We start from the raw sequence: 56663 nt of genomic DNA on the forward strand, positions 1-56663 counted from the left end.
ACGCGTCACGCGTGGGCGGAGGGCCGCCCACCCTACCGATTGAGCTCGGTAGGGTGGGCACCCCGTGCCCACGCGGAAGCAGGCATCGCGCACGCGTCACGCGTGGGCGGAGGGCCGCCCACCCTACTGATTGAGCTCGGTAGGGTGGGCACCCCATGCCCACGCGGAAGCAGGCATCACGCACGCGTCACGCGTGGGCGGAGGGCCGCCCACCCTACCGATTGAGCTCGGTAGGGTGGGCACCCCGTGCCCACGCGGAAGCAGGCATCGCGCACGCGTCACGCGTGGGCGGAGGGCCGCCCACCCTACCGGTTCGGCGCCAGCGGCAGCTGCACCGCGAACACCACCTTGCCGTCCTCGTGGCGGTACGCGATCTCGCCCTCGTGCTCGCGCACGATCTGCTGGGCGATGTACAGCCCAAGGCCCATGCCCGTGCGGTTGCGCGGGTTGTTCAGCGAGCTGCGCTTGAACGGGTTGAACAGCGTGCTTTCCGTCTCCGCCGGGATTGGGTCGCCCGCGTTCGCGATTTCCAATATCGCGAGGCCGTCCTGCGTCGCGAGGCGGATCGTGATCGGCTGGTTCGGCTCGCCGTGGTGGCGCGCGTTGGACAGCAGGTTCGAGATCACCTGGCCCAGGCGCCCGGCGTCGGCCAGCACGAACGCGGGGCCCGTCGTGTGCAGGTCGTAGACGATGGTCGGGTAGGCGAGGCGCGCTTCCTCGACCAGGTCGCAGGCGAGGGCCGCGAGGTCGACGGGGTGGAGTTCCACGCCGAGCACGAGGCCGCGGTCGATGCGGCTCATGTCCAGCACCTGGCCGATCATGCGCTGCATGCGGTTGCTGGACGACTGGATGCGCTTGCCCAGCGTCCCCTTGTTGCTGCCGCCTTCCGTCCGTTCCAGCACCATGCCCGCCATGTTGATCGAGTTCAGGGGATCACGCAGGTCGTGGCCCAGCATTGCAAGCAACTGCGCGCGCGTCGCTTCCGTCTGGGCGCGCCGCGCGTTCGACACGCGTACGAGTTCACCCAGCATCATGCGCGCATGCGTGAGGATGCCGTCTTCCCACGGGTGCGCGCGGCCGCGCACGGTTTCGATCCAGGCATCGAACGAGCCGCGCGGCGTCAGGCGTTCGCCCAGCGGACCGGCCCGGCTCTTGTCCGGCTTGCCGCCCCACGCGACTTCCTCGACCTGCTCCGTGCGCAGCAGCACGCACCAGCCGCCGCTGGGCGGATCGAACGGCAGGGCCAGCATGCCGGCCCATTTGCCGAGCAGCGGCTGGATCGCGTCGGGCCAGTCCTGCACGCCGGCGCGCGTGACGACGTCGCTCGCCTCGGCCGGCAGCGACGCGACGACGGCGTCGCCCAGTGCCTGGTCGACGCCGCGGCACACGACGCGCCCGTACTGGCACACGACGAGCGCCTGCGCGTGCGTCGACTCCAGCAGGCCGTCGCCGTGGCGGACGAGGGCGTCGAGCGGATCGTCTTCCAGCAGCAGCGCTTCCACGAGGCCCGTGCGCACGTTGGCCGCATGCTCGACCAGTTCCGCATCGGCGCGCGCCTCGATGCCCTGCACGGTCGACGCGATCACCTGGGCCAGCACGTCGGCCGCCATCCGCACGGAATAGGGCACGCGCTTCGGCGCCATGTGGTGGCAGGCGATCAGGCCCCACAGGCGGCAGCCCACGACGATCGACACGCTCATCGATGCGCCGACGCCCATGTTCTGCAGGTACTCCACGTGGACCGGAGAGACGCTGCGCAGCGCGGCGAAGCTCATGTCCAGTGGCGCGGCATCGGGGGCGCCCAGCAGGGGCACGGGCGTGTAGCCGACGTCGGCGATCATGCGCAAGGTGTTCAGCACGTACAGGCGGCGTGCCTGCGGCGGGATGTCGCCGGCCGGGTAGCGCTGGCCGAGGTAGGGTACGAGGTCGTCGCGGCGCGCCTCGGCCACGACGTCGCCGGAATCGTCGGCGCGGAAACGGTAGGCCATCACGCGGTCGAATCCCGTGAAGTCGCGCACCTGGCGCACGGCCGTCTCCAGCAGGCCGTCGATCGTGCGCTGGCGGCGCAGGCGGTCGATCGATGAATGGGCCTTGATCGCGAACTGCGCGACTTCGCCCATGCCGACGTCGCGCGCCTCGAATTCCACGAGCACGCGTCCGCCGTGCGCGTGGACGACGCAATCGTATTCGCGCCCGCCAACGTCGAGCGCCGTCATGGTGGCCGGCGCCGTGCCGTCGGCCATGGTGTCATGGCATTCCTGGATGAGTGCGGTCACCGGCTGCGGCAGGCCGAGTGCGCCGAACGGCTGCCCCAGCGCAGGTTCGCTGCCGACGACCGTGGCGATGTTCGCGCTCCAGCCTTCGACGAGGCCGGCGCTTGAGAGGAAGACGAGTGCGCCATGCGGCTGGATGGTGCCGGGGATATGGATCGGTTCATCCGCACAATTGTGCAGGTCGACCCGCTGCGGCGCTGCCATCGGCACTGGCGTACTGGACTTCACTCACGCATCCTTGAACTGGCGGCGCCCGGGTGGCGCAACGGAGCGTGAATATTACCGCTTTCATCAAATCGCTGCGGATTCTTGACAACGAATCGTGCCCGAATGAACGTGTTTGGGCACATTCATTCGGTGACTTGACGAAAGAGACAGCTGCTCAGTCCAGCAGGGCAGGGCGGAGGAGGACGATCAATGCGCCGTTGCCCCCATCGGTGCGATTCGCCACGCAGAAGGCGACGACGTCGCCCGTCTGCACGAGCCAGCTGTGGACCATGCCGCGCAGCACGGGTTCGCCGCCGGCCGAGCCATAGCCCACGCCGTGGATGATGCGCACGCAGCGAATGCCGCGCTTGGCGGATTTGCGCAGGTAGGCGTCGACGTGGCGGCGCGCGTCGTCGCGCGTGAGGCCGTGCAGGTCGAGTTCGTCCTCGACGGGCCAGTGGCGCTTGCGCAGTTTTTTCACGACGTCGGGGCCGACCCCGGGCGCGGACCAGCTGAGGGACGGGTCTTCGTCGAGCAGGCCGTCCACGTCGAACTGGTCGGACAGCATCGACTCGCGCAGCACGGCCGCGGTTTCTTCTTCTTGCGTGCGGGGACGCGTCGGCAGCGGTTGGCCGCGCGTTTCGAATTCGTGCATCGGCCGCCACACGTAGCGGTCCGATTCGGGCATCTTGATGACGTCCTTGACGGCCGAGCGGAATTCGACGGCGCGCTCGCGCGCGATGCGCTCGCGCTTTTCCCGCTCGGCCTTCTCGATGGCGCGCAGCCGTTCTTCTTCCTTGAGCTTGTCGCGCAAGGATTTCAGTTCAGCGAAGTCTTTCATGCTTGCCATCGAACAGCCTGCAAAGATTTACTCCAGGGCTTCCAGGTAGCGCTGGGCATCCAGCGCGGCCATGCAGCCCGAGCCCGACGACGTGATCGCCTGGCGGTACACGTGGTCCTGCACGTCGCCGGCCGCGAACACGCCCGGGACGTTGGTCGCGGTGGCCATGCCTTCGCTGCCGCCGCGGGTCTTGATGTAGCCGTTGTGCATGTCGATCTGGCCGTCGAAGATGCCCGTGTTCGGCTTGTGGCCGATCGCCACGAACAGGCCGTGCACCTTGATCTCCTTCGTCGCGCTGCCGTCCGTCGATTTCAGGCGCAGGCCCGTGACGCCGCTCTGGTCGCCCTGGACCTCGTCCAGCGTCTGGTTCAGTTCCAGCACAATCTTGCCTTCGGCGACCTTGCCCATCAGGCGGTCGACGAGGATCGGCTCGGCGCGGAACTTGTCGCGGCGGTGGATCAGCGTGACCTTGGTCGCGATGTTGGACAGGTACAGCGCTTCCTCGACGGCGGTGTTGCCGCCGCCGATCACGGCGACTTCCTGGTTGCGGTAGAAGAAGCCGTCGCACGTTGCGCAGGCCGAGACACCTTTACCCATGAATTCCTGCTCGCTGGGCAGGCCCAGGTATTGCGCGGAGGCGCCCGTCGCGATGATCAGCGCGTCGCAGGTGAATTCGTGCGAATCGCCCACCAGGCGGATCGGCTTTTCATCCAGGTGCGTGGTGTGGATGTGGTCGAACACGATCTCGGTGTTGAAGCGCTCGGCATGCTGCAGCAGGCGCTGCATCAGTTCCGGCCCCTGGACGCCCAACGGGTCGCCCGGCCAGTTCTCAACGTCGGTCGTCGTCATCAGTTGACCACCCTGCTCGACACCCGTCACCAGCATCGGACTGAGGTTGGCGCGCGCGGCGTAGACGGCGGCACTGTAACCGGCGGGGCCGGAACCGAGGATCAGGACTTTGGCGTGTTTGCGAGTGGTCATGTTGAACTTCTTCTATTGGATGATGCCCGGAAAGTGGGGGCCGGGCAGTGCGGAATCAAGAGGCGTTGGAGCCGGGATTATAGTCGATGATGCAGACAAGCATGAATCGTGGGGCCGGGCCGGCAATATATCGCTTAGAATGGTCATCTTTGGGGCATTGTGACCCGGCAGTACCGTTTCAAACCGCAATGAGCAAGAATAGTCCATCGACGAGCACGACCTATACTCACAAGCCGAGGCCACCGCGGCAGCCGCTGCCGAACCGGCTCGTGCGGCTGTTGTCCGAGGCCCGCTGGCTGGCCACGGCCGTCGCATTGTTGTATTTCGTCCTCATTTTGCTCAGTTATAACCGGGCCGATCCGGGCTTCTCGCACGAGAACGTCGTGCCCCGCATCGCCAACCTGGGCGGCCGTGCCGGCGCCTGGCTGGCCGACCTGTTGCTGTTCATTTTCGGCTTTTCCGCCTGGTGGCTGTGCGTCTGTTTTACGCGCGCCGTGTGGAGCGGCTATCGCCGGCTGCATACCCGGTTCATCGTGCAGGAAGCGGACCAGGAACCCGAGCACCAGGGCGAGACGCTCGTGCGCTGGATCGGCTTCGTGCTGATGTTCGCCGGCAGCGTCGGCCTCGAATACCTGCGCATGTGGTCGCTGAAAGTGGAATTGCCGCGCGCGGCCGGCGGCGTGCTGGGCCAGTTGATCGGCCATGCCGCCCACAACGCGTTCGGCTTCACGGGTGCGACCCTTCTTCTGCTGCTCATGTTCGGCCTCGGCTTTTCCTGGTATTTCCACGTGTCGTGGCTCGCCGTGGCCGAGCGCATCGGCGAATCCGTCGAGATGACGTGGGACTGGTTCCGCCTGCGCTACGAAGACCGCGAAGACCGCCGCTACGGCGAGGCCGCGGCGCACAAGCGCGACGAGGTCGTCGTGCACGAGCGCGCCAAGTACGTGGAAAAACATGCGGGTTCGCCCGTGCGGATCGGCACGCTGTCCGACGACGAGGCGGACGACGCAGGGTCGGACGCCGCACCGGCGCCGGGCTTCCTCGCCAAGATGAAGGCGAAAGTCAAGGCGCGCGGCGAGGCGAAGCTGGCGCGCGCGAAGGCGGAACCGGAGCTCGACGGCATCCCGCCGGCGCCCGCACCGTTCGCCGTCGAGCCGTCGTTCGACGATCTGGACGATGTGCCGCCGGCACCGCGCGCACCCGCGCCCGTTCCGGTACCCGCGTCCGCGAAGGCGGCGCCCGCGGCCCCGCTGCCGTCCGCGTCCGCGCCGAATCCGAACCCGATCAAGATCGAACCGGCGATGACGAGCGTGCCCCGTTCGGAGCGTGCGGAGAAGGAGCGCCAGTCGCACCTGTTCGAAGTGAGCGGCGACGGCTCGTTGCCGCCGCTGGCGCTGCTGGACGACGCACCGCCCACGCAGGAATCCGTCGCCATCGAGACGCTGGAATTCACGAGCCGCCTGATCGAGAAGAAGCTGTCGGACTTCGGCGTCGAGGCGAAGGTCGTCGCGGCGTATCCGGGCCCCGTCGTCACGCGCTACGAGATCGAGCCCGCGACGGGCGTGAAGGGCAGCCAGATCGTCAACCTGGCGCGCGACCTCGCGCGTTCGCTGTCGCTGACGTCGATCCGCGTCGTGGAGACGATCCCCGGCAAGAACTACATGGCGCTGGAACTGCCGAATCCGAAACGCCAGATCGTGCGCCTGACGGAGATCCTCGGCTCGAAGGTGTACGGCGACAGCGCGTCCAGCCTGACCGTCGCCCTCGGCAAGGACATCGCGGGCAAGCCCGTCGTCGCCGACCTCGCCAAGATGCCGCACCTGCTGGTCGCGGGTACGACGGGTTCCGGTAAATCCGTCGGCATCAACGCGACGATCCTGTCGCTGCTGTACAAGGCCGATCCGGCCGACGTGCGCCTGATCCTGATCGACCCGAAGATGCTGGAGATGTCGGTGTACGAAGGCATCCCGCACCTGCTGGCGCCCGTCGTCACGGACATGCGCCAGGCCGGCCACGCGCTGAACTGGGCCGTGAACGAGATGGAGCGGCGCTATAAGCTGATGTCGAAGCTGGGCGTGCGCAACCTGGCCGGCTACAACGGCAAGATCGCGGAAGCGGCCAAGCGTGAAGAGCACATCCCGAACCCGTTCTCGCTGACGCCGGACGCGCCGGAGCCGCTGGACAAGCTGCCGACGATCGTCATCATCATCGACGAGCTGGCCGACCTGATGATGGTCGTGGGCAAGAAGGTCGAAGAGCTGATCGCCCGTATCGCGCAGAAGGCGCGCGCGGCCGGCATCCACCTGATCCTCGCGACGCAGCGTCCGTCCGTGGACGTGATCACGGGCCTGATCAAGGCGAACATCCCGACGCGTATCGCGTTCCAGGTGTCGTCCAAGATCGACTCGCGCACGATCCTCGACCAGATGGGCGCCGAGACGCTGCTGGGCATGGGCGACATGCTGTACATGCCGCCGGGGACCGGCCTGCCGATCCGCGTGCACGGTGCGTTCGTGTCGGACGACGAAGTGCATCGAGTTGTAAAACATCTCCAGTCCACGGGCGAACCGAATTACATTGAGGGCATTCTCGAAGGCGGCGTTGCCGAAGAGGGCGGCGGCGCAGACGGCGTGCCGGCCGGCGAAGGCGGCGGCGAGTCCGACGCGATGTACGACCAGGCCGTGGCCGTGGTGCTGAAGAACCGCCGGGCGTCGATCTCGCTGGTGCAGCGCCACCTGCGCATCGGCTACAACCGCGCCGCGCGCCTGCTCGAGCAGATGGAACAGAGCGGCATCGTGTCGCCGATGCAGTCGAACGGCAACCGGGACATTCTCGTTCCGGCCACGAACGCCGAGTAATCGGTGCGGCGGTAGGGTGGGCACCCCGTGCCCACCACGCTTTCACGTGCCCACCCTACGAAAGGAAATCGATGTTTAGAACTTCGCTGATTGCTGCTACGTTGTTGTTTGCGGGCGCGGCCCACGCCACCGCCCTCGACCAATTCAAATCCTTCGTGGCCGGCACCAAATCCGCCCGCGGCGAATTCACGCAGACGCAGGTCATGAAGACGAAGACGGGCAAGACGTCGAGCGGCACCTTCGTATTCGCGCGCCCCGGCAAATTCATCTGGACGTACCAGAAGCCGTACGAGCAATTGCTGCAGGCCGATGGCGAAACGCTGTACCTGTACGACAAGGACTTGAACCAGGTCACCACGCGCAAACTGGGCGGCGCGCTGGGCAGTTCGCCGGCGGCGATCCTGTTCGGCAGCAACGACCTGGAAAAGAATTTCACGCTGGCCGAGGCGGGCACGCACGACGGCCTGGAATGGCTGAACGCGACGCCGAAATCGAAGGACACGACGTTCGAACAGATCGGCATCGGCCTGAAGGACGGCATTCCGCAGGCGATGGAGCTGAAGGACAACTTCGGCCAGACCGTGTTGCTGAAATTCACGAGCTTCCAGCGCAATCCGGCGCTGGGCGCGCAGACGTTCAAGTTCGAGATCCCGAAGGGCGCGGAAGTCGTCAACCAGTAAGCGCCCGCGCGGCGGCCGGGCATCCGTTACACTTGCGCTTTCGACGGACCGGCCATACATGGGCAGAATGAACAATAACGCCGCGCGCGCCATGGGAGATGCCCATGGATGACCTTTTCAAGACCGAGCCTGCCGCCCCGCTGGCGGAAAGCCTGCGGCCGAAGACGATCGCCGAGGTGATCGGCCAGAGCCACCTGCTGGGCGAGGGCAAGCCGCTGAACCTCGTGTTCAAGTCCGGCCGTCCCCATTCGATGATCCTGTGGGGTCCGCCCGGCGTCGGCAAGACGACCTTGGCGCGCCTGACGGCGAACGCGTTCGACTGCGAATTCATCGCGCTGTCGGCCGTGCTGTCTGGCGTGAAGGATATCCGCGCCGCCATCGAGCAGGCCGAGCACTACCTGGCCGGCGGCCACCACACGATCCTGTTCATCGACGAGATCCACCGCTTCAACAAGTCGCAGCAGGATGCGCTGCTGCCGTTCGTGGAATCCGGCCTCGTCACCCTGATCGGCGCGACGACGGAAAACCCGTCGTTCGAAGTCAATTCGGCGCTGCTGTCGCGTTCGCAGGTGTACGTGCTGAAGGCGCTGAACGACGACGAGATGCGCCAGCTGCTCGAGCGGGCGCGGTCGCAAGGGGGCCTCGCGCACCTGCAATTCGACGACATCGCCGTGCAGACCCTGATCGGCTACGCGGACGGCGATGCGCGCCGCTTCCTGAACCTGCTGGAACAGACGAAGACGTCGGCCGACACGTCGCAGACGACGCGCATCACGCGCGAATTCGTCGAGAACGCGCTGACGTTGAACGCGCGCCGCTTCGACAAGGGCGGCGACAATTTCTACGACCAGATCTCGGCGTTGCACAAGTCCGTGCGCGGTTCGCATCCGGACGCCGCGCTGTACTGGCTGTGCCGCATGCTGGACGGCGGCGCCGATCCGAAATACCTGGGACGGCGCATCGTCCGGATGGCGTGGGAAGACATCGGCATCGCCGACCCGCGCGCCATCCAGCTCGCGAACGACGCGGTCGAGACGTACGAGCGTCTCGGCTCGCCCGAAGGCGAACTGGCGCTGGGCCAGGCCGTCCTCTATCTCGCCATCGCCGCCAAGAGCAATGCCGGCTACAACGCGTTCAATGCCGCGATGGCCTTCGTGCGCAAGGACAAGTCGCGCGAGGTGCCCGTCCACTTGCGCAACGCGCCCACGAAGCTGATGAAGGAACTGGGTTACGGCCACGAATACCGCTATGCCCACGACGAGCCGCACGCGTACGCGGCCGGCGAGACCTACCTGCCGGACGGCATGCCGGAACCGGGCTGGTACCAGCCGGTGCCGCGCGGGATCGAGGCCAAGATCGCGGAAAAGCTGGCCTGGCTGCGCAGCCTGGACGACGACGCGCGCGGCGGCGATCCGCCCGCCTGATCCGCCAGGGCGACGCAAAAAGGCCGCGACGAATCGCGGCCTTTTCGTTCGTGCCCGCCAGGGCGGGCAACGGCTTACTGCGAGGTGCTCGCGTAGCTGCAGGTCTTGGCGACGCCGTGGATCGGATCGCCGAACACGCTGTTCGAGCAGTACACCGTACTGGTGAAGGTCTTGTACGCATACTGGCCGTTGGCGCCGTAGCGCACCTGGCGCGTGCCGCTGAAGGAGCAGGTGCTGCCTTCGGATGCGCAGTACGTCCAGGTATCCGTGCCCGTGGTACCCGTCGTGGACGACGCGCCCATTTCGTAGGCGCCGATGTCGAACGCGCCGCCGCTCGGACGTGCCGCGCCGAGGAAGTCGGTCGCCGGTGCCCAGTTCGAGGTACCCTTGTTGATCGCCGGCGAAGTGGCCTGCAGGCGATAGTCGCCGGTGCCCGTCGGGTTGTAGCTGACGAACTGCGGATTCGCGCTGACGGTGTTCGTGGGGCTGCCCACCTTCATGCTGATCCCCGAGCCGTTACCGTAGACGAGGTTGTTCGCCACGTCGTTGCCCGAGCCGATACACGACACGCCCGAGTAGCAATATTGCAGGATGCTCGCGCGCGGGTTGTTGTAGACGATGTTGTTGACGACCTTGGTGTTGACCAGCTGCACGCCGCCCGGCGAGTCACCCACACCCGTCACGATGCCGCCGCCCATGCCGGTCGAGCCGTTGGCAAACACGGTGTTGTTCGCAATGATCGTGCCGCTCGCGGCGTGCCACAGGTGGATGCCGTATGCGGAGACGCGGTACACGATGTTGTTCATGATCTTGCCGCCCGTGTTGGACGAGTAGATGCCTTGCACGCCGTTGCAGCCGCCCGGCGTGCCGATGTCGTGCACGACGTTGCCGATCACGTCGCCGTTCGAACCCGAGTAGGTGGCGTTGACGACACCGGCGCCGCCGCTGCCCGTGCAACCGCCCGACAGCGTCAGGTTGTGGATGTGGTTGCTCGCGACGAGCGTGTTCGATGCATAGTTCAGGATGCCGAGGCGGCCGGGACCGGTGATGTCGAAGCCGACGATCTGGACGTAGTTGCCATTATTCGTCCACATCGCTTCGGTACCGCTGCCGACGATCTTGGCGCCCCAGTTGGTCGTCGACAGGAAGATGATGGGGTTCGTCGACGTGCCGCTGTACGGCGTGGAGACGTTGCCATAATAAGTGCCGGGCGCCACGTGCACGGTGGTGCCGGGCTTGGCGACCGCGGCCGCCTTGGAGATGGTCTTGAACGGACTGCTCGAGCTGCCCGTGTTGTAGTCCGAACCGGTCGGCGACACGTACAGGTGATAGATGCTGGTACTCGGGGTCTGCGCGCTCGCGTCGGCGCCGACGGCGGCCAGGAGGACGGCTGCGCTGCAGGCCAGCAGGGCGTTGGTACGGCGGGAGACAGTCGTGGAAACGGCTTTTTTCATGAGAGGAAGTTCCTTACATCAACAAGTGAATGAGTTACTTTTGAGCGGCGGAAACTTCCTAAGTTCAATCTTTTTTGAAAAAAATTTTCCCTAGGTATCAAAACGAAAACGGACGTGTAGCACTTGCCAACTGTCCGGGATTGCGCGGTGCGCCTTGTCGGGCGTCGACGGTTGGCGGATTTGGTGACGAAGAGGGGCCGGTCGCGCGAGGGCGCCGTTGGGGACGTCGATGCGGATTGCGCCCGTGGCCTGCGCGGCGAGGGCGCCAGTCACTGTCCTGCGAGCTGCACCTGCGTCGGCGCGGTCGGGCTGCCCGCCTCAGCGCTGCGGACGCGCGCCGATGTCCGGCGCCGCCGCGTTCGCGCCGCGCCGATCGCGCATGTCGGCCTGCGGCGCCTGCTCCCGCGTGATGCCGCGGCCCCGTGCGGGCGAGCCGCGCCGCAACGCGAAATCTCCGGTGCCGTCGAGACGGAAGCGAACGAACATGGGGTCCCGGGCGATCGTGCCGGTGGCCGTGCCGACGAGCATCTCGATGTCGCTGCCGTTGCCGTACACGACGTTGTTGGCGACCACGTTGCCGGCGCCGACGCACGCCTTGCCCCGATCGCAGTACTGGCGGATCGACGCGCCGGGGTTGCGGTACACGATGTTGTTGATGATGTACGTGCCGCTCAGGACGACCCCGCCCGGACTGTCGCCCGTGCCGGCCACGATGCCGCCGCCGACCTGCGCCGATCCGTTCGCGAACACCGTGTTGTTGGCGACGAGGACACGGTCGGCTGCATGCCACAGGTGGATACCCCAGGCCGAGGCGCGGTAGACGATATTGTCGTGGATGTTGCCGCGCAGGTTCGAGTAATAAATGCCGTGGACGCCGGCGCACGTGCCGGGTACGCCGATGTCATGGACGAGGTTGCCTGAAATCTCGGCATCGGTCGCCGTGTAGTTCGCGTTGACGATGCCGCCGCCGCCGTTGCCCGTGCAGCCGCCCGACAGCGCCAGGTCGTGGACGTGGTTGCCGGCGATGCGCACGTCGGATGCATAGTTGAGGATGCCGATGCGCCCGCTGCCGCTGATGTCGAAGCCGGCGATCTCGACGTGGCCGCCGCGGTTGTCCCAGACGGCCCCGGTGCCGCCACCGACGATCTTCGCCTGGCGGGGTGTGCTCGACACGTAGCGTATCCAGGCGGCGGCATCGCCGTGCGCGGCGGACCGGATGTTTTCGCGGTAGGTCCCGGGCGCGACCAGGACCGTCGTGCCCGCCGTCGCGGCCGCGGCGGCGGCCCGGATCGTGCGCAGCGGCGCCCGCCGCGTGCCGGGATTGTGGTCGTCGCCGTCCGGGGCCACGTACAGCGCACGGGCCGATTGCGCACCGGCGCGGCCCGCGACGGCGGCGCAGGCGAGCAGCACGAACAGGCGGGGCAGGGACGGCATGCTCATCCTTTCTACGGTGCCGACCCATGACGACAGGCGAGGCCGCGCTTCCCCGACTGTATACGCGGTCGCCGGCGATCACTTTGCGCCAGGTCGAACGTGCTCACGTCCGCATTTGCATTTATTTTCAGCAACTGATTCGCCTCCGATGCACGCTTGATGCGGCTCAGTTCCGCGCGATTCCTCCATCCCATAATGGCTCGACATGGCAGCCCTTCGGCCGGTGCCGGAAACCCAACGGATATGCTGACGCGAATGAAACACCTGCTGGCATCGTTCTCTTTCGGCCGCACGCCGGACGCGCAGTTCGATCTCTCGGCGGCCATCGGCTCGACCTTGTTGCGCCAGGTCGTCTCGAGCGGCTTGTACTTCGTTGCCTTGTGGATCACGACGCGCCGGCTCGGTCCGCACGACAATGGCCTGCTCGTCACGGCGCTGCTGCTGCCGCAGACGCTGTATGCGCTCCTGAACCTGGGCATCGGGCCGAGCCATGTGTTCCACCTGAGCAGCGGCAGCGGCAGTCCCCGCGCCATGCGCCGCATGAACTGGTCTCTGGCGTTCGCGCTGTGGGGAAGCGTCGCGCTGGCGCTGGCGTTTGCCAGCGAACCGTTCGTCGCGCACTACCTGCCCGGCACCGCCAAGTCCACGGCGTTGTACGCCAGCCTGCTGTTTCCGATGATGCTGCTGGCCGCGTGGACGTCGGCGCTGCTGCAGGGCGCGCGCGACTACGCCGCGTACAACAGGACGGCGCTCGTCCAGCCGTCCGCCTTCTTCCTGGGCGTGCTCGTGCTGGGCGGGCTGCACGCCGTCACCGTGCCGGCGGTGCTGGCCTGCCACGTCCTGAGCCAGGGTGCGCTCTGGCTGGCCGGCGAGGCAGGGGTGCGGCGCCATGCCGCGCCGCCCGCGCGGCCGGGGCCGACGTTCGGCGCGGCAATCGGGTTCGGGCTGCGCGCCCACCTCAGCAACGTGATCACGTTTCTCAACTACCGGATCGCGTTGTATCTGGTGAGCTTCCTGCTCGACCCGACCGCGGCCGGCCAATATGCGCTGTCGATCCAGCTGGCCGAAGTGTTGTGGCTCATCGCGGGCGCTGCGTCCGTGATCGTGTTTCCCGAGTCGGCCGCGCATGCGAGCACGCCGGCGGCGCTGCGGGCGATGGTCCGGCGGGTCGCACTGTCGGTCTTCAAGTTCACGGCGCTGGGGGCATTGCTGGCGGGCGCGCTGGCACCTGCCGTCATCCCGTGGGTGTTCGGCCGGGCTTACGGAGGCGCCGTGCTGCCGTTCGTGATCCTGTTGCCGGGTGTCGTCACGTGGAGCTACATGAGTGTCGTCGCCAACTCGCTCGCCGGCATGGGCTGCCAGCGCGTGAACATCCTGGGCGCACTGCTGTCGCTGACGCTCAACAGCACCGGGTGCCTGCTCGCGATTCCCATATGGGGCATGCGCGGCGCGGCGCTCGCGTCCACCGTTGCGTTCGCCGTGACCGCGTCGTACACGGCCATCATGTACTACCGCATCATGGCCGATCGTGTCGCCCGGACGGCGGCCGGCATCCACGCGCGACAGCCCGGTTGAGGCAGAGCCATGCCATCCGGAACCCTGCTGATGGTCACTTCGCTTTACCCGTACGGGCAGGGTGAAGCGTTCGTGGCGGCCGAGCTCGAGTCTCTCGCGTGCCGGTTCGACCGCATCGAGCTCGTGCCGATCTTCCATGATCCCGACGACGTCGCACGGCCCGTCGCCCATCCGGTCGACCTCGGATATTCGGCGCAGCGCTGGGGCGTCTTGCGGGCGTGGCACGTGGCGGGGGCACTGTTGAGCGGACTCGCCCGGTACCGGTGGCGCGCCGACCTCGGCTTCATCCTGCGCCAGCGCAGCAAGCTGGAGAACTTGACGGAACTCGTGCGGACGATCTACCGCGCGCGCCTGTTCGAGCGCTTCCTGGCCAGCCGTGCGCGCCGCGGCGAGCGCGTCGACGTCATCTATTTCTATTGGCTGCTGCCCGAGATCCTCGGCGCGCTGCAGTTTCGCGCCGCCAGCGGGGCCGCCGTGCGCATCGTCAGCCGCGCGCACGGCGGCGACCTCTACGAAGACCGCAAGGCGGGTGGCTACGCGGGACTGCGGCACGCCATCCTTGCCGGCATCGACGACGTGTACTGTGTGTCCCGCCACGGCCGACGCTATCTCGCCGGCGCCTTTCCCGCGCTGGCCGCAAAATTCCACGTCGCCCGGCTCGGCGTCCACGATCCGGGCCGGCTGAACCGCGGGCCGTCCGGCGGCCCGTTGGAAATCGTCTCCTGTTCCTTCGTCGTGCCCGGCAAGCGCCTGCATCTCGTCGTCGATGCGATCGCGTGCCTGCTCGCGGCCGATCCGGCGCTGGCTGTGCGCTGGACGCACGTCGGCGACGGTCCGCTGTTCGACGACCTGCGCGCGTATGCCCGCGCGCGCCTGGGCGCACGTGCGCAGGCTGTGTTCAAGGGGTATCTGACACCGGCGGAACTGCGGACGCTGTATCGCGAGGAATCGTTCGACGTCATCGTCAACGTGAGTGACAACGAAGGCATCCCCGTCAGCCTGATGGAAGCCAGCGCGGCAGGCATACCGATGGTGGCGACCGACGTCGGCGCCAGCGCCGAGATCGTCAACGCCGCCAACGGCGTCCTGATTCCGGCGGATGCCGACGTGCCGACGATCGCGGCCGCGCTGCATCGCTTCGCCGACCGTCGCGCGGCGCATGCCTGCCGCCACGCGGCGCGCGCCTGGTGGGAAGTTCGTTACGACGCGACCGTCAATTACGCGCTGTTCGGTCGTGCGCTGGGCGGGCCAGCACATGCCGCCGCGTGCGCGGAGGCGCCCGATGCCGAGCCAGCGTGCGGCAGCGGGGCGGGCGCGCACGCTTCGTCGAGGATGCGCCCATGCACCCGGCTGCACGACGGCGAGTGAAAGGCAGGGTGGCGTTCGTCGCCTTGTTCGGCGCGCTGTTCCTGCTGTTCACCCCGTTCGAACAGGGCGGCCAGAACCCGTCGATGTTCCCGAAATATTTTTCCGCGGGCGCGTCGTTTGTGGCGCTCGTCCCGCTGTTCGCGATCACGAAGGTGCGCTTTCGCGCCGAAACGCGTCTGCTCCTCGTGGTGCTGGCCATGGTGGCGTTTCACTCGCTGGTCGTCAGTCCCGTGCCTTTCCATTTCACGCTGCTGATCGTCCTGAACACGCTGCTGGCCGCGTTCATCTACGAGGCCAGTTTCACGTGGCGGTCGGAATTCGTGTCGGCGGTCGGCTGGCTGCTGCTCGTCAATGCCGCCATGATCACCGTCCAGGCCCTGCTGTTCTATCTGGCGGGCGGACCGATCGTCGATTTCCACAAGATGATCTTTGGCTCGGACAGTCGCTTCGTCGAGGATTTCCTGCACATCGCCCGCTTCTCCGGGTTGCAGGTCGAACCGGGTACCTACGCGAACTACATGGGATGCCTGGCGGCGATCCTCATCCTGTCATCGGCGTTCACCGAGCGGCTCGTCGTGACGTCGTTCATGGCCGTGCTGTCCGTCTTCATGACGAATTCGGGCTCGTCGATCTATTTCGTGCCCGTGCTCATCGTGCTGTTCGGCTACGTGTGGCGGTCGAAAGTGCGCGTCGTGCACCTGCTCGTCCTCGTCGGCGCCGTGCTTGGGTACATGGCCGTGTCCGGCGTGGTGGAGCACCTCGAGACCCGCTTCCTGGAGCATGACGATGGGAGCCTGCTGCATCGCGTCGAGGGCGTGCACGCGTGGACGGCGCTGAGCCTGGACGAGAAATTCATTGGCGTCGGCTTCGGCGCCGACCCGTGCGTGCGCTGTTACTACCAGGACATCGGCATGGTCTTCAACCTGCTGACCCGTGGCGGCGGCATCGTCACGCTGGCGTTCGCGCTGATGGTCGGCCGCATGCTCGTGGCCAACGGGTTCGTGCTCGGCGTCATCCTGGTCCTCATTCCCATCAACGAGAAGATGTTCTTTTACGATGCTGCGATCTGGCTGTTTTTCCTGTTTGCGATGACGCATCGTGCCGAGGTGCCGCCACGTCCCGGCCCGGTGTCCGCCGCTGAGGGGGCGCGGCCGGCGTGACGAACGCGCGCGGCGGCGCAGGTGGCATTTCTTGCGGGCGCCCGACGCCGGCGATGTTGCGGGGGCAAAAGTTCGGTGCCCGGCCATGGTTTGCGGCTTGCGACTTGGTACAATTGCGCTTTCGATATCCCACCCTGCAACAATCCCGACAATGATAGACATCCAACTCCTTCGCAAAGACATCGACAACGTCGCCGCCCGCCTCGCGAGCCGCAAGTACCAGCTCGACGTCGCCGGATTCAACGCCCTCGAAGCCGAGCGCAAGGCGATCCAGACGCGCACCGAGGAATTGCAGGGCAAGCGCAACTCGCTGTCCAAACAGATCGGCATGCTCAAAGGCAAGGGCGAGGACACGAGTGCTGTGATGGCCGAGGTCGCATGCATCGGCGATGAGCTGAAGGCGAACGAGAGCGCGCTGGCCGAGGTCCAGGACAAGCTGGCGCACTTCATGGCCGCGATCCCGAACGTGCCGCATCCGTCCACGCCGGTAGGCAAGGACGAGTCGGGCAACGTCGAGGTGCGCAAGGTCGGCACGCCGCGCCAGTTCGATTTCGAAGTCAAGGACCACGTCGACGTCGGCGCCCCGCTGGGCCTGGATTTCGACACGGCCACCAAGCTGACGGGCTCGCGCTTCGCCGTCATGAAAGGCGGCATCGCGCGCCTGCACCGCGCGCTGGCGCAATACATGCTGGACACGCACACGGGCCAGCACGGCTATACGGAATGCTACACGCCGTACATGGTGAACGCCGATTCGCTGCGCGGCACGGGCCAGCTGCCGAAGTTCGAGGAAGACTTGTTCGCCGTGAAAAAAGGCGGCGCGGAAGGCGAGGGCGAGAATTTCTACCTGATCCCGACGTCGGAAGTGTCGCTGACGAACATGGTGCGTGACGAGATCGTCGCGGCGGAAACGCTGCCGATCAAGATCACGGCGCACACCCCATGCTTCCGTTCGGAGGCCGGCAGCTACGGCCGCGACACGCGCGGCATGATCCGCCAGCACCAGTTCGACAAGGTCGAGCTCGTGCAGATCGCCCATCCGGAACAGTCGTACGACGCGCTGGAAGAGATGGTGGGCCAGGCCGAGACGATCCTGAAGAACCTGGGGTTGCCGTACCGCGTGATGCAGCTGTGCACGGGCGACATGGGGTTTTCTGCCGCGAAGACGTATGACCTCGAAGTGTGGCTGCCGGCGCAGAACACGTACCGCGAGATCTCGTCGCTGTCGAACTGCGAAGATTTCCAGGCGCGCCGCATGCAGGCGCGCTTCCGCAATGCGAAGGGCAAGCCGGAACTGCTGCACACGCTGAACGGCTCCGGCCTGGCCGTCGGCCGCACGCTGGTGGCCGTGCTGGAAAACTACCAGCAGGCGGACGGCAGCGTGGTGATCCCGGAGGTGCTGCGTCCGTACATGGGCGGCATCGAGCGCCTGACGGCCTGACGCGCGTTTGCGCATTTAGCCCTTCCGTTTTTGCTGGAGGCCGTCTATAATGCGGCCTCACGCGAAACGACCGCGACACGGAGAGGTGGCAGAGTGGTCGAATGTACCTGACTCGAAATCAGGCGTACGGGTGACCGTACCGTGGGTTCGAATCCCACCCTCTCCGCCAAAACAAAACAGGCTCCCATCGGGAGCCTTTTTTGTTTTGCGGGAGAGAGCAGGGCGCCTGCGCGCCCTTCGAGTCCCACCACGCAGGGCGCCTGCGCGCCCTGCGTGGTGGGACTCGAAGGGCTGGGCTTGCAAGCCCAGCCCTCCCGAATCGCCCGTTTGCCGTCCGCAAGGCGGACGGCGTCGCGCGCCGAGGGCGCGCGCTGCAAAGCGAAAAGACGCGAGCAAGAAGCAGCATCGCCTTGCGACGCAGTTCCGCTCCGCCGGACCGGCGCCGGCCCGGTCCAGCGATCACCCATTTCCTGCCCGCCCCGCGCTCCGAAGCCAAAAACCACGAAAAGAGCAGCACCGCAGCGCACCCGCGTCCCGCCCCGCGAGACCGCCACCACCCATCCGCCGGTCACCCACCGGCCCCGCGCCCGATCCCCCATCAGCCCTGAAGCCCTTTCCTCACCGCACCCGCCCTCAGTAACACGGACGTCAACAATCCTTCAACAATCCGCACACGAACAGCAATCCACGTGATTCGGACTATCTCCCAAGCACCGTCTCTTTCTACCCTGTACGTCCGTCCATAACAACAACGAGGAGATCCCTTGAGAGTTTCACCCCTGCTCTGCGCCCCGATGCTCGCCCTGCTGTTCGCAGCCTGCGCCAGCGGCGGCTCCGCATCGTCCGCCGCAACCCCCGCCAGCACCATGACACCAGCGCCGGTGCCCACGCCAACGACGACCGCCGCCCTGTACCCGAGCTACAACCCGAATCCGGTGCCGGCCGACACGACGGGCATGTCGCACAACGCCCAGCAGATCGCATCATCGATCCGCATCGGCTTCAACATCGGCAATACGATGGAAGCGATCGGCGGCGAAACGGCATGGGGCAACCCGCCGGTGTCGAACGCGCTGATCCAGGCCGTCAAGCAGGCCGGGTTCAACGCGATCCGCCTGCCGGTGGCGTGGGACCAGTATGCGGACCAGAAGACGGGGCAGATCAGCGCCACGTGGCTCGCCCGTGTGAAGCAGGTCGTCCAGTATTGCGTCGACAACGACCTGTATGTTCTCGTCAACGTTCACTGGGACGGCGGCTGGCTGGAAAAGAACATCACGGCCGACAAGAAGGATGCCGTGAACGCGAAGCAGAAGGCGTACTGGGAACAGATCGCCACGACCTTGCGCGATTTCGACGAGCACGTGATGTTCGCCAGCGCCAACGAGCCGGACACGAAGGACGCGACGGGGATGGCAATCCTGATGAGCCATCACCAGACGTTCGTCGACGCCGTACGCGCGACCGGCGGCAGGAACGCCTACAGGGTGCTGGTCGTGCAGGGTCCCCAGACCAACATCGACCTGTCGGTCAAGCTGATGCCCACGCTGCCGGCCGATAAGCTGGCGGGCCGGCTGATGGCCGAGATCCATTTCTACGATCCGTTCAACTTTGTCTTGATGACGAAGGATGAAACGTGGGGCAATCAGGCGTATTACTGGGGCGCGCCGAATCACTCCACGACTGACGCGAAGCGCAACTCGGCCTGGGGCGAGGAAGATTACGTCGATGCGCAATTCGCCAGTCTGAAGAAAACCTTCATCGACAAGGGCATCCCCGTCGTGCTGGGCGAATTCGCCGCCCAGCGCCGCACGAACCTGACGGGCGACGCGCTCGCGCTGCACCTCCGGTCGCGCAACTACTACCATACCTATGTCGTGAAGAAGGCCGCTGCGAATGGCGTCGCGCCATTCTTCTGGGACGTCGGCGCGCCGGACGACCAGTCGGGCAGCATCTTCGACCGCAGGACGACCCAGGTGCGGGGCCAGCAGACGCTGGATGCGCTGATGGCGGGCTTGCCGCCGAAATGATGGATTGGTGGGCAGGCCTTGCGATTCTCCTACCCACCGTCTATAATGCGGCCTTCACGCGAAACGACCGCGACACGGAGAGGTGGCAGAGTGGTCGAATGTACCTGACTCGAAATCAGGCGTACGGGTGACCGTACCGTGGGTTCGAATCCCACCCTCTCCGCCAAAACAAAACAGGCCCCGATGGGGCCTTTTTTGTTTTGGCGGAGAGAGCAGGGCGCCTGCGCGCCCTGCGTGGTGGGATTCGAAGGGCTGGGCCTACGAGCCCAGCCCTCCCGAATCGCCCGTTTGCCGTCCGCAAGGCGGACGGCGCCGCGCGCCGAGGGCGCGCGCTGCAAAGCGGAGAGGCACGCGCCAGAAGCAGCATCGCCTTTACGACGCAGTTCCAATTCGAAGGCCGGCGAAGCTCGGCCTTCGAATCTCCGACTGCTGTCCGCTCGCGGACAGCCCCGCGCGCCGCGGGCGCGCGCTGCAAAGCCAAAAGACACGCACCAGCAATCCCTGCTCAGGTCAACTCCCGCAACCTCCCACTCACAACGCCCCTCACGGTCTGCACCCCAAACATCGCAATCACCACCGTCGCGACAACAAGCACGAGCAACGCAATCGCATCCATCACCCCACTCCCGGCAACACTGGCATACCGCAAACTGGCCACCGCCGCCGCCAACGGAAAACTCCCCGCCCACCAGGCGAGCCGAAACGGCGAACCAGCAGGCAAATGCGCCAACCGCCCAAGCAGCACCGGCAACAAAAACAGCATCACCATCACAAGCCCCTGCGCAAACGCATCCACCCGCCCGAACGTCGCGACATAGGCCGAAAACCCCACGGCAAACGGCGCCGCCATAATCAACAGCGACGGCTGCAACGCCACCGGCAACGGCTCCTTCGTCACCAGCCGGCCGAGCAGCATGGCCAGCAGCGGCAGCGCAAAGAACAGGCCCACCGCGAGGCCAAACACCGTCACGCCGTGCAGCCCGTCCCAGCGCAGCACCGGCACGGCGAGCGTGATGTCGAGCATGCCGACGACGGGCACGATCCACGCAGGCGTCACCTGGCTGGGCGCGTGGCGCACGGACAGCCAGCGCATCACGATGGCCCACGCCAACACCGTCATGCCAGCGGCCCCAAGTTTTGCCCGATCGTCTCAATCCAGCCGCTCAGCCCCGCTTGACGGCGTGCAGCCACACGGCCGCGATGCGTTCCACCTGCTCGTAGCCGGGGCAGTCCAGCTGGCCGCCGAAGATGTCCGGATCGAGTTCCTCGTACGACCAGCAGTCGGTGTCGGCATCGAGGCGGTCGCGGATGCCGGCCAGGAACGGATCGGCGCCGTCGACGATGGCGACGCCCGTGTACAGCAGCAGGCTGCCGCCGGGATGCAGGCGGTCCAGCGCCGCGTGCACGATGCGCGTCGACAGCTCGGCGCCGTGGTCGCCGCCGCCGTGGCGGTAGGTCAGCGCGTCCGGGTCGAGGATGTACGGCGGATTCGACATGACGAGGTCGAAGCCGCCGTCGACGCCGTCCAGCAGGTCGCTGCGGCAGGGCACGACGTTGTGCGCGCCGTTCAGCCCCGCGTTGACGTCGGCCAGCGCGAGCGCGGCGGGATTGATGTCGGTGGCGTAGACGGTCGCGTCGCGGCAGCGCAGCGCCAGTTCGATCGCGGCCGGCCCGGCCCCCGCGCCGATGTCGATGGCGCGCCGCACGGGACGGCGCAGGCCCCCGTGCGGACCGAGCACGCGGCGCAGCGCGCAAGTGTAGCGGTACGTGTCCGGGCCGAAGAACACGGCATCGGCATCGCACGTTGGCCAGGCCGAGTGGAAATACAGCCGGTCGCCGATGGTCGATGCGCGGATGCGCGCGCGCCAGCCGGCGGGCGTGCTGTCGTCTGGCGCGTCGCTGCCGTCTGCCGCGACGGGGACGAGCAGGTCTGCCGCGCGCAGCGGGACGTCGATCGCGGCCGGCAGCAGGCTGGGACCGAACGGCCGGCTCCAGCCGAATACGCCGCGCAGGTCGTGTGCCCAGGCGTTCTCCGGGCGGTTGTTCACGCGCCGGTGCGTGGCCGGCGTGACGGTCACGAAACGGTAGCCGGCGGCCTGTAGACTGCGGCCGAGCGCGGCGAGCGCGTCGTGGTTCGCAAAGGAGGGAGCGGTCATGGGCCGAGCATGCGCCACGCCCGCGCGCCCTTCCGTGCGCGGGCGCACAGAGATGTGGACAGGCTGTCATGCAGTGCCGCCGGCCGCTATGGCATTATTTGATTTATGTGAAAGTTCGAACAGATGCGGCCGCTTACGGCACGCACAATTGACCCGGGTTAACGCAAGAAGCGTGGCCCACGGACGAGGACGACCATGAAGACGACGACGCCGGACGTAACCCTGAACGAGCGCCTGGAACGCGAGGTCGAGCGCGAGCGTCGCGAGCGCCTGCTGCATGACGAGCAGCGCAGCGGCTTGACGCTGGATGACGAGTTCCGCCTGAAGGATGTGCGCGAACGCACGGGATCGGTGAACATCAGGCGTTCCGGCGGACGCTGACCGCGTCCGCCACGACAATGACGACGACGGCACCGGCGACGGTGCCGCAAGGAGAGCGATATGCGTTGGGAAGGTGATCGGCAGAGCGACAACATCGAGGACCGCCGCGGCGACGGCGGCGGAGGCGGCGGCTTCAGCTTCGGCGGCGGCACGGTCGGCATCGGCACGATCGTCATCGCGCTGGTCGGGTCGTGGTTCTTCGGGGTGTCGCCGTCGACGATCCTGAACCTGCTGTCGGGTGGCGGGGCGCCGGCGCAAGTCCAGCAGGCGCCCGCGCATCCGCCCGCAAACGACCGCGAGACGCAATTCGTGCGCACCGTGCTAGGCTATACGGAAGACACGTGGACGCAAATTTTCCGCGCCAACGGCGGCACCTACTCGCCGCCGCATCTCGTGCTGTACTCGGGCCGCACGCCGACGCAGGGCTGCGGCATGGGGCAGGCGGCCGTCGGGCCGTTCTATTGCCCGGCCGACCGCAAGGTCTATCTCGACCTGGACTTCTTCCGCATGATGCAGCAGCGCTTCAAGGTCGGCGGCGAATTCACGCAGGCGTACGTGATCGCCCACGAGGTCGGGCACCACGTGCAGAACCTGTTGGGCATCTCGGGCAAGGTCGACAGCGCGCGCCAGCACTTGTCCGAGACGCAGGCCAACGCGGCGTCGGTACGCCTGGAACTGCAGGCCGACTGCTTCGCCGGCGTGTGGGCCTATCACACGAACCAGGCCAAGCAGATCATCGAACAGGGCGACGTCGAGTCCGCGCTGAACGCCGCGAGCGCCATCGGCGACGACGCGCTGCAGCGCCAGTCGCGCGGCGTCGTCGTGCCCGATTCGTTCACGCACGGCACGTCGGCCCAGCGCGTGCGCTGGTTTACGCGCGGGCTGCAGACGGGCTCCGTCGAGCAGTGCAATACGTTCGAGGCACGCCAGCTCTGAGCCCGCTCCGCCCCATGCAGACGGCCGCCGCGTGCGGCCGTTTTCATTCATATTTTCAACTAGTTCCCTTTAAAAACAAAGATATCCGACTCGGCAAAAAAGTGTTCATGAACCCCCGTACGTTTCCGTGCGCGTATCGCCTTCCTTAGCGTTTTGACATACCTTGTTGTCAAGGGCTCGTCCGTGGCGGCGGGCCGACACATGATATGGAGGAGTTATGCTGGCAATGAATTACCGGGGACCTTATCGCGTCCGCGCCGATTACAAGCCCGATCCCGTCATCGAACACCCGGGTGACGCCATCGTGCGCGTGCTGCGTTCCTGCATCTGCGGATCCGACCTGCACCTGTATCACGGCATGGTGCCCGACACGCGCGTGGGCCACACGTTCGGCCATGAATTCGTCGGCGAAGTCGTCGACGTCGGCCGCGACGTGCGGACGTTGAAGGCGGGCGACCGCGTCCTCGTGCCGTTCAACCTGTTCTGCGGGTCGTGCTTCTTCTGCCAGCGCGAACTGTTCGGCAATTGCCACAACACGAATCCGGAAGCGACGGCCTCCGGTGCCATCTACGGTTACTCGCACACGGCGGGCGGCTACGACGGCGGCCAGGCCGAGTACGTGCGCGTGCCGATGGCCGACGTGGGCCCGTACCCGATCCCCGACGACCTGCACCTGGACGATGCCGTGCTGCTGACGGACGCCCTGCCGACGGGCTACCAGGCCGCCGAGATGGGCGACATCCACGAAGGCGACACCGTCGTCATCTTCGGCGCCGGCCCCATCGGCATCTTCGCCGCGAAGTCCGCATGGTTGATGGGGGCGGGCAGGGTGATCGTCGTCGACGAGGTCGAGTACCGCCTGGAATTCGTCAAGCGCTACGCCCAATGCGAGGTCGTGAACTTCCGCGAAGTGAACGACATGGCGGAGCACATCAAGAAGATGACGGACTGGATGGGCGCCGACGTCTGCATCGACGCCGTGGGCGGCGACGCGGCCGGCTCCATCGCGCAAACCCTGACGGGGCGCCTGATGAAGATGCAGGCGGGCGCGTCGACCGTGCTGCACTGGGCCATCAACAGCGTGCGCAAGGGCGGCAACGTGTCGATCGTCGGGGTGTACGGCCCGACGTTCAATGCCGTCCCGATCGGCAACGTCGTGAACAAGGGCCTGACGATCCGCGCCAACCAGGCCAGCGTCAAGCGCCACCTGCCGCGCCTCATCGAGCACATCCGCGAAGGGCGGCTGAATCCGAAGGAAATCATCACGCACCGGGTGCCGCTGGAAGAAGTGGCGGACGCGTACCACATCTTCTCGAGCAAGCTCGACAACTGCATCAAGACCGTCCTTATCCCGCCGTCCGCACGCGAGGTCCAGGCCGTGAACGCCAGCGCACTGCATTGAGGAGACGTCATGGAAGCGAAAACCGATATCGGTGCACAGCACCACCATCATCATCACGACCATGGCGACGGTCACGTGCACGCGCACCCGCTGCAAGGCGACATGGCCGAGGGCCCGCGCCGGCCCGGCCGCGACGAACTGAAGCACATCGAAGGCTGGGGCGCGGACCTCGATCACAAGAACCGCCCGGCCATCCCCATGGAGCGTACGCCCGCGCGCTTCATCCATCCGCACGAAGGCAAGCTCCCGCAGCAGCCGGAAAACGTCGAGATCCTCGTGTCGACGGAGCGCCCCGGCATCACGCCCATCTTCGGCACGGTGCAGCCGCCGAAGGGCGTGTCCGGCATGATCCGGCGCCTCGCGTTCAAATGGTCGGAAAACGACCTGCGGCGCTGGATGCTGCTGCTCGCAGCCGACCGTGTGAACGTCGTCGAAGGCATCGGCGAGGACCTCGCGCACGGCAAGGTCCCGAACGTCCTGGCGGAGATGGGCATCAAGGCCGAATGGGAGCACAACCGGGCCGGCCTCGTGAAGAAGGCCGTGATGACCGGTGCCGTCATCGGCGCGGCCGTCTACCTGATGCGCCGGCGCGAGCGTTGACGCCCGGGTAGACGCGGCGCGCGCATCCCGGCGCACCATCTGCCGCTGCTTTACCGCGAGTCTCGCGGCAGCGTCCTGCTGCCGCGGGCTTTTTGTGCTTGAGCAAATTCCTTTGAGCGAGGTCGGCCACACTGCGCGTGTGTCCGCTCACTGAAAGGAAATCCCATGAACAAGCGCAAGTTGTGGCTGGCGTCGTTCGGCGCCGCCTCCCTGGCCGTCGCCATGCCTGCCGGCGCGTCCGGTCCCGGCACGATGAGCGCGCCGGCCGTCGTCACGCCGCAGGCGCAGGCGGCGCTGCTGGCCCAGCTGGACGCGCGTCGCGCGGCCCGCGGCCAGGACGCGCGCCATGGCTACGCGATCCTGCGCCAGCATCCCGGCACGGCGGGCACGCAGGTGGCGCGCGTCGCGCACACGTTCGAGGGCGTGCCCATCTTCGGCGTCGACGCCGTGCTCGTGCTGGACGCGAACGGGAAGATCGTGTCCGAGTCCGACGCCGCACGGCGCGCCAACGTGGCCGGGCTCGACGCTGGGCCGGGCACGGAGTTCAGCGTCGTGCCGACGATCTCGTCGAAAGCGGCGATCGACACGGCGCTGGCCGCGCTCGCGGCGCCGCCGTCCGCGGCGCGCCACGAAGCGCCGCCCAGCGCCGAGCTGGTCATCTGGCCCGCCATGCGCACGGAACGCGTGGCCGCCGCGCGCGACAAGGCGGAGGACGACCTCAACGCGCTCGACGTGCAGGACGTCGTCGACCGCTACGAACTCGCCTACCTCGTGCGCACGCGCCTGGTGGTCGGCGCGAAGCCGGCCTACCACGACACCATCGTCAGCGCGCGCGACGGCACGATCCTCGCACGCTGGACGATGCTGCAGACGGTCGTGGGCGTCGGCCACAGCCAGTACAACGGCGATGTCCCGATCAGCACGACGCTCGCCGACGGCAAGTACCGCATGGTCGACGGGACGCGCGGCACCGGTGGCACGTTCGGTGCGATGGCGATCACGAACGCCGACCACGGCACGAGCGCCGGCAGCGTCTACGTCAACGACACGAACACGTGGGGCGACGGCAAGCAGTACGTGGCGGGCGGGTCGACGACGAACGCGAACGGGCAGACGGCCGCCGTGAACGCGATGTGGGGGCTGATGAACACGTACGACACCTTGAAGAACGTGTTCAACTGGCTGTCGCTGGACGGCCACGACACGGCGACGTATATCGCGGCGCACGTCAACACGGCGTACGACAACGCGTACTACAGCGACACGTGCCGCTGCATGTTCATCGGCGACGGGTCCAGCTTCTACAGCCTGGGCTCGATCGACGTGATCGGCCACGAGATGGGCCACGGCGTGACGGCCGCCACGTCGAACCTGACGTACGCGGGCGAATCGGGCGGCCTGAACGAATCGTCGTCGGACATCAACGGCGAGGCCGTCGAAGCCTATGCGCGCGGGGGCGGGCACGGCGACCACGTCCCGCCGACGGGCAACGACTGGGTGCTGGGCAAGGAGATCAGCCGGAGCGGCACGCCGCTGCGCTGGATGTACCGGCCGAGCAAGGACGGCAACAGCCCGGACGCGTGGAGCAATGCGTTGAAACGGCTGGACGTCCATTACAGCAGCGGCCCGAACAACCGCATGTTCTACTTCCTCGCGCAAGGGTCGAGTGCGGACAAGACGAGCGACTACTACAGCAAATACCTCGTGCGGACGCCGGCCGCGATGACGGGCATCGGCATCGACAAGGCCTACCGGATCTGGTTCAAGGCGAACACGACCAAGTTCACGTCGAGCACGAACTACGCCGATGCGCGCGCCAAGATGATCGAGGCGGCCGGCGAACTGTACGGGCCGGGCAGCCGCGAGGCGATCGCCGTGCAGCGCGCGTATGCCGCCGTCAACGTGGGGGTGGACGTGGATGAGGCGGCGCGGTAGCTGCTCATCGCCGCGTCACGGCTGCAGCAACGGAAAGGGATCCACCGGCGTCCCTTTCCACCACTGCTTCTCGGGCGTGAGCTCGAACACGGCGAAGTGCAGGTGCGGCGCGTTCGGGTCGGCGTTGCCGGTGGACCCGACATAACCGATCAGGTCGCCGCGCTTGACGTCCATGCCTTCCTTCAGGCCGTCGGCGTAGCGGTCCAGGTGGGCGTAGTAGTACGCGTATTTTTCCGTCGGATCGAACTGGTACACGGTCAGCCCGCCCGGCTTGCTCGTGAAGAGTTTGACGATCTTCCCGTCGGCCGTGGCGACGACCTTCGTACCCTTCGGCGCCATGATGTCCAGTGCCTCGTGATGGCGCTCCGTGCCGCGCGGCTGGTCGAACGTGTCGGTGATCTTCGCCAGCGGCATGCCTTCGACGGGCACCAGCAGCTTGCCTTGCGCGCCGGCCGGTGCGGCCGGCGCTGCGGACGTCGCCGGCGCATCCGCGCCGGCAGGGCGCAGCGGCAGGTCGAGTTCCGTCAGGTCGGGCATCACTTGCGGCGCCGGCGGCAGCTTGCCGTCCAGGCTGGGGCCGGGCGATGGCGGCGCGGGCAGCGAGCCCGTGTTCACCGCCACGGCCGGTGCCGTGGGCGCATGCGGCATCTGGCGCAGCCAGACGAACAGGCCGCCGGCGCCCACCAGCACGCCGAGCACGAAGGTCAGCAACCATCTCATCGTCGTCTCCTATCGCTTGAGTGTCAGTCCTGCAGCACGACCTCGGTCCCCGCCTGCACGAGGCCCGCCACTTCCGACGCGCTCCAGTTCGTCAGGCGGATGCAGCCGTGCGACTCGCTCTTGCCCACCGAGCCCGGCACCGGCGTACCGTGGATGCCGTAGTGCGGCTTGGACAGGTCGATCCACACGACGCCCACCGGGTTGTTGGGGCCGGCCGCGATCGTCGTGTTCTTGTCGCCCGGCTTCGCGTCCCAGAACAGCTTCGGGTTGTAGTGGTACGTCGGGTTGCGGTGCACGCCGTCGATCTTCCAGTGCCCGATCGGCAGCGGATCGTGTTCGCTGCCGCTCGACACGGGATATTGCGCCAGCACGGTCCCGCCCGCGTCCTGCAGCTGCAGCGTGCGGGTGTTCTTCGACACGACGACGCGCGCGGCCGCCGCCAGCGCCGGCGTGCCGACGACGTTCGGGACGGCGATCTGCTCGCCCGCGCGGCCCAGGTCCTTGCCGGGATTGAGTTTTTCCAGCAGCGCCGGGCTGGCGTGGAATTTCTCGCCGAGTCCTTCGGCCGGCGAGCTGTAGCCGAGCGTCGGCAGCTTCGCTTTTTCCATCATGTCGTCCGGCACGGGACGGAACGGACCGGCGACGTCCTCGTCGGCCAAGGTGTACGTGAGCAGCGTGGGTGTCGTGTCCGTGTTCAGCGCGTTCCACGTGGCGTCGTCGAGCTTGCCGGTGACGGCCAGGTCGTGCGCCTTCTGGAAGCCGGCCAGCGCCTGCCGCATGTTGGAGCCGTAGGCGCCGTCGATCTCGCCGGGCGAGAAGTGCGCGCGGTCCAGCAGTACCTGGGCGCGCAGCACGTGGTCGGATTCGGCGGCGCGTACGGCCGGGGGCGAGGCCGGCTGTACCGCGGCCGGCGCCGGTCGTACGGCCGGGTGATGCACGGCGCGATGCGGTGGCTCGGCGCCCGCGGACGCGCCGACGAGGCCGGCCACCAGGGCGATCAGGATGGGGAGACGGTGCGTTTTCAATGGATGTCCTGCCTGAAGATGCGATGGCTTCAGGGTAGTGCCGCGCACGGTCCCGCTCTGTGCGGGAACGAACCCAGCCACGGCTGAGCTGGCCCGGTGGCGCAGGCGGTACAATCGGCGCCATGACCACGTTGACCATCACCCTGCAGCCGTCCGGCTGGTCCTTTCCGGCCGACGCGGACACGACGGTGCTGCACGCCGCCGAACGGGCCGGCATCGACCTGCCCAGCTCGTGCCGCAACGGCACGTGTCGTACGTGCATCTGCCGCCTGGCCAGCGGCACCGTCCGCTACCTCGTGGAATGGCCGGGCCTGTCCTTCGACGAAAAGCGCGAAGGCTATATCCTGCCGTGCGTTGCCGTGCCGCAGGAGGATCTCGTCGTCGACCAGCGCCTCGCGAAACGGATCGTGTTACCGAAGTGACGAGGCAAGGGCGGCGTCAGCGGTCGTCCGCGATCCCCAGCGCCGTTTCGATCGCGCGCAGCACGCGCGGCCACGCACCCGACGTGGCCGCCACTTCGTCGTAGTGGCTGGCGCCCGGCAGGATCACGACGTCGGCGGCGTCGCCGGCCGCACGGGCGCGCGCGGCGAAATCGTGCGCGACGCGCGGCGGCGAGATCGTGTCCAGCGCTCCCGTGACGAGGATCGTGCGGCTGCCGTTGGGCATCAGGTCGCCCGCGTTCGTGTCGGAAAAGACGTCCGGCCGCGCGGCGCTGGGCGTGCCGGCCAGTTCGGCGACGTCGCGCCCGCAGCTCGTCTTCAGCAGCGCCGTTTCGCGGCGCAGGTCGGCGAGGCCGCCGAGGCTCACGACCTGGCGCACGGGCACGGGCACAGGGTGGGCCTGGTACAGCGGGCTCGTCGCGGGGATGCGGGGCCGTGCCGCCAGCCACTGCACGAGCTGGCCGCCGGCGGAGTGGCCCACGGCAACGAGGCGGTCGAGGTCGAGCGGGTGCTCGCGCGCCGTGCGGGCCAGCAGGTCGAGCGCGGCGTTCATGTCCTGGTACGTGCCGGGATAGCCGCCGCCTGCTTCGTCGACGCGGCGGTATTCCACGTTCCAGACGGCGATGCCGCGCGCCGTCAGCGCTCCCGCCATGTTGCGCAACTGCGTGATGCCACCGAATTCCTTCGTCCAGCAGCCGCCGTGCACGAGGACGGCCACGGGAAACGGCCCCTTGCCGGCCGGGAGGAACAGCTCGGCGTACTGCGACGGCGCGGCGCCGTAGTGCAAGGTGGCGTCGGGCGCGGGGCCGGAGAGCGCGAGGTAGTCGGCGAGCGTCATCGGTGCGGCGTGCAGGGTCGTGGACATGGCAAGGGCGAGCGCGAAGGTGATCAAGCGGCGCGGCATGGCGGCGATGGATGGATAAAACCCGACTATAACCCAAGCCTCTGCCGGCCCGCACGATTGAAAAACCGGGTCCGGTCTTCCATGCTAGGCTGCGCACAACGTCAACGGTAATCACAGGAGATCATCATGACCCAATCGAAATCCACCGGCAGCCAGAACAAGCAATCGGGTAATTTGTCCGAGGAAGACGCACAGAAGCGCAAGGCCGGCGTCAAGGACAAGAGCAGCCACGACCACATGTCGACCGTGAAGGCCGGCAAGGACAAGGGCGCGGGTGGCGGCGCGAAGCAGAAGGAAGGCCGCTGAGCCGGCGGCTGGAGCATCCCATGAGTTCGCTGGAACAGGACGCACGCACGGACGGCGCCGCCGTCCACCGCGCCCACTCGACGCCGGACCCCACGACGCCCGACCCTGACCTGCCGCCGCCGGGGCCCCGTCCCGATCCGGACGACGTGCCGGCGCCGGCGCGCGCGCCCGTGAAGGAACCGGACTTGCCGGAGCCGCCCGTCAAGGCGCAGTGACGCGGTCGCGCGCGGGGGCGCGTGATGGCTGCGGGTGAACAGGGACGGGCGCCGCCCCCGGCGCTCGCGGGTGCCGGACGGTTCCTGCGGCGCGCTGCGTGCTGGTGGAGTGTGCCGGCGCCCGACCGATGGACGCCGGTCCGCGAACCGGCCGCGTGGCCGGCGCGCGGCATGTCAGTCAGGTCAGGGCTTGGCCGATCGGCCGTCGCGCGCGGCTTGCTGGTTGCCGGACTGGGCGGCGTCCTGCTGGTTGCCCTTGTCCGTGCCCCGTGGTGGGATGTCGCGGATCATGGCGTCCGTTTCGTGCTGGCCCGGCGAGCGTTCGCCGCTGCCGATGTCGGCCTCGTGCATGTTCGGAGGGGCGTCCGCGCCCGGGTCGGGCTTAGGTACATTCGTTCTCATGGCGTGCTCCATTGCGTTGTCGTGTTGGCGCGATACTAACAGCCTGTGTCCGCCCCCGGCGCGCAATAGACGCGGTGCAGCATGGCGGTGTTGTTGCTAATCAGACACAACCCACGTTTATGTACGGTGACGCACATATGACCGCAAGGAACTTTTTAATAATGAGCTGATGGCCAACGACATTCGGAGGAGAGAAGCATGAACACGACGCTGTACAACAGGATTCCGCTGGGCCGCGGCCCTCTGCTGGGCTCGCACAAGATGCATGCGGCCGTCGCGCTGGGCGTGCTGGCGGGCGCAGGCCTGGTCTGGGCCGCGATGCGCGCGCGGCGATAAGGCTGCAGGCAAGGTTGCCGGGACGGCCCGCCGCCGTTACCATGGCGGGCTTGTTTCCTTGGAAAGCGTAATGAAGAATCTGAAACTGACGGGCGACGAATACGATGCGCTCGAATTCATCCGGCGCGGTGCGAAGAACGACCGCGTCAATGCCTGTGTCGGGCGCAATGCGAAGCGCCTGTCGGGCCTGAAACTGATCCAGTACGGGAAGACCGGCAGCCTCGCGCTGACGGAGCAGGGCGCCGAATTGCTGTTCCTGCGGCGCTGCGTGCAGGCGCTGCGTGCGCTCGACGCCGATCCGGCGGCGGCCATCGACGACGACGTCGTCCAGTTCCTGAGCCGGAAATCCCACATTGCCCCGCGCGCCGAAGGCGGGTTCGCATTGACGGCGCGCGGCCGCGAATCGCTGGCCGACATCGCCGCGCAAGAATAAAGCCGCGCACACGCAGGGTGGGCACACCGTGCCCACGCGGACGCCGGCGTTACGCTTCAGTTCGTCCGGCGTCGATTCGGATACACGAGGGCGCGCACGGCGATTTCGGCCGGCACGCCCATCGCCGCCAGGAATTCGGCGGCGCGCTGCAGGCCCAGCGTGGGCACCGAAGCGACGGCCTGGTTGACGAGGTCGCGCGTGCGCATGTCGGTACGCATCCTGCGTTGCGCCTGGGTGGCCGTGCCGGCGTCGATATTCAGTTCAGTCATCATATGCTCGGTGAGTGGTATTGCTAAAGAGTCACCGAGCATTGTAAAAGAATGATGTCGACAATGCTATAAGTAAATGCACTAATTAATGCATTTGCGGCCAGAACTTAAAGCGATTTCGAGATTGTGTCAGGCGACGGCCGTCTGCGGCTCGTCTTCCGGGGCCACCAGGCCCCGCCGCTGGCGCAGCAACTGCTCGAATTCGTTGGCCGGCAGGGGCTTCGAGAAGTAATAACCCTGCATTTCGTCGCAGCCCTGGTGGCGCAGGTAGTCGAGCTGCTCGGCCGTTTCCACGCCTTCCGCGATCACGGACAAGCGCAGGTTGTGCGCCAGCGCGATGATCGAGGCGACGATGGCGGCGTCGTTGGCATCGTGCGTAATGTCGTTGACGAACGAGCGGTCGATCTTCAGCACGTCGATGGGGAAGCGCGACAGGTACGAGAAGCTGGAGTATCCCGTGCCGAAGTCGTCGATCGACAGGTTGATGCCCAGCGCCTTCATGCGGTGCAGCAGTTCCACCGCGGGCGTGACGTCGCTCATGAACAGGCTTTCCGTCAATTCCAGTTCCAGGCACGACGGGTCCAGGCCCGTGTCGTCCAGGACGGCCTCGATGCCGGGCACGAGGTCGGCCGCGCTGAACTGGCGCGCCGACAGGTTCACGGCCACCCGGAGCTTGCCCAGGCCCGCATCCTGCCAGGCCTTGTTCTGGGCGCACGCGGTGCGCATGACCCAGGCGCCGATCGGGACGATGAGGCCAGTATCCTCGGCGATGCCGACGAAGCGCGACGGCGGCACCATGCCCAGCTCCGGATGCTTCCAGCGGATCAGCGCTTCCATGCCGACGATGCGGCCCGTCTGCAGGTCGACCTGCGGCTGGTAGTGCAGCACGAATTCGTTGCGTTCGAGGGCGTTGCGCAGCGCGCTTTCGATGCGTACGCGCTCCAGCGATTCCTCGTTCATCGCCGGCGTATAGAACTGGAAGTTGTTGCGGCCCAGCTTCTTGGCGCGGTACATGGCGATGTCCGCGTGCTCGATCAGGTTCTCGGCCGGCGTGCCGTCGCAGGGGAAGGCGGCCACGCCGATGCTGCACGTGACGAAGAATTCCTTGGTGCCGAGCATCACGGGCTGCGCCACGGAATCCATCACGCGCTGGACGATGTCCGGCGTCAACGGCTGGTCGGAATGCTCGGACAGGATCACGACGAATTCGTCGCCGGACAGGCGCGCCACCGTGTCCGTGTCGCGCAGCGACGAGCGCAGGCGCGCGGCGACCGTCATCAGGAGGACGTCGCCGGCCTTGTGGCCCATGCTGTCGTTGACGAACTTGAAGCGGTCCAGGTCGATCAGCATCACCCACACCGGATGCCCGCTGCGCGAGGCGTACGCGACGGCCTGGCCGAGGCGGTCCTGCAGCAGCGAACGGTTGGGCAGGCCCGTCAGCACGTCGTGTTGCGCGACATGGTGCACGCGCTGCTCGGTGACCTTGCGCGCCGTGATGTCGCTGCCCGTGCCGCGGTAGCCGGTGAAGCGGCCCGTCTCGTCGAACGTGGGCTGGCCGTTGATGCAGAACCAGCGCTCCTCGCCGTTGTCGTCGACGACGCGGTATTCGAGGTTGCGGAACGGTTCGTGCGCTTCCAGGGTGGCGATGTGCTCGCGGCCCAGTTCCGTGTCCGTCAGCGCGGGCACGTAGTCCCAGCGGCGCCGGCCCAGCACGCGCTCCGTGGCGATGCCGGATTTTTCCGTGAAGTCGCCCGTGACGTGCGTGAAGCGGAACGCATCGTCCTGCTCCCAGTACCAGTCGGACGACATGGCGACGAGCTGGCGGAAGCGCTGTTCGCTTTCCTGCAGCGCATTTTCCGTGCGCTTGCGGGCGAGGACGTCGTCGATCAGGCGCTGGTTCGTGAGCTTCAGGTCGGCCGTGCGCTCGCGCACCAGTTCCTGCACCTTGCGCGTGCGCTCGCCCGCGGCCTGCACGAACGCGGCGAGCAGCAGGGTCGACAGCAGGCCGCCGGCCAGCAGCAACGTGGAGCCGAGGTGGTCGGCCAGCCAGGGGCTCGGTGCGACTGTGGCTTCCACGGTCCACGACTGGCCGCCGACGGTGAACGTGTCGACGGTGCGTCCCGTGTACCCGGCCGCCAGCATGGCGGCGGGAGGCACGGCCGGCGTGGCGTGGGGGCTCGTGTAGACGAGGCGGGCCGGGTCGGCGCGGCCGCCGCCGTAGAAACGCAGGCCGATGCTGTGGTCGTCGAGCAGGCCGGCGCGCGCCAGCGTGGTCTTGACGAGCGTCGGTATGGAGATCACGGCGGCCGTGTCGCCCAGCAGGCGGCCGCCCTGCGCGTAGACGGGCATCACCACTTCGAAACTGGGGGCGTCGGGCGCTTGCGCCAGTCGCAGCAGGTCCGTCACGGCGGCCCGGCCGCTCGCCTGCGCGCGCAAGAGGGCGTCGCTCACCTGGCGGTTTTCGCTGACGTTCAGGCCGAGCGCGGCTTCGTTGCCCTGCATCGGCTCGAGGTAGTCGACGACGTTGTAGCGGGGCCGCGCCGGCGCCGGCACGCGTTTGCCGTTGTGCATTTCGCGCACGACGAGGTCCGGCTGGAACTGGCGCAGCTCCGCCTCGAACGCGGGCCGCTCTGCTGCCGTCACGACGCGGTGGAAATTGAACGCGCGGATGTACGGATTGCGCTGCAGCAGCGGCGTCGTGAAATCGTGGAATTGTGCCCGCGTAACGGGCTGGACGGTCGTGAACAGCTGGTTGGTGACGTTCAGCACCTCGACCGCTTCTTCCATGCCCTGGCGCAGCGCGGCCACGCGCACGCCGGTGCCCTGTTCGAAGGCCAGCGCCTTGTTGTCGTATTCGAGACGGCTGACCGCGACCGTCAACACCGCGGTGGCGGTCAGGCCGCCAGCCAGGGTGAGGCCTGCAGCGAGCGTGAGCGAAAACGGCAGTCGGCGACGCGACATCCAGTGATCCCTATGCATGTAAGATAAGTGGTTGCCCGGAGGCATTAAGAGCGTCAGTTTGTCACAGAAACTCTAGTTACCGCAAACAAATTGTCACAGGCGGGGGCGTACGGACCGTAGTTGTGGCGGGGCCAGAACAGTTCGCGATGTGATCCAGGCAAGGATGATTCGTATGGCTAGCCGGTTCAATAATCCCGCGCCGAAACCGCGGCGCCGCGCGAGCGCGGCCATGCGGCGCGCGGCGGCATCGGCGGGCAGCCGCAGCGCGTACACGATGCGGTTGTTGCCCGCGACCTTGTCGAACCAGCAGATGCGGCCCGCGAACGCGGCATCCAGCGCGGCCATGACCTCGCGGTAGCGCGGATCGTACGTGAATACGTTGGCCACGAGCATGCCGCCGGGGCGCAGCGCGCGCCGGCAGTCGGCATAGAAGGCCGCGTCCGCCAGCCGTGGCGGCAGGCCGCGCGCGTCGAAGCCGTCCACGAGCAGCACGTCGGCCGTGTCGGGGTGGGCCGCCAGCCAGTCGGCCGCGTCCCCGTGCACGACGGCGAAGCGCGGGCCGTCGGGCGGCACGTGGAAGGCGTCGCGCAGGGCGATCACGTCCGCGCGCAATTCGATGACGGTGATGTGTGCGGTGGGGAAATGCCGGTGGCAGAACTTGGCGAGCGAGCCGCCGCCCAGTCCCACCATCACGATCCGGCGCGGCCGTGGCCGGAACAGCACGAAACCCATCATTGCGCGCAGATAGTCGAGCGTCAGGGCGTCCGGACGCGCCAGCAGCATTTCGCTCTGGATGTCGCCGGGCGCGAACTCGAGCGTGCGCCGGCCGCGGCGCGTGCGCACGAGCGGCGGAGGCGGACTGGACGGGTCGACAGGGTCGTTGTGATGCGGCATGGCGCCAGGAAGTATAGGTGAAATCGATATCGGCGCCGCCTAGCCATGGCGTAACTTGTTGCGTACGATAGGTTTCTGATAAGCTGGCCGTCGCAGCCCATGCGGAGACCTCATGTTCCTGGACCACCCGACCATTACCGCCACCAACAGCCAGACCGAGCCGGACCGCATCGAGCGCCTGGACCGCGTCTACGGCTACGCGATGGCGCTGGCCGACCTGGACGGGAATCCCGCGTTTGTCGAGAAGCTGACCCAGATCCACGATCACAAGGGTACCCTGATCGTGTTCTGGCACGAGCCGCCCACCGACGTCGAGCGGAACTACTGGACGCGCGCCTGGGCGAGCCGGGTCGGCGACGGCACGACCGCGGTCGTGCACGAATTCTGAGGCGCCCATGGACTCCACCACGATGGTACTGGCGCTGGCACTCGGTAACCTGGCCTTGTGCGCGACGCTGTTTTTCTTCGAACAATCGAACCATGGCGGCCGCCCGGTCGTCCCCACCTGGGGCTGGGCGCGCCTGTGCCAGGGCGCCGGCTGGCTGCTGCTGGCCATCGGCGCCGCGGGCGTCGTGCCGGAAGGCCTCGCGCTGCCGATCGCGTATGTCCTCGTGTTCGCCGGCGTCGCGTGGGAAGCGGGCGCGGCGTGGGAACGCGCCGGCCGGCTGCGCTGGCGCCGTGCCGTCATCCCCGCGCTGGCGCTGGGCATCGCCGCGTTCCTGCTGTGCTGGGTGATCGACCCCATCGGCCTGCGCGCCGTGGCCGCGTCGCTGGTGCTGGCCGGGTTCTACCTGGCGCTGGCGGCCGCGTTCGCGCGCGACTGGGTGGCGGCGTCGATGCTGCAGCGCTTCCTCGCGCTGGCCACGACGGTGCTCGCGCTCGTCGTCGGCGCGCGCGGCGCGCTCGTGCTGCTGGCGCCGGCCGGCTGGGGCTGGATGACGAGCGACATGCTGCGCCAGTTCCACTCCGGCGCGCTGTACCTGCTGGCGTTGCTGGGCGGCTTCGGCTGGCTGCTGCTGGGCCGCGAGCGCGAGCAGGCCGAGCTGGCGCGGCTGGAAGTCGTCGACCCGCTCACGGACGTGCCGAACCGGCGCGGCTTCTTCCAGGCCCTCGTGCCGTGGATGGCGCTGGCACGCCGCCCCGGCCACCCGACGGCCCTCGTCGTGCTCGACTTCGACCATTTCAAGCGCATCAACGACAGCTACGGCCACCCGGCCGGCGACGTCGTGCTCGCGCACCTGATCGGCGCCTGCAAGGGCCAGCTGCGCGACAGCGACCTGCTGGGCCGCCTCGTCGGCGTCGAGTTCGCGATCCTGCTGCCGCGTACCAGCCTTGACGATGCCGCCATGGTGGCCGAGCGCATGCGCGCCGCCATCGAAGGGGAGCGCGTCAAGACGGAGCGCGCGATGATTTCGCTGACGGCCAGCTTCGGCGTCACGACGATCCGCCCGGACGACAGCACCGTCACGTTGCTGGCGCGGGCCGACGAGGCGTTGCGTGTGGCCAAGAAGGCCGGCCGCAACCGGATCGAAGTGGCGGCGGCCGCGCTGGCGCCGGTCGAGGAATGACGTTGCGCCCGCCCCACGCGCACGCACGCGTGGCCGTGGCCGCCATGGCGCGGTCGTCGAGCATGTCTTATGATGATGCGGTCACCGATGCTCCTGTCATCGATCCGTCATCCTGGCCCGCTATCGTGGCGCCGTTTTCGACCTCGGAGTCTGCATGAGCACCACTTCCCCCATTCACGCCGCACTCGTCCTCGGATCGGATAGTTTCCGCCTCTTGGTCGGCGCCGTCGAGGAGGGCACCCTGCGTCCCCTCGACAGTTACCACGCGCCGCTGCGCCTCGCCGCCGCGCTGGACGCCCAGGGTTGCCTGAGCCCCGAGGCGATGCACGCGGCGTTCGATTGCCTGCGTGGCATCCGCGCGCGCCTGAACGACCACGCGCTGGCCGCCGTGCGCGTCGTCGCCACGTCGACGTTGCGCATGGCCCGCAACAGCCACCTGTTCCTGCCGGCCGCGCAGGAGCTGCTCGGGCATCCCGTGCAGGTGCTGACGGGCGAGGAAGAGGCCGTGCTGACGTATCTCGGCGTGGCCGACGGCGCGGCCGCGGACGACAACAGCACGCGCACCCTGGTTCTCGGCATCGGCGGCGGTTCCACCCAGCTGGCGCTGGGCAGCGGCCGCCGCGTGCAGAAGGTCGCGTCGCTGGGCCTGGGGACGTCGCGGCTGGCGCTGACGTTCTTCGGCGGCGGACGCATCGACGCCGTGTCGTTCGCCGCCGCGATCGCCTCCACGCGCGCCAAGCTGGGCGACGAGGCCCCCGCGTTCGGCCCGGGCCGGCGCGAGCGCGTGTGCGGCGCGTCTGGCACGATCCACACGCTGGCGCGGCTGCTGGCCGACAACGACCTGGGCGGCCCCATCACGCGCGGCCGCCTGGAAGCGCTGGCGGCGCGCGCGCTCGAACAGCGCGGGGGCGGCGCCGTGCTGGCGGGCCTGGGCCCGCTGCGCCTGCGTGACGTGACGGCAGCGCTGGCCATCCTGCTGGGCCTGATGGAAGAACTGGAGATCGACGAAGTGGAAGTGCCGAAGACCGGCCTGCGGGCCGGCGTGCTGGCCGAGCTGCGCCACGGCCGCGCCGCGCTCGCGGCCTGAAGGACGGCCGCGCGCCGACCCGCTGCCATGCCGCCGCCTGTGCCGCGACTGCTGCGCCTTGGCCTGATCGCCTGGAGCATCGGCGCCGGCCCGGCGGCGTTCGCGGCGCCGCCCGCCGCGGACCGGATGGTGTCGCTGTGCTTCGAACGCCAGGAAGTGCTCCCGTGGCGCACGCTGGACGGCGGCGGCCTGAATTTCGAACTGCTGGGCGACGTCGCGCGCCGCCTCGGCGTCGTGTTCGACTACCAGAGCATGCCGTGGAAGCGCTGCCTCGAGCAGGTCAAGGAGAACCGGGTCGACGGCGCGTTTGCCGTCAGCTTCAGCCGCGAACGACTCGAGGTGGGCGCCTACCCCGGCGTCCACGGCGACGACGGCCGGGCCGATCCTGGCCGGGCCGATCCTGGCCGGGCCGATCCGGACAAGCGCATGCACGTCGACCGCTACGTGCTCGTGCGCCGCAAGGGCAGCCGCGTCGATTGGGACGGCAAGCACTTCGCCAACGTGGACGGCCGCATCGGGTTCCAGCTCGGCTATTCCGTCGGCGACTTCCTGCGCGCGCAGAACGTGCCCGTGGACGAGGGCAGCCAGCAGGCCGACGAACTGGTGCAGAAGCTGCTGGCGGGGCGCGTGGCGGCGGCCGCGCTGGGCGGCGGCGACGCCGTGCGCGTGATGCGCACGCCCGTCGCGCAGCAGATCGAGGTGCTGCCCGTACCGCTCGTCGAAAAGCCGTACTACCTGATCCTGTCGCGCGCGTTCGTCGCGCAGCAGCCCGAGCTGGCGGCGCGCATCTGGAACGCGATCGAGGAGGTGCGCACGAGTCCCGCCTACCGCCGGCGCGAACGCGAGCTCACCGGCCAACCGGGAGGCGGCCATTAACTCGATCCCGTCCTCCGCGCCGCGCCGCCCGGCCGGCCTCGTGCGCGGGCTTGCCGCCAGCTGGCGCCAGAATATCGTGTTCCGGCTGGGCGCCGCCATCGTGCTGGCCGTCGCGCTGTCCACCGGTGTCTACACGACCTATGTGATGCGCACCTTGCAGAGCGAGGCCGACCAGCGCCTGCACGAGCGCGTGGAGCGCCAGGCATCGGTGCTGTCGCACGCACTGGCGCGGCCGCTGTTCGACATCAACAGCGCGGCCGTGGCGTCCGTCGTCGACGCGCTCGGCGCCACGCCGGAAGTCAAGATGCTGCGCGTGCTCGCGCCGAACGGCGCCGTGCTGGCCGCACTGGGCACGGGCGCCGACGAGGAAGGCGCGATCCTCGTCAACCGCGCGATCGCCTACCGCGACGGCAACCGTAACTTCCCGGTCGGCAGCATCGAGATGGCGTTCTCGCGGCGGCAGGTCGACGACGACCTGCGCCGCCAGATCATGCACACGGTGATGGCCAACTTCATGCTCACCCTGGCCATCGTCGGCTGCGTGCTGCTGATCGGGCGCCGCATGACGCAGCCGTTCGCCGACATCCAGGAAGCGCTGGAAAAGCTCGCGCGCGGCGAGACGGACATTCATTTGTCCGGCATCGGCCGGCGCGACCAGGTCGGCCGCCTGTCGTCCGCCGTGCGCAGCTTCCGCGACACCTTGAACCGGCTGCGCCGCGCCGAGCAGGTGACGAACGGCCTGCTGCGCGAAAAGAACGTGATCGAGCAGCAGTTGCGCGACCTGAACGAAGACCTCGAACAGAAGATCGCCGCGCGCACGCGCGAGCTTCTCGACTCCATCCGCGTGGCGCAGGGCAGCCAGGCCAAGCTGCAGGCCATCGTCGACACGGCGCTCGACGCCGTCGTGCGCATGGACCGCGGCGGGCGCATCGTCGGCTGGAACGCGCAGGCGGAAAAGATCTTCGGCTGGAAGGGAGAAGAGGTGCTGGGCCGCCCGCTCGACGAATGCATTGTCCCCGAGCGCCACCGCGCGGCGCACCGCAGCGGCCTCGCGCGCTTCGAAAAGAGCAGCGTGGGCGGCGTGCTGGACACCCGCATCGAGACATACGCACTGCGCCGCGACGGCGTGGAGTTTCCCATCGAGCTCGCGATCACGCGCGTGCAACTGGCGACGAGCGACGACTACGAATTCTGCTCGTTCATCCGCGACATCTCGGAACGGCGCGAGCGCGAGCAGTCGCTTGTCGCCGCCAACGTGCGCGCGGAGGCGGCCAACGTCGCCAAGTCGGAATTCCTCGCCAATATGAGCCACGAGATCCGCACGCCGATGAGCGCGATCATCGGCATGGCCTATCTCGCGCTGCGCACGGAGCTCTCGCCCAAGCAGCAGGACTACGTCGGCAAGATCCACCGCGCCGCGCTGTCGCTGCTGGGGATCATCAACGACATCCTCGACTTTTCCAAGATCGAGGCGGGCAAGCTGGACGTCGAGCACATCCCGTTCTGCCTGGACGATGTGCTGGCGAACGTGGCGAGCGTCACGAGCCAGGGCGCCGCCGACAAGCAGCTCGAATACCTGTTCCACGTGCCGCATGCGATCCCGCGCATGCTCGTGGGCGATCCGCTACGCCTGGGCCAGGTCCTCATCAACCTCGTCAACAACGCCGTGAAGTTCACGCCGGCGGGCGAGCTGGAATTGTCGTGCCGGCGCGTGGACGATGCCGAGAACGACCGCTTCGGCGGCGGCCGCGTGACGTTGCGTTTCGCCGTGCGCGACACGGGCATCGGCATGAGCGAGGCGCAGCAGGCCAAGCTGTTCCGCGCGTTCAGCCAGGCCAACGGCAGCACGACGCGCGAGTACGGCGGCACCGGATTGGGCCTGTCGATCTCGCAGCAGCTCGTCGGCCTGATGGGCGGGCGCATCGACGTCGACAGCAGTCCGGGCAAGGGCTCGACCTTCCACTTCGACCTCGACTTCCCCCTGTCCGGCGAACCGGAACGCATCGCCGTCGCGCCGCCGGAACTGGACGGCGCGCGCCTGCTGCTCGTCGACGATTCCGAAGTGGCGCGCGAGATCATGAGCGAGGCGCTGCAGGCGCTGCCGCTGCGCGTGGACGTGGCAGCCAGCGGCGCCGAGGCGGAAAGCGCCTTGCTCGCGGCCGACGCGGCGGGCGACCCGTACAGCGTCGTGCTGACGGACTGGCAGATGCCGGGCATGGACGGCATCGAGCTGGCGCGCCGCATCGCGGGCAACCCGGCGCTGCGGCGGCCGCCGTCGACCGTGCTCGTGACGGCGTTCGGCCGCGAGGAAGTGCAGAAAGAAGCGGAGGCCGCGGGCATCCGCGGCTTCCTGTGCAAGCCGATCGGCCAGTCCGCGCTCGTCGACACGCTCGTCGCCCTGTTCGCGCCGCCGCGCGCGCCGCGCTCCCGCAGCCGCGGCGAGGAGGCGGGCGATTGCGTGGCGCGCGTGCTGCTCGTCGAGGACAACCTCGTCAACCAGCAGATCGCGCGTGAACTGCTGGAGGCGCAGCACATCGCCGTGGACGTCGCCGCCACCGGCCGCGAGGCGCTGGACATGCTGCGCACGGGCGGGCCGCAGGCGTATGCGCTGGTGCTGATGGACCTCGAGATGCCGCAGATGGACGGCCACGCGGCCACGATCGAGCTGCGCCGCGATACGCGCTTCGACAAGGTGCCCGTCGTCGCCATGACGGCCCATGCGCTGGCCGAGATCCGCGACCGCTGCCTGCGCGAAGGCATGCAGGACTACATCACCAAGCCCGTCGAGCCGGAGAAGCTGTACGCCACGCTGGCGCGCTGGATCGGTCCCGCCGTGCCGCCGCCGCTGCCCGCGTCCGTGGCCGAGGGCCCCACGTTGCCGGGGCTGTCGAACCTGTCCGGCATCGATTCCGCGTTCGGCCTGCGCCACGTGGCCGGCAACACCGCGCTGTACGTGCAGCTGCTGGACCGTTTCCGCGACGCCCAGCGCGACGCCGGCGCGCAGATCCGCGCCGACTTCGAGGCAGGACGGCTGCGCGAGGCCGGCACACGCGCCCACACCTTGCGCGGCGTGGCAGGCAACGTCGGCGCGCGTGAGTTGCAGACCCTGGCCCAGGCCGTGGAAGAGGGCCTCGCGCTGGCGGCGCCCGACCCTGCTCGCCTCGCGTCCGGCGTGCGCGCGCTGGAGGCTGCCGTGGATGCCACGATCGCGTCGCTCGACCGCTACTTCGCCCGCGCGGCGGAGGTGTCGCCCGCGGCACCGGCGCACATGGCACCGATTGCCGCCGACGGCGACGGGCTGGCCGCCACCGCCCAGCTCGATCACCTGCTGGCCGAGTACTCGGGTGACGCCATCGATTACTTCGAGTCCGTGCGCGCGCGGCTCGCGGGCGTGCTGGACGGCCAGCGCCTGGCGCACCTTGCACAGCACCTGTCCCGTTACGAATTCGAGGAGGCGCGCCAGCTGCTCGCAACCCGCCCAGCCACCGCGCCCACGTGATGAACACCGCCGCCACCGCCACCGCTGCCAGGCCGACGATCCTGATCGTCGACGATACGCCCGACAACATCATGCTGCTGTCGCGCCTCCTGAAGGACAAGTACAACACGAAGGTCGCGACCAACGGCACGCTGGCGCTGCAGATCGCGCAGGCGACGCCAGGCCTGGACCTGGTCCTGCTGGACGTCATGATGCCGGGCCTGGACGGCTACGAGACGTGCCGCCGGCTGAAGGCCAACCCGGCCACGGCTGGCATCCCCGTGATCTTCCTGACGGCGAAGAACCAGGCCGAGGACGAGGCGCTGGGCCTGGCGCTGGGTGCCGTCGACTACATCACCAAGCCCGTCAGCCCCGCGATCCTGTTCGCGCGCGTGGCCACGCAACTCACGCTGCTCGACGCGCGCCGCCAGCTGCAGGCGCACAACGAGAACCTGGAAAAGCTCGTGCAGGACCGCACGGCGCAGCTGGCGCTGATGCAGGAGGCGATTATCCTCGCGATGGCGTCGCTCGCGGAGACGCGCGACAGCACGGGCGTGCAGGCCGGCGACGGCCATTTGCGGCGCACGCAGCGTTACGTGCGGGCGCTCGCGCAGCACCTGCGCGGCCATCCGCGTTTCGCGGCGGAGCTCACGGACGCCAACATCGATTTGCTGTACCGTTCGGCGCCGCTGCACGACATCGGCAAGGTCGGGATCCCCGAGCGCATCCTGCTCAAGCAGGGGCAGCTCGACCGCGAGGAATTCGAGGTCATGAAGCTGCATGCGGTGTACGGGCGCGACACCATCATGCTCGTCGAGAAGCACATCGGCGGCACGAACGGCTTTTTGATGTTCGCGCGCGAGATCGCCCACTCGCACCAGGAAAAATGGGACGGCTCCGGCTATCCCGACCACCTGGCCGGCGAGCAGATCCCGCTGTCGGCGCGGCTGATGGCCGTGGCCGACGTGTACGACGCGCTGATCTCGCGCCGGGTCTACAAGCCCGCGTTCACGCACCGCCAGGCGCTGGACGTGATGCGCAAGGGCCGTGGCACGCATTTCGATCCGGACGTGCTCGATGCGTTCTTCGAGATCGAGGACCAGTTCGCCGCGATCGCCGGGGAATTCCGCGACGCGGGCGCCTGATGCACGCGGCACCCTTCCTCGAATTGGCCAAATGATATATATTGTTTGGCTTGTTTGAAGAAGGAGATCCCGATGGCGAGGACGACGGCGGCCAAGGTGGCCGCAAAACCGGCGGCGAAGAAGGCGGCGCCCGCGAAGGCGGCGGTGAAGGCGAAGGCACCTGCTGCGAAGACCGCGGCCGCGAAGAAGAGCGCGAAGCCGGCCGGCCCGGCGACGGCGGCAACGGCAGTGAAAGTGGCGCGCAAGGCGGCACGCGCCGTTGCGCCGCCCGCGAAGCCCGCGCGCGTCAAGCCGGCACCCGTGCCGGTGCCTGCGGCTGCACCTGCGCGCCCGCGCCTCGTGCGCGACAGCTTCACGATGCCCGAGCAGGAATACGCGGTGCTCGGCACCGTGAAGCAGGCCTGCCTGAAGGCGGGCGTCGAGGTCAAGAAGAGCGAGCTGCTGCGCGTCGGCGTGGCCCTGCTGGGCCGGCTCGACGTGGCGGACCTGCGCGCCGTGCTCGCGAGCCTGCCACAACTCAAGACGGGCCGTCCGCCGGGCGAGTGACGCGCCTGTCCCGGTGATCCTGGCCGCACCGCCGCGCGCTCAGTGATGGGTCGGCGGCGTCTCCGTGCGCGTCTCGGCCGTCAATTCCTTCAGCTCGCGGATCGGGATGTTCGACTTTTCGTGCATCCGCAGCAGGATCGTGGCGCCGACGTTCAACTTGCGGTGCCGGATCTTGCTGATGATGGGGGGCTGTACCTCCAGGACGCGGCACAGTTCCGCGTCGTTTTTCAACTGCATTCGTTGGATCAATGTGTCGAGCAATTTGTTCGGAACAAAACTCGACGGCTCCATGGCCCGGGCGCGCTGCATCGCCTCGAGCAACTCCTGTTTTTTCTGCCGTACGCTCATGAACTCCTCCTGGGGGATGGACATTCAAGACTGATCGACTGTTTTGGAGAGTTGCCGGTCCGTGCGGCGCGGCATGCGCCCGAACGGTATCCAGCCCGACCGCATTCTTTATCGCTGGCTTATGCCTGGTGGGTTTGTTGGAATGCTACTACGGACTTGACAAATCCGACGCACTGTTCATGACTAAAACGCCATAACGTCGGTCTTTCTGCCAGGAACTTGCGTTATTTCAAGCCGGAACGGGTCAGGACGAGCGTCCGGTCGGCCATGGCGGCGGCCGCGTGGGAGTGGGTGACCATGATGGCCCCGGCGCCGCTGGCCTTGATCTCGGCGCGCAGCAGGCGCAGGACGCCGTCGGCCGTCTCGGGGTCGAGGTTGCCGGTCGGCTCGTCCGCGAGCAGCAGGGCGGGGCGGTGTACGAGGGCGCGTGCGATGGCCACCCGCTGCATCTCGCCGCCGGACAGCTGCTGCGGGAAGTCGGCGCCGCGGCCCGCGAGGCCGACGGCATCCAGCATCTGTGCGGCGCGGCCGGGGTCGGGCGTGCCGTTCAGCAGCAGCGGCAGCGCGACGTTCTGTGCCAGCGTCAGGTGCGGCAGCACGTGGAACGCCTGGAAGATGAAACCCATGCGCGTGCGCCGCAGCCGCGTGGCCGCGTCGTCGTCCAGCGCCGACATCGCGATGCCGTCGACGCGGACCTCGCCGCCGTCCGGCGCATCGAGCCCCGCGATCAGGTTCAGCAGCGTCGACTTGCCGACACCCGACTCGCCCATGATCGCGACGAACTCGCCGGGTTCGAAGCGGTGCGACAGGGCGGCCAGCACGGTTCGGCCGCCGTAGGATTTGCTGAGGTCGACGAGTTCGAGCATGGATTGCCGGGTTGCCAAAACCGCTACTCTAGCATGCGGGCACGGCTGGCCAAGCTACGCGCGGAAATTCGGGGTCAGAGCACGCACTTCAGGAAATTCGGGGTCAGAGCTCATTTTGGGATTTTGCTCCAGAGGACGCTACGTATCATCGGCTGCGCCAGGCGACTTGGTTGGGGCGGCGAGCGATGTGGGAAGTAGCAGTTTCGCTTCGATGCGAAACCGTGCTCTGACCCCGAATATGCAAAAAAATGTGCTCTGACCCCGAATTTCGGCGCCAGGTTTGACGGCGCGCGCCCGTGCGTGCGGAATCGCGGAATCGCGTATCATGGCCGGAACGGCAACATTGCAGCCGGCCGCACGGTGCGGCCGCACCACCGAGGACACCCGATGCTGAACGCCACGTCGCCCGCAGTGCCCGCAGTACACGATGGATTGCACGTCCCCGCCGAGCTGGCCGCGAGCCTGTCGGCCCGCCAGGCCTGGATCTCCCCCAAATTCTTGTACGACCCCCTCGGCTCGAAGCTGTTCGAGGCGATCTGCGAATTGCCCGAGTACTATCCCACGCGAACGGAAGCGGGCATCTTCGACCTGCACGGCGTCGAGATCGCGCAGACGGTCGGCACGGGCGCCACCTTGATCGACCTCGGTGCCGGCAACTGCGCGAAGGCGGCCAGCCTGTTCCCGCTGCTGCAGCCGCGCCAGTACGTCCCCATCGACATCTCGGCCGAGTTCCTGCACGATGCCGTCGAGCGCCTGCACCAGCGCTTCCGCCACATCGACATGCGTCCGCTCGGCATGGATTTCTCGAGCCGCCTCGACCTGCCCGACAGCGTGCGCGCGGAGCGCCGCCTGTTCTTCTACCCCGGCTCGTCGATCGGCAACTTCACGCCGGACGAGGCCCGCGACTTCCTGCAGCGCGTGCATGCGCAGTGCGGGCGCGACGGCGGCCTGCTGATCGGCATCGACCTCGCGAAGGACCACGCCGTGCTGGACGCCGCCTACGACGACGCGCTGGGCGTGACGGCCGCGTTCAACCTCAACGTGCTGCGCCACGTGAACCGCCTGCTCGACGCCGACTTCGACATCCGCCAGTGGCGCCACCGTGGCTTCTACAATCCGGCCCAGGGCCGCGTCGAGATGCACCTGGAAGCGCAGACGGTGCAGCACGTGACGTGGCGCGGTGGCAGCCGCCGGTTCGCGGCGGGCGAGTGGATCCACACGGAGAACAGCTATAAATATCGCCAGAGCGACGCCGTCGGCCTGCTGGGCCAGGCCGGTTTCGCGGCTACGCGCGTGTGGACCGATCCGAAGCAGTGGTTCGCCGTGGTGTACGCGCGCGCACTGTCGCATTGAGCGCAGCGAGGAGAGACGATGGGAGCTTCCGAACACCGCCTGTCCACCGCATTCGAGCACGTGCGCGAGCGCTCGCTGCACCTCGCCGAACCCTTGAGCGCGGAGGACTGCTGTGCCCAGTCGATGCCGGACGCGAGCCCCGTCAAATGGCACCTGGCGCATACGACGTGGTTCTTCGAGACCTTCATCCTGGAACCGCGCGAACCCGGCTTCCAGCCCCACGATCCGGCGTTCCGCGTGCTGTTCAACTCGTACTACAACGGCGTCGGCGCGAAGCACCCGCGCGCGCAGCGCGGCCTGTTGACGCGGCCGTCGCTGGCCGACGTGCATGCCTACCGCGCGGACGTCGACGCGCGCATGCTGCGCCTGATGGCATCCGCGCCGGACGACGCCGGACTGGCCGGCCTCGTGGAGCTGGGCCTGCAGCATGAGCAGCAGCACCAGGAACTGATCCTCACGGACGTCAAGCACCTGTTGTCGCGCAATCCGACGCATCCCGCGTACGTGGATTCGCCGCTGCCGGCATCCGGCCCCGTCGAACCCGTGTCCTGGATCGATTTCGACGGTGGCCTCGCCGAGATCGGCCACGCGTGCGACGGCTTCGGCTTCGACAACGAATGCCCGCGCCACCGGCAGTACCTGGCGCCGTTCGCGCTGGCGTCGCGCCTCGTGACGAACGGCGAGTACCTCGAATTCGTGGCCGCGGGCGGCTACCGCGATCCGGCGCTGTGGCTGTCGGACGGCTGGGACCTCGTCGCGAACGGCACGCTCGCCGAACCGCTGTACTGGGTGCGCGACGGCGAACGGCTGCGCGAATTCACCTTGCACGGCCTGCAGGCGCTGGACCTCGCGCGCCCCGTCACGCACGTGTCGCTGTACGAGGCCGACGCGTACGCGCGCTGGCGCGGCGCGCGTCTGCCGACGGAGTTCGAATGGGAGTTCGCCGCGCGCGACGCCGCGCTCACGTGCGGCGACCTGCACCCGCGCGCGGCGGGCAGCGCCGGCCTCGCGCAGATGTTCGGCGAATGCTGGCAGTGGACGGCGAGCAGCTATGCCCCTTATCCCGGCTTCGTGCCGGCCGCCGGCGCGATCGGCGAATACAACGGCAAGTTCATGGTGAACCAGTACGTGCTGCGCGGCTCGTCGTGCGCCACGCCGCACGGCCACGCGCGGGCCAGCTACCGCAACTTCTTCCCGGCCGGTGCGCGCTGGCAGTTCACCGGCGTCAGGCTGGCGCGATGAAGCGGGCCCGCGGCCTGCGCCTGCGCGTGCTGAACCGGCGCGCGAACGCGTGGATCTTCGCACATCCGCTCGACTTCGTCCTGCAGTGCGTGCGCGCATTCCGCGCCAACCAGGGCCTGCTGCTGGCGGGCGCCGTCGCGTATTACGCGCTGTTGTCGATCGTGCCGTTCCTGATGCTCGTCGTCGTCGTGCTGTCGCACTTCATCGACGAACTGAACCTGCTGCTCACGCTGCGCCGCTACCTGGAACTGATCGTGCCGGGCCAGTCCGGCCCGATGGTGGAGGAGGTCGCGCACTTCCTCGAGACCCGCGACCTGATCACGTGGGTGCTCGGCTTCACGATGCTGTTTTTCAGCTCGCTCGCGTTCACCGTGCTGGAAAACGCGATGAGCGTGATCTTCGTGCACCGCGTCGCCGTGCGCCGCCGCCACTTCCTCGTGTCGGCCGTGCTCCCGTACTGCTACATCCTCGCGCTGGGCTTCGGCGTGATGATCGTGACGCTCGTGGCGGGCACGTTGCAGGTGATCGGTTCGGAGAGCGTGGAATTGTTCGGGCACACGTGGTCGCTGCACGGCGTGTCGGGCGCGCTGCTGTACCTGCTGGGGCTGTCGGGCGAGATCCTCGTGCTGACGTCGATCTATCTCGTGATGCCGGTGGGGCGGCTGTCGCTGTCGCATGCACTCGTCGGCGGCGTGACGGCGGCGCTGCTGTGGGAACTCGCGCGGCACGTGCTCGTGTGGTACTTCACCACGTTGTCGAAGGTGAACGTCGTGTACGGCTCGATGAGCACGGCGATCGTCGTCATGTTCAGCCTCGAGATCGCGGCGAGCCTGCTGCTGTTCGGCGCCCAGGTGATCGCGGAATACGAGCGCGTGGGGCAGAGCGGGCATGCGACGCCGCCGAAGCCGATGCGGACGACGTCGTGACCGACGGCCGGGATTCATCGTCGGGTGGGCGCTCTCCGCCCACGCGGACGCATGCGTTATCGTCCGCGTGGGCACGGGGTGCCCACCCTACGGCTGACTGAGGTTCAGGCCGCGCGCTGCGGTGCCTGTTCGGCGCTCAACGCGAGCTGGCGGTTCACCGCCGACAGCACGGCCTTGAACGACGCCGTCACGATATTGCTGTCGATGGCGGCACCGAACAACGTGGGGCCGTTCGCCAGGCGCAGCTCGACGTAGCACGCGGCGCGCGCGTCGGCGCCCGAGCCGATCGAGTGCTCGTGGTAGTCCATCAGGCGGATGTCCAGGCCGAGCGCGTTGACGAACGCGTCGATCGGGCCGTTACCCGTGCCGTGGCGCGCTTCCGTCACGCGGTTGTGCTGCACGGTCGTGTCGATCTGCACGCGCTCCTCGCCTTCGCTGTTCTCGACGAGGCGGTGCGACACGTAGCGGTACGCGGCATTCTCCTGCTCGAAGTACTCGCTCGAGAACAGGGCGTGGATGTCGCTCGCCACCACTTCGCGGCCCGTGGCGTCCGTGTGCTTCTGCACGACGCGCGAGAATTCGATCTGCAGGCGGCGCGGCAATTCGAGGCCGTATTCCTGCTCGAGCAGGTAAGCCATGCCGCCCTTGCCGGACTGGCTGTTCACGCGGATCACCGCGTCGTAGCTGCGGCCCAGGTCGGCCGGGTCGATCGGCAAATAGGGCACTTCCCAGATCGCGTCGGCCTGCTGCTTCGCGAAGCCCTTCTTGATCGCGTCCTGGTGCGAGCCGGAGAACGCCGTGAACACGAGGTCGCCGACGTACGGGTGGCGCGGGTGCACGGGGATCTGGTTGCATTCCTCGACCAGCTGGCGGACGCTGTCGATGTCCGAGAAGTCCAGGCCGGGGTGCACGCCCTGCGTGTAGAGATTCAGCGCCAACGTGACGAGGTCGACGTTGCCGGTGCGCTCGCCGTTGCCGAACAAACAGCCCTCGACGCGGTCGGCGCCGGCCATCACCGCGAGTTCGGCGGCGGCGACGGCGGTGCCGCGGTCATTGTGCGGGTGCACGCTGATCACGAGGCTCTCGCGGTTCTTCAGGTTGCGGCACATCCACTCGATCTGGTCCGCGTACACGTTCGGCGTCGCCGCTTCCACCGTCGACGGCAGGTTGATGATGGCCTTGTTGTCCGGGGTCGGCTGCCATACGTCGACGACGGCGTCGACGATGCGCTTGGCGAAATCCAGTTCCGTCGTCGAGAACGATTCCGGCGAATACTCGAAGCCCCATTTCGTGTCCGGGTGCATGGCGACGAGTTCCTTGATCAGCTTCGTGCCGTTGATGGCGATCTGCACGATCTCGTCCTGGTTCATGCCGAACACGACGCGGCGGAACACGGGCGCCACGGAGTTGTACACGTGGACGATGGCCTGCTTGGCGCCCACGCACGACTCGACGGTGCGGCGGATCAGTTCATCGCGCGCTTGCGTCAGGACGATGATGGTGACGTCGTCCGGAATGCGCTTTTCCTCGACCAGCATGCGCACGAAGTCGAAGTCCGTCTGCGACGCGGACGGGAAGCCCACCTCGATTTCCTTCACGCCGATCTGCACGAGCTTTTCGAAGAAGCGCAGTTTCTTTTCCGGGCTCATCGGCTCGATCAGCGCCTGGTTGCCGTCGCGCAGGTCGGTGCTCATCCACACGGGCGGCTTGTCGATGATGCGGTTCGGCCACTGGCGGTCGGCGAGCGGGACGGCGGGGAAGGCGCGGTATTTGGCGGCGGGATTGGTCAACATGGCGGTGGCTCCTGAGTTCTGAATACGGTGAAGGTGTTTTTCGATCGTTGTGGCGAGGGCTGCCGGACGGGCCACGGGATGCTAGGCCCGGCAACCGATCGGTAGGATTAGCAGCGAGCGAAATACCACACGTGCGCCGGCAGACGGCAGGCAAGCTCCGGCGAAAAAGACAGACAGCGTGGATGAGGTGGTCACTAACATCGGTACAACTTTCCTTGGGCTACGAATCCGGCGGACGGGCCGGGCGGGACAGCGGCGATTTACGCGCGTAGTAGCAGGGCTGCCAGCGATAGCGCGCGGGCGAGCGATAGGGAAGTCGACAGAGGCAGGGAGGAGAACATTTCTCCACTCTAAGTGAATTTTGTTTGGTGTGTCAAGCGTTTCCTGCGTTGTCGTTTGGCTACGACGGGCGCGGGTGGTTTGCGACTGGCGGTTTTTGCGAACGATCAATTGAGTCGGATCACCGCAATGGCAGAGTAGCCGTTTCATGGCGCGAGGAGGGACGATGCCGGTACGCAAGGGAATGGATACGACGATGGAGCTGACGCGCCATGCGGAGGCGCTGAAGGCGCAAGGCTACGATTTCGTGCTGCGTTACTACAGCACCAACGCGGCCAAGAACCTGTCGCTGGGCGAGGCGCGGGCGCTGTCGCAGGCGGGTCTTGCCATCGGCGTCGTGTGGGAGACGAGCGGTACCCGCGCCGGCTTCTTCACCCGCGCGCAAGGTTTGGCGGACGGCGCCGCGGCATTCCGCATGGCGCGCGACACGATCGGGCAGCCGTTCGGCTCCGCCATCTATTTCGCCGTCGACTACGACCCCACGCAGGCCGACCTCGACGGCGCCGTCAGTAATTATTTCACTGGGGTGCACGCCGCGTTGTACGTGGCGGCGGAAGGGCAGCCGTCTTACCGCGTGGGCGTCTACGGCTCGGGCTTGTGCTGCGGCACGCTCGTCGAGCGCGGCGCCGCGGACTTGTCGTGGCTGTCGCAGTCGACGGCGTTCGCCGGCTCGCGCCAGTACGCGGAACAGCAGCGCTACGACATCATCCAGCGGCTGCCGATGCGCATTCCGGGCGCGGACGGGATCATGCTCGACATCGATCCGGACGCGACGCATCCGGACCGCGACGGCGGCCTTTTTACGCTTTAGCCGACGACCACTTTCGGATCGCCCGCTGCCATCGATCCGATGACGGCGGCGTCGCCGAAGCCTTCGCGGCGGAATAGCGCGAGCACCTCGTCCAGGCTGCCGGGATCGCAGGAGACGAGCAGGCCGCCCGACGTTTGCGGGTCGGTCAGCAGCACGCGCTGCGTGTCCGTGATCGCGCCGCCCAGTTGCACGTCATGGCCGTACGCATCCCAGTTGCGGCCCGACGCGCCGGTGAAATAGCCCGCGTGGGCCAGCGCCTCGACACCGGGCAACAGCGGGATCTGCGCCATGTCGAGCTTCGCGGTGAGCTTCGCGCCGCGCGCCAGTTCGAGCAGGTGCCCCAGCAGGCCGAACCCGGTGACGTCCGTCAGCGCGTGCACGCCCGGCAGTTCCGACAGCGCCTTGCCCGGCTTGTTCAGCTTCGTCGTGTTCGCGACCATCGCGGCATAGCCGTCCGCATCCAGTTGATCCTTCTTCAGCGCGGCCGACAGCACCCCGACGCCCAGCGGCTTGCCGAGGACGAGCACGTCACCCGCGCGCGCGTCCGCGTTGCGCTTGACCTTCGATGGATGCACGAGGCCCATGACGACGAGGCCGTAGATGGGCTCCACGGAATCGATCGTGTGGCCACCCGCGATGGGGATGCCCGCTTCCGCGCAGATCGATTCGCCGCCCTGGATGATCTTGCCGATGGTGTCCAGCGGCAGCTTGTTGATCGGCATGCCGACGAGGGCCAGCGCCATGATCGGCGTGCCGCCCATCGCGTACACGTCCGAGATCGCGTTGGTGGCGGCGATGCGGCCGAAGTCGAACGGGTCGTCGACGATGGGCATGAAGAAGTCCGTCGTCGCGATCAGCGCCTGCTCGTCGTTCAGCCTGTAGACGGCCGCGTCGTCCGCCGTCTCGATGCCGACCATGAGTTCTTTCGGCACGGGGAAGCCGCTCGACTTCTTGAGGATCTCGGACAGCACGCCCGGCGCGATCTTGCAGCCGCAGCCGCCGCCGTGGGAAAACGAGGTCAGTTTGATGGGTTGGTCGGCGGATGTGTTCATAGGGTGCTCATGTGCTTACGTGGGTCGGAACAGCAGATTATCCACCAAGTCGAGCAGGCGCGCTCGCTCGGCGGCCGGTGCGAAGAGGCGGGCGCGCGCCGCGCACTGGCGGCGCAGCCGCAGGACGAAGCCGACGTCGCGCGCGCTGCGGTCGACGAGGGCGGCCAGCGCGGCGGCGTCGCCCGGTGCGAAGTAGCCGGCATAGTCGTCGCCCAGCATGCCGACGTTGCCCGCGATGCGCGACGCCAGCACGGGCACGCCGCTGGTGACGGCTTCGATGATGACGTTCGCGCCGCCTTCCATGCGCGACGCGATCACCATCGCGTGGCAGCGCCGCAGCCGGCGCCGCGTCGCCATGTGGGGCAGGGCGCCGAGCCAGCGGTACGCTTGTGTCGCCTCGTGCGTGGCGCGTGCGCGCTGGCCCAGCGCCGGATCGAGCGCGGCGCCGATGTGCAGCAGGCGCACGCCGGACGCGCGCACGAGCCGGGCCGCGTCCATGAACGTCTGCGGATCCTTTTCGGCGCGCAGGTGGCCGATCATGGCGACGTCGAGCGGCACGCGCGGGCGCGCGGGACGCAGGCCCGGGGCCGATTGATAGATCACGTGCGCCTTGGCGCGCAACGCTGCCGGCAGCTCGTCCAGCCCGCGCGGTTGCAGCACGACGAGCGCCGTCGCGCGTTCCAGCGACGCGCGCGCCGTATCGTCCTCGTGGATGTCGCGATACAGGTCCGTGCCGGTCAACACGAGCAGCGCGGGGCGCCCGGGATGGGCATCCGTGAACGCGGCCAACGCGGCGGCGGAGCGGCGCGCGTGCAGCGCGATCAGCAGGTCGGGAACGGCATCGCCCGGATTCCAGCCGGGACCGATGGTGACGCGGTAGTCGCGTGCGAGATGGCGCCGCCAGCGGCTGGCCGTCTGCCAGTTGCCGTTGTTTTCGCGGGCGGATGCGGGGCTGACGATGTGGATGTGTGCGCTGGCCATGCAGTGGGAGGGGCTGGTAAATGGTCGTACAATGATGCATGACCGTCAATCAAGCATCGTTCCGCTACGCGGGACCCGGAGAGCTGGCCGTCGCGCTGCAGGATGCGCGGCATTATACGCTGGCGCTGTTCGAAGCCCTCGCGGCCGCCGGCTACGACGCCGCCGCGCGCGTGCCGCGCCTGCCCACCGTGAATCCGCCGTTGTGGGAGCTGGGTCACGTGGCGTGGTTCGCCGAATGGTTCGTGCTGCGCGGCGCGCTGGACAGCCGCCCCGGCGCGGCCAGCGGCCATTCGTTGCTGGCGCGCGGCGACGACTGGTTCGACTCCGGCACCGTCGCGCACGGCGCGCGCTGGACGCTCGACCTGCCGCCACCCGGCGCCGTGAAGACCTATTGCCATGAGGTGCTCGACCGCATCCTCGACCGCCTCGAGCACGAGCACGAGCCCGACGACGACGCGGCGCTGTATCCGTATCGCCTTGCCCTGGCCCATGAGGACATGCATGGCGAAGCGTTCCTGTACACGTTGCAGACGCTGCAATCGCGCGGCGCGCCCGCGCCTGCGCACGTGCTGGTGCCGACGCATCCTACTGCCGGGGCGCCCGCGGGCGAGATCGCGTTCGCCGGCGGCAGCTACGTGCGCGGCGGCGACCAGTCGACCGGCTTCGTGTTCGACAACGAGAAGAGCGCCGCCGTCGTCAAGGTGGCGCCGTTCGCGCTGGACGCCGGCCCCGTCAGCACGGGCGCATTCCTCGACTTCGTGCACGACGGTGGCTACGAGCGTTCGCAGTACTGGACGGACGCGGGCCGCGCGTGGCTCATGACGCAGGAGCGCTCCGCGCCGCGCTACTGGGCGCGCGAAGGCGACGACTGGCACACGGTGCGCTTCGGCCGCCCCGTCGCGCTCGACCTCGCGGAACCCGTGCGCCACGTGAACCTGTACGAGGCGCAGGCATGGTGCGCGTGGGCCGGACGCCGGCTGCCGACGGAAGACGAGTGGGAATTCGCGGCCGCATCCGGACAGCCGGGCTTCTCATGGGGCCAGGTGTGGGAATGGACGGCGTCGCCGTTCCTGCCGTTCGCCGGCTTCGAGGCCGACCGCTACCGCGACTACTCGGCCCCGTGGTTCGGCACGCGCCAGACCTTGCGCGGCGCGTCGTTCGCGACGCCGGCGCGCCTGCGCTCGCCGCACTTCCGCAATTTTTTCACGCCCGAGCGGGACGACATCTTCGCAGGGTTTCGCAGTTGCGCGCCGTGAGCGGCGCGGCGCCATAAAACAAAACCCCCGGCATTGCGGTGCCGGGGGTTTTTTGTTTCAAGCAAGGGGCGAAGCGCCCCTGCGATCAACGGTCGCCGAACGTGCGGCGGGCCGAGTCGGCCGAGCGCGGATGCGCGCCGAAGCCGCCGCTGCGCTCGCGACGCGGTGCGCCTTCGCTGCGGAAGCCGCCTTCGCGGCGCTGGCCCTGGTAGCCGCCGTCAGTGCGCGGAGCGGCTTCGCTGCGATAGCCGCCTTCGCGACGCTGGCCCTGGTAACCGCCTTCGCTGCGCGGTGCGGCTTCGCTGCGATAGCCGCCTTCACGCTGGCCGCCCGGCTGGGCGCCGCCGCGGTAGCCTTCACCGGCCGGCTTGTGGAAGCTGCGCTGACCCGGCTTGCCGCCGCGGCCGTCGCCGGGTTTCCAGCCCGGACGCGCGCCCGAACGGGGTGCCGCCGAGCGCTTCGGCTCGAAGCCTTCGACCACGTCGACGGGGATCGTCTGCTTGGTGAAGCGTTCGATGCGACGCACGTTCATGCTTTCCGCGTGGTTCACGAGCGAGACGGCGGTGCCGTTGCGGCCGGCGCGGCCCGTGCGGCCGATGCGGTGCACGTAGTCTTCCGGGAACTTCGGCAGGTCGTAGTTCACCACGTGGGTAATCGACGGCACGTCGATGCCGCGGGCGGCGACGTCGGTGGCCACGAGCACACGCACCTGGCCGCGGCGCATGCTGTCCAGCGTGCGGTTGCGGGCGCCCTGGTGCATGTCGCCATGCAGTGCGGCGGCCGCGAAGCCGGCGATGTTCAGGCGGTCGGCGATCATGTCGGCATCGCGCTTGGTGGCGGTGAAGACGACGGCCTGGTCCATGGTTTCATCGCGCAGCAGGTGGTCGAGCAGGCGGTTCTTGTGCGACAGGTCGTCGACAAAGTGAACCTTCTGCACGATGTTCTCGTGGCGATTGGT

General features: G+C 67.9%; 50 protein-coding genes and 2 tRNA genes (1 of these 52 running past the window's edge). 32 read left to right on the forward strand and 20 right to left on the reverse strand.

Going from position 1 to position 56663, the window contains the following annotated elements; translation table 11 throughout:
• Window positions 1-305: 305 nt before the first annotated feature.
• From HAV22_RS22575 to trxB, 3 genes are all read right to left on the reverse strand, one after another.
• Window positions 306-2477, reverse strand: coding sequence for an ATP-binding protein (locus HAV22_RS22575; RefSeq protein ID WP_166862290.1), 2172 nt, complete (start codon window positions 2475-2477; stop codon window positions 306-308).
• Window positions 2478-2655: 178 nt separating this feature from the next.
• Window positions 2656-3330, reverse strand: a complete 675-nt coding sequence (locus tag HAV22_RS22580; RefSeq protein ID WP_166862026.1) for a Smr/MutS family protein — start codon at window positions 3328-3330, stop codon at window positions 2656-2658.
• A gap of 18 nt (window positions 3331-3348) precedes the next feature.
• Entirely contained in the window at window positions 3349-4302 is a 954-nt protein-coding gene (gene trxB, locus HAV22_RS22585) for a thioredoxin-disulfide reductase (protein WP_166862027.1), read from the reverse strand.
• A gap of 188 nt (window positions 4303-4490) precedes the next feature.
• Between trxB and HAV22_RS31355 the strand changes: the two genes are divergently transcribed.
• The 3 genes from HAV22_RS31355 (at window position 4491) to HAV22_RS22600 (ending at window position 9264) form a co-directional block, all read left to right on the forward strand.
• Window positions 4491-7160, forward strand: coding sequence for a DNA translocase FtsK (locus HAV22_RS31355; protein ID WP_229421371.1), 2670 nt, complete (start codon window positions 4491-4493; stop codon window positions 7158-7160).
• 71 nt (window positions 7161-7231) lie between these two features.
• Window positions 7232-7840, forward strand: coding sequence for an outer membrane lipoprotein chaperone LolA (gene lolA / locus HAV22_RS22595; protein ID WP_166862028.1), 609 nt, complete (start codon window positions 7232-7234; stop codon window positions 7838-7840).
• A 104-nt stretch (window positions 7841-7944) separates the two neighbouring features.
• Window positions 7945-9264 carry a replication-associated recombination protein A gene (locus HAV22_RS22600; RefSeq protein WP_166862029.1) on the forward strand — a complete coding sequence of 440 codons (1320 nt, stop codon included), beginning with the start codon at window positions 7945-7947 and terminating at the stop codon, window positions 9262-9264.
• A gap of 74 nt (window positions 9265-9338) precedes the next feature.
• Here HAV22_RS22600 and HAV22_RS22605 read toward each other — a convergent pair whose 3' ends face one another.
• A complete protein-coding gene (locus HAV22_RS22605) occupies window positions 9339-10718 on the reverse strand; it encodes a choice-of-anchor Q domain-containing protein (RefSeq protein ID WP_208296333.1) in 1380 nt (459 codons plus the stop codon).
• A 318-nt stretch (window positions 10719-11036) separates the two neighbouring features.
• Window positions 11037-12152 carry a right-handed parallel beta-helix repeat-containing protein gene (locus HAV22_RS22610; protein ID WP_229421372.1) on the reverse strand — a complete coding sequence of 372 codons (1116 nt, stop codon included), beginning with the start codon at window positions 12150-12152 and terminating at the stop codon, window positions 11037-11039.
• 255 nt (window positions 12153-12407) lie between these two features.
• Between HAV22_RS22610 and HAV22_RS22615 the strand changes: the two genes are divergently transcribed.
• From HAV22_RS22615 to HAV22_RS22645, 7 genes are all read left to right on the forward strand, one after another.
• Window positions 12408-13727, forward strand: coding sequence for a lipopolysaccharide biosynthesis protein (locus HAV22_RS22615; RefSeq protein ID WP_166862031.1), 1320 nt, complete (start codon window positions 12408-12410; stop codon window positions 13725-13727).
• Window positions 13728-13757: 30 nt separating this feature from the next.
• On the forward strand, window positions 13758-15095 hold the full coding sequence (locus HAV22_RS22620) for a glycosyltransferase (protein WP_166862034.1): 1338 nt from the start codon (window positions 13758-13760) through the stop codon (window positions 15093-15095).
• Complete coding sequence (locus HAV22_RS22625; RefSeq protein ID WP_166862036.1) at window positions 15092-16255, forward strand: YfhO family protein; 1164 nt, start codon at window positions 15092-15094, stop codon at window positions 16253-16255. The genes HAV22_RS22620 and HAV22_RS22625 overlap by 4 nt, the downstream gene beginning before the upstream one ends.
• 151 nt (window positions 16256-16406) lie before the next feature.
• Window positions 16407-17696 carry a serine--tRNA ligase gene (serS, locus tag HAV22_RS22630; RefSeq protein WP_166862043.1) on the forward strand — a complete coding sequence of 430 codons (1290 nt, stop codon included), beginning with the start codon at window positions 16407-16409 and terminating at the stop codon, window positions 17694-17696.
• Window positions 17697-17775: 79 nt separating this feature from the next.
• Window positions 17776-17865 (forward strand) — tRNA-Ser (locus tag HAV22_RS22635).
• A 595-nt stretch (window positions 17866-18460) separates the two neighbouring features.
• Window positions 18461-19723 carry a glycoside hydrolase family 5 protein gene (locus tag HAV22_RS22640; protein ID WP_208296334.1) on the forward strand — a complete coding sequence of 421 codons (1263 nt, stop codon included), beginning with the start codon at window positions 18461-18463 and terminating at the stop codon, window positions 19721-19723.
• 76 nt (window positions 19724-19799) lie between these two features.
• Window positions 19800-19889: transfer RNA gene (locus tag HAV22_RS22645), tRNA-Ser, on the forward strand.
• Window positions 19890-20228: 339 nt separating this feature from the next.
• Here the strand turns inward: HAV22_RS22645 and HAV22_RS22650 are convergent.
• Together HAV22_RS22650 and HAV22_RS22655 are read right to left on the reverse strand one after the other, a co-directional pair.
• Window positions 20229-20843 (reverse strand): SLAC1 family transporter, encoded by a 615-nt coding sequence (locus tag HAV22_RS22650; protein WP_166862045.1) that lies wholly within the window; start codon window positions 20841-20843, stop codon window positions 20229-20231.
• Between the two features lie 43 nt (window positions 20844-20886).
• A complete protein-coding gene (locus HAV22_RS22655) occupies window positions 20887-21879 on the reverse strand; it encodes a N5-glutamine methyltransferase family protein (RefSeq protein ID WP_166862047.1) in 993 nt (330 codons plus the stop codon).
• 195 nt (window positions 21880-22074) lie between these two features.
• On the opposite strand from HAV22_RS22655, the gene HAV22_RS22660 reads away from it, so the two are divergent.
• The 5 genes from HAV22_RS22660 to HAV22_RS22680 all read left to right on the forward strand — a co-directional run bounded on the left by HAV22_RS22660 (window position 22075) and on the right by HAV22_RS22680 (window position 27133).
• Window positions 22075-22260 carry a hypothetical protein gene (locus HAV22_RS22660; RefSeq protein WP_166862049.1) on the forward strand — a complete coding sequence of 62 codons (186 nt, stop codon included), beginning with the start codon at window positions 22075-22077 and terminating at the stop codon, window positions 22258-22260.
• 60 nt (window positions 22261-22320) lie between these two features.
• On the forward strand, window positions 22321-23196 hold the full coding sequence (gene ypfJ, locus HAV22_RS22665; RefSeq protein ID WP_166862051.1) for a KPN_02809 family neutral zinc metallopeptidase: 876 nt from the start codon (window positions 22321-22323) through the stop codon (window positions 23194-23196).
• A gap of 217 nt (window positions 23197-23413) precedes the next feature.
• Window positions 23414-24598 (forward strand): zinc-dependent alcohol dehydrogenase, encoded by a 1185-nt coding sequence (locus HAV22_RS22670; RefSeq protein WP_166862053.1) that lies wholly within the window; start codon window positions 23414-23416, stop codon window positions 24596-24598.
• Window positions 24599-24607: 9 nt separating this feature from the next.
• Entirely contained in the window at window positions 24608-25198 is a 591-nt protein-coding gene (locus HAV22_RS22675; protein ID WP_166862055.1) for a hypothetical protein, read from the forward strand.
• Window positions 25199-25363: 165 nt separating this feature from the next.
• Window positions 25364-27133 carry a M4 family metallopeptidase gene (locus HAV22_RS22680; protein WP_166862058.1) on the forward strand — a complete coding sequence of 590 codons (1770 nt, stop codon included), beginning with the start codon at window positions 25364-25366 and terminating at the stop codon, window positions 27131-27133.
• A 15-nt stretch (window positions 27134-27148) separates the two neighbouring features.
• Here HAV22_RS22680 and HAV22_RS22685 read toward each other — a convergent pair whose 3' ends face one another.
• Both HAV22_RS22685 and HAV22_RS22690 read right to left on the reverse strand, forming a co-directional pair.
• On the reverse strand, window positions 27149-27853 hold the full coding sequence (locus tag HAV22_RS22685) for a M23 family metallopeptidase (RefSeq protein WP_166862060.1): 705 nt from the start codon (window positions 27851-27853) through the stop codon (window positions 27149-27151).
• Window positions 27854-27876: 23 nt separating this feature from the next.
• Entirely contained in the window at window positions 27877-28878 is a 1002-nt protein-coding gene (locus HAV22_RS22690; RefSeq protein WP_208296335.1) for a L,D-transpeptidase family protein, read from the reverse strand.
• Between the two features lie 122 nt (window positions 28879-29000).
• Here HAV22_RS22690 and HAV22_RS22695 point away from each other — a divergent pair, with 122 nt between their 5' ends.
• Window positions 29001-29300 carry a 2Fe-2S iron-sulfur cluster-binding protein gene (locus HAV22_RS22695; RefSeq protein ID WP_166862061.1) on the forward strand — a complete coding sequence of 100 codons (300 nt, stop codon included), beginning with the start codon at window positions 29001-29003 and terminating at the stop codon, window positions 29298-29300.
• 16 nt (window positions 29301-29316) lie between these two features.
• Here HAV22_RS22695 and HAV22_RS22700 read toward each other — a convergent pair whose 3' ends face one another.
• Window positions 29317-30183, reverse strand: a complete 867-nt coding sequence (locus tag HAV22_RS22700) for an alpha/beta hydrolase (RefSeq protein WP_229421373.1) — start codon at window positions 30181-30183, stop codon at window positions 29317-29319.
• Between the two features lie 165 nt (window positions 30184-30348).
• On the opposite strand from HAV22_RS22700, the gene HAV22_RS22705 reads away from it, so the two are divergent.
• Together HAV22_RS22705 and HAV22_RS22710 are read left to right on the forward strand one after the other, a co-directional pair.
• Window positions 30349-30528, forward strand: coding sequence for a hypothetical protein (locus HAV22_RS22705; RefSeq protein ID WP_166862063.1), 180 nt, complete (start codon window positions 30349-30351; stop codon window positions 30526-30528).
• A gap of 20 nt (window positions 30529-30548) precedes the next feature.
• Window positions 30549-30743 carry a hypothetical protein gene (locus HAV22_RS22710; RefSeq protein ID WP_166862024.1) on the forward strand — a complete coding sequence of 65 codons (195 nt, stop codon included), beginning with the start codon at window positions 30549-30551 and terminating at the stop codon, window positions 30741-30743.
• 183 nt (window positions 30744-30926) lie between these two features.
• Here the strand turns inward: HAV22_RS22710 and HAV22_RS22715 are convergent, their stop codons facing one another.
• Window positions 30927-31145, reverse strand: coding sequence for a hypothetical protein (locus tag HAV22_RS22715; protein WP_166862025.1), 219 nt, complete (start codon window positions 31143-31145; stop codon window positions 30927-30929).
• 198 nt (window positions 31146-31343) lie between these two features.
• Here HAV22_RS22715 and HAV22_RS22720 point away from each other — a divergent pair, with 198 nt between their 5' ends.
• Both HAV22_RS22720 and HAV22_RS22725 read left to right on the forward strand, forming a co-directional pair.
• Complete coding sequence (locus HAV22_RS22720) at window positions 31344-31481, forward strand: hypothetical protein (RefSeq protein ID WP_166862065.1); 138 nt, start codon at window positions 31344-31346, stop codon at window positions 31479-31481.
• Between the two features lie 70 nt (window positions 31482-31551).
• Window positions 31552-31914 (forward strand): hypothetical protein, encoded by a 363-nt coding sequence (locus HAV22_RS22725; RefSeq protein ID WP_166862067.1) that lies wholly within the window; start codon window positions 31552-31554, stop codon window positions 31912-31914.
• 56 nt (window positions 31915-31970) lie between these two features.
• Here HAV22_RS22725 and HAV22_RS22730 read toward each other — a convergent pair whose 3' ends face one another.
• From HAV22_RS22730 to HAV22_RS22740, 3 genes are all read right to left on the reverse strand, one after another.
• Window positions 31971-32183, reverse strand: coding sequence for a hypothetical protein (locus HAV22_RS22730; protein WP_229421374.1), 213 nt, complete (start codon window positions 32181-32183; stop codon window positions 31971-31973).
• 129 nt (window positions 32184-32312) lie between these two features.
• Window positions 32313-35144 carry a bifunctional diguanylate cyclase/phosphodiesterase gene (locus HAV22_RS22735; protein ID WP_166862071.1) on the reverse strand — a complete coding sequence of 944 codons (2832 nt, stop codon included), beginning with the start codon at window positions 35142-35144 and terminating at the stop codon, window positions 32313-32315.
• Between the two features lie 93 nt (window positions 35145-35237).
• The gene (locus tag HAV22_RS22740; protein ID WP_166862073.1) at window positions 35238-36038 is read right to left on the reverse strand and encodes a fused MFS/spermidine synthase; all 801 of its coding nucleotides are present in this window, start codon (window positions 36036-36038) and stop codon (window positions 35238-35240) included.
• Window positions 36039-36150: 112 nt separating this feature from the next.
• Between HAV22_RS22740 and HAV22_RS22745 the strand changes: the two genes are divergently transcribed.
• The 7 genes from HAV22_RS22745 to HAV22_RS22775 all read left to right on the forward strand — a co-directional run bounded on the left by HAV22_RS22745 (window position 36151) and on the right by HAV22_RS22775 (window position 44738).
• On the forward strand, window positions 36151-36426 hold the full coding sequence (locus HAV22_RS22745) for a hypothetical protein (RefSeq protein WP_166862075.1): 276 nt from the start codon (window positions 36151-36153) through the stop codon (window positions 36424-36426).
• Between the two features lie 7 nt (window positions 36427-36433).
• The gene (locus HAV22_RS22750) at window positions 36434-37606 is read left to right on the forward strand and encodes a GGDEF domain-containing protein (RefSeq protein WP_166862077.1); all 1173 of its coding nucleotides are present in this window, start codon (window positions 36434-36436) and stop codon (window positions 37604-37606) included.
• 154 nt (window positions 37607-37760) lie between these two features.
• The gene (locus HAV22_RS22755) at window positions 37761-38693 is read left to right on the forward strand and encodes a Ppx/GppA phosphatase family protein (protein ID WP_166862079.1); all 933 of its coding nucleotides are present in this window, start codon (window positions 37761-37763) and stop codon (window positions 38691-38693) included.
• A gap of 27 nt (window positions 38694-38720) precedes the next feature.
• Window positions 38721-39569 (forward strand): substrate-binding periplasmic protein, encoded by an 849-nt coding sequence (locus tag HAV22_RS22760; RefSeq protein WP_229421375.1) that lies wholly within the window; start codon window positions 38721-38723, stop codon window positions 39567-39569.
• Window positions 39570-39609: 40 nt separating this feature from the next.
• Window positions 39610-43068 (forward strand): response regulator, encoded by a 3459-nt coding sequence (locus HAV22_RS22765; protein ID WP_166862081.1) that lies wholly within the window; start codon window positions 39610-39612, stop codon window positions 43066-43068.
• Window positions 43068-44192 (forward strand): response regulator, encoded by a 1125-nt coding sequence (locus HAV22_RS22770; protein ID WP_166862083.1) that lies wholly within the window; start codon window positions 43068-43070, stop codon window positions 44190-44192. Before HAV22_RS22765 ends, HAV22_RS22770 begins: the two co-directional genes overlap by 1 nt.
• 72 nt (window positions 44193-44264) lie before the next feature.
• On the forward strand, window positions 44265-44738 hold the full coding sequence (locus HAV22_RS22775) for a hypothetical protein (RefSeq protein WP_166862085.1): 474 nt from the start codon (window positions 44265-44267) through the stop codon (window positions 44736-44738).
• A gap of 39 nt (window positions 44739-44777) precedes the next feature.
• Here HAV22_RS22775 and HAV22_RS22780 read toward each other — a convergent pair whose 3' ends face one another.
• Window positions 44778-45086 carry a hypothetical protein gene (locus HAV22_RS22780; RefSeq protein WP_166862087.1) on the reverse strand — a complete coding sequence of 103 codons (309 nt, stop codon included), beginning with the start codon at window positions 45084-45086 and terminating at the stop codon, window positions 44778-44780.
• Between the two features lie 224 nt (window positions 45087-45310).
• Complete coding sequence (locus HAV22_RS22785; RefSeq protein WP_166862089.1) at window positions 45311-45952, reverse strand: ABC transporter ATP-binding protein; 642 nt, start codon at window positions 45950-45952, stop codon at window positions 45311-45313.
• A gap of 387 nt (window positions 45953-46339) precedes the next feature.
• On the opposite strand from HAV22_RS22785, the gene egtD reads away from it, so the two are divergent.
• From egtD to HAV22_RS22800, 3 genes are read left to right on the forward strand one after another with little or no spacing between them, the layout of a single operon-like run.
• The gene (egtD, locus tag HAV22_RS22790) at window positions 46340-47305 is read left to right on the forward strand and encodes an L-histidine N(alpha)-methyltransferase (RefSeq protein WP_166862091.1); all 966 of its coding nucleotides are present in this window, start codon (window positions 46340-46342) and stop codon (window positions 47303-47305) included.
• Between the two features lie 18 nt (window positions 47306-47323).
• Entirely contained in the window at window positions 47324-48547 is a 1224-nt protein-coding gene (egtB, locus tag HAV22_RS22795) for an ergothioneine biosynthesis protein EgtB (protein ID WP_166862093.1), read from the forward strand.
• Entirely contained in the window at window positions 48544-49473 is a 930-nt protein-coding gene (locus tag HAV22_RS22800) for a YihY/virulence factor BrkB family protein (RefSeq protein WP_166862095.1), read from the forward strand. The genes egtB and HAV22_RS22800 overlap by 4 nt, the downstream gene beginning before the upstream one ends.
• 104 nt (window positions 49474-49577) lie before the next feature.
• On the opposite strand, the gene leuA is transcribed toward HAV22_RS22800, so the two are convergent.
• A complete protein-coding gene (gene leuA / locus HAV22_RS22805) occupies window positions 49578-51266 on the reverse strand; it encodes a 2-isopropylmalate synthase (protein WP_166862097.1) in 1689 nt (562 codons plus the stop codon).
• Window positions 51267-51789: 523 nt separating this feature from the next.
• On the opposite strand from leuA, the gene HAV22_RS22810 reads away from it, so the two are divergent.
• Window positions 51790-52416 carry a DUF1906 domain-containing protein gene (locus HAV22_RS22810; RefSeq protein ID WP_166862099.1) on the forward strand — a complete coding sequence of 209 codons (627 nt, stop codon included), beginning with the start codon at window positions 51790-51792 and terminating at the stop codon, window positions 52414-52416.
• Here the strand turns inward: HAV22_RS22810 and selD are convergent.
• Window positions 52413-53468, reverse strand: a complete 1056-nt coding sequence (gene selD / locus HAV22_RS22815) for a selenide, water dikinase SelD (protein WP_166862101.1) — start codon at window positions 53466-53468, stop codon at window positions 52413-52415. The genes HAV22_RS22810 and selD overlap by 4 nt on opposite strands.
• A gap of 15 nt (window positions 53469-53483) precedes the next feature.
• Window positions 53484-54449, reverse strand: a complete 966-nt coding sequence (gene senB, locus HAV22_RS22820) for a selenoneine biosynthesis selenosugar synthase SenB (RefSeq protein ID WP_166862103.1) — start codon at window positions 54447-54449, stop codon at window positions 53484-53486.
• 38 nt (window positions 54450-54487) lie between these two features.
• Between senB and senA the strand changes: the two genes are divergently transcribed.
• Window positions 54488-55705, forward strand: a complete 1218-nt coding sequence (senA, locus tag HAV22_RS22825; RefSeq protein ID WP_229421376.1) for a selenoneine synthase SenA — start codon at window positions 54488-54490, stop codon at window positions 55703-55705.
• A gap of 85 nt (window positions 55706-55790) precedes the next feature.
• On the opposite strand, the gene HAV22_RS22830 is transcribed toward senA, so the two are convergent.
• Window positions 55791-56663 carry the 3' portion of a DEAD/DEAH box helicase gene (locus HAV22_RS22830; protein ID WP_166862105.1) on the reverse strand. The gene runs 702 nt beyond the window's last position, so 873 of the gene's 1575 nt are visible here — the last part of the coding sequence; the start codon falls outside the window, past its right edge; it ends in the stop codon at window positions 55791-55793.

The sequence above is a fragment of the Telluria antibiotica genome, from assembly GCF_011682055.1.
GTDB lineage: Bacteria > Pseudomonadota > Gammaproteobacteria > Burkholderiales > Burkholderiaceae_D > Telluria > Telluria antibiotica.

Bases quoted from the DNA above. Each gene is read 5' to 3' on its own strand.
- HAV22_RS22680 (WP_166862058.1), top strand. From the start codon at position 25,364: ATGAACAAGCGCAAGTTGTGGCTGGCGTCGTTCGGCGCCGCCTCCCTG.
- HAV22_RS22750 (WP_166862077.1), top strand. From the start codon at position 36,434: ATGGACTCCACCACGATGGTACTGGCGCTGGCACTCGGTAACCTGGCC.
- HAV22_RS22605 (WP_208296333.1), bottom strand. From the start codon at position 10,718: ATGAAAAAAGCCGTTTCCACGACTGTCTCCCGCCGTACCAACGCCCTG.
- HAV22_RS22715 (WP_166862025.1), bottom strand. From the start codon at position 31,145: ATGAGAACGAATGTACCTAAGCCCGACCCGGGCGCGGACGCCCCTCCG.
- HAV22_RS22725 (WP_166862067.1), top strand. From the start codon at position 31,552: ATGAAGAATCTGAAACTGACGGGCGACGAATACGATGCGCTCGAATTC.
- HAV22_RS22650 (WP_166862045.1), bottom strand. From the start codon at position 20,843: ATGACGGTGTTGGCGTGGGCCATCGTGATGCGCTGGCTGTCCGTGCGC.
- HAV22_RS22615 (WP_166862031.1), top strand. From the start codon at position 12,408: ATGAAACACCTGCTGGCATCGTTCTCTTTCGGCCGCACGCCGGACGCG.
- serS (WP_166862043.1), top strand. From the start codon at position 16,407: ATGATAGACATCCAACTCCTTCGCAAAGACATCGACAACGTCGCCGCC.
- HAV22_RS22685 (WP_166862060.1), bottom strand. From the start codon at position 27,853: ATGAGATGGTTGCTGACCTTCGTGCTCGGCGTGCTGGTGGGCGCCGGC.
- HAV22_RS22620 (WP_166862034.1), top strand. From the start codon at position 13,758: ATGGTCACTTCGCTTTACCCGTACGGGCAGGGTGAAGCGTTCGTGGCG.
- HAV22_RS22745 (WP_166862075.1), top strand. From the start codon at position 36,151: ATGTTCCTGGACCACCCGACCATTACCGCCACCAACAGCCAGACCGAG.
- HAV22_RS22770 (WP_166862083.1), top strand. From the start codon at position 43,068: ATGAACACCGCCGCCACCGCCACCGCTGCCAGGCCGACGATCCTGATC.
- trxB (WP_166862027.1), bottom strand. From the start codon at position 4,302: ATGACCACTCGCAAACACGCCAAAGTCCTGATCCTCGGTTCCGGCCCC.
- HAV22_RS22670 (WP_166862053.1), top strand. From the start codon at position 23,414: ATGCTGGCAATGAATTACCGGGGACCTTATCGCGTCCGCGCCGATTAC.
- lolA (WP_166862028.1), top strand. From the start codon at position 7,232: ATGTTTAGAACTTCGCTGATTGCTGCTACGTTGTTGTTTGCGGGCGCG.
- HAV22_RS22675 (WP_166862055.1), top strand. From the start codon at position 24,608: ATGGAAGCGAAAACCGATATCGGTGCACAGCACCACCATCATCATCAC.
- senA (WP_229421376.1), top strand. From the start codon at position 54,488: ATGACCGTCAATCAAGCATCGTTCCGCTACGCGGGACCCGGAGAGCTG.
- HAV22_RS22755 (WP_166862079.1), top strand. From the start codon at position 37,761: ATGAGCACCACTTCCCCCATTCACGCCGCACTCGTCCTCGGATCGGAT.
- HAV22_RS31355 (WP_229421371.1), top strand. From the start codon at position 4,491: ATGAGCAAGAATAGTCCATCGACGAGCACGACCTATACTCACAAGCCG.
- HAV22_RS22580 (WP_166862026.1), bottom strand. From the start codon at position 3,330: ATGGCAAGCATGAAAGACTTCGCTGAACTGAAATCCTTGCGCGACAAG.
- HAV22_RS22800 (WP_166862095.1), top strand. From the start codon at position 48,544: ATGAAGCGGGCCCGCGGCCTGCGCCTGCGCGTGCTGAACCGGCGCGCG.
- HAV22_RS22610 (WP_229421372.1), bottom strand. From the start codon at position 12,152: ATGCCGTCCCTGCCCCGCCTGTTCGTGCTGCTCGCCTGCGCCGCCGTC.
- HAV22_RS22740 (WP_166862073.1), bottom strand. From the start codon at position 36,038: ATGCCGCATCACAACGACCCTGTCGACCCGTCCAGTCCGCCTCCGCCG.
- egtD (WP_166862091.1), top strand. From the start codon at position 46,340: ATGCTGAACGCCACGTCGCCCGCAGTGCCCGCAGTACACGATGGATTG.
- HAV22_RS22760 (WP_229421375.1), top strand. From the start codon at position 38,721: ATGCCGCCGCCTGTGCCGCGACTGCTGCGCCTTGGCCTGATCGCCTGG.
- ypfJ (WP_166862051.1), top strand. From the start codon at position 22,321: ATGCGTTGGGAAGGTGATCGGCAGAGCGACAACATCGAGGACCGCCGC.
- HAV22_RS22730 (WP_229421374.1), bottom strand. From the start codon at position 32,183: ATGACTGAACTGAATATCGACGCCGGCACGGCCACCCAGGCGCAACGC.
- selD (WP_166862101.1), bottom strand. From the start codon at position 53,468: ATGAACACATCCGCCGACCAACCCATCAAACTGACCTCGTTTTCCCAC.
- egtB (WP_166862093.1), top strand. From the start codon at position 47,324: ATGGGAGCTTCCGAACACCGCCTGTCCACCGCATTCGAGCACGTGCGC.
- HAV22_RS22575 (WP_166862290.1), bottom strand. From the start codon at position 2,477: ATGGCAGCGCCGCAGCGGGTCGACCTGCACAATTGTGCGGATGAACCG.
- senB (WP_166862103.1), bottom strand. From the start codon at position 54,449: ATGGCCAGCGCACACATCCACATCGTCAGCCCCGCATCCGCCCGCGAA.
- HAV22_RS22710 (WP_166862024.1), top strand. From the start codon at position 30,549: ATGAGTTCGCTGGAACAGGACGCACGCACGGACGGCGCCGCCGTCCAC.
- HAV22_RS22695 (WP_166862061.1), top strand. From the start codon at position 29,001: ATGACCACGTTGACCATCACCCTGCAGCCGTCCGGCTGGTCCTTTCCG.
- HAV22_RS22785 (WP_166862089.1), bottom strand. From the start codon at position 45,952: ATGCTCGAACTCGTCGACCTCAGCAAATCCTACGGCGGCCGAACCGTG.
- HAV22_RS22655 (WP_166862047.1), bottom strand. From the start codon at position 21,879: ATGACCGCTCCCTCCTTTGCGAACCACGACGCGCTCGCCGCGCTCGGC.
- leuA (WP_166862097.1), bottom strand. From the start codon at position 51,266: ATGTTGACCAATCCCGCCGCCAAATACCGCGCCTTCCCCGCCGTCCCG.
- HAV22_RS22660 (WP_166862049.1), top strand. From the start codon at position 22,075: ATGAAGACGACGACGCCGGACGTAACCCTGAACGAGCGCCTGGAACGC.
- HAV22_RS22735 (WP_166862071.1), bottom strand. From the start codon at position 35,144: ATGTCGCGTCGCCGACTGCCGTTTTCGCTCACGCTCGCTGCAGGCCTC.
- HAV22_RS22705 (WP_166862063.1), top strand. From the start codon at position 30,349: ATGACCCAATCGAAATCCACCGGCAGCCAGAACAAGCAATCGGGTAAT.
- HAV22_RS22775 (WP_166862085.1), top strand. From the start codon at position 44,265: ATGGCGAGGACGACGGCGGCCAAGGTGGCCGCAAAACCGGCGGCGAAG.
- HAV22_RS22810 (WP_166862099.1), top strand. From the start codon at position 51,790: ATGGATACGACGATGGAGCTGACGCGCCATGCGGAGGCGCTGAAGGCG.
- HAV22_RS22700 (WP_229421373.1), bottom strand. From the start codon at position 30,183: ATGTCCACGACCCTGCACGCCGCACCGATGACGCTCGCCGACTACCTC.
- HAV22_RS22720 (WP_166862065.1), top strand. From the start codon at position 31,344: ATGAACACGACGCTGTACAACAGGATTCCGCTGGGCCGCGGCCCTCTG.
- HAV22_RS22780 (WP_166862087.1), bottom strand. From the start codon at position 45,086: ATGAGCGTACGGCAGAAAAAACAGGAGTTGCTCGAGGCGATGCAGCGC.
- HAV22_RS22600 (WP_166862029.1), top strand. From the start codon at position 7,945: ATGGATGACCTTTTCAAGACCGAGCCTGCCGCCCCGCTGGCGGAAAGC.